The organism is Streptomyces sp. NPDC088706 (genome assembly GCF_044752765.1).
Classification (GTDB): domain Bacteria; phylum Actinomycetota; class Actinomycetes; order Streptomycetales; family Streptomycetaceae; genus Streptomyces.
Genome location: NZ_JBIVLW010000006.1, coordinates 285,754 through 340,534, shown reverse-complemented (window position 1 = coordinate 340,534; position 54,781 = coordinate 285,754). Strand labels below are relative to the sequence as shown.

Genomic DNA, 54,781 nt, shown 5'->3' with positions numbered 1-54,781 from the left:
AGCTCACCGAGGAGATCAACACCCGCAAGGGCTGAACCCCGGCAACACCCCACCTGGGCCGCACGGTGCACCCCACCGCGCGGCCCAGCGGCGTTCCAGGCCACCATTGACGCAGGTCGGGCAGGCTTATAACTTCACTATACGGATTGTTGATTCCGGGAAGCGGAAACAGCGAAAGTGTGGAGGGTACGGTCATGGGTCAGCAGGAGAAGGTGGCAACGAGCCTCGCCGGCACGGTCAGCGAGGAGATCAGCGCCTCCCTCACGGCGGTCGACGCGGAGCTGGCCCGCCGCTACCCCGGGGACCCCGGCACCCGTCAGCCCGTGCACACCGTCTACGTACCCGGGGACGTCTTCGAGGCCGGCACCCTCCGCTCCTGGGGCGATCAGGCGCTGGCCGCCCTCGACGAGCACGCCCCCGACGCCTCTTCGTTCGCCGCCGTCCTCGGCATCCCCGAGGAGCTGGCCGGCCCCGTCCACGACCGCGTCCGCGCGAAGCTGGAGCGCGAGCCCGTCGAGGACCTGCGCATCGACTTCGAGGACGGCTACGGCCCCCGCCCGGACGCCGAGGAGGACGAGGCCGCGGCCCGCGCCGCCCGGCTGGTCTCCGAGGCGTACGCGAACGGCACCGCGGCCCCGTACATGGGCATCCGGATGAAGTGCATGGAATCCGGTGTACGCGACCGGGGGATCCGCACCACCGACGTCTTCCTCACCGGCCTGATGGAGGCGGGCGGGCTCCCCGACGGGCTCGTGCTGACCCTGCCGAAGGTGACGTACCCCCAGCAGGTCACCGCCTTCGTCCAGCTCCTGGAAGCCTTCGAGAAGGCCCACGGCCTGGACGCGGGGCGCATCGGCTTCGAGATCCAGATCGAGACCAGCCAGTCCATCCTCGCCGCCGACGGGACCGCCGCCGTCGCCCGCATGATCGACGCCGCCCAGGGCCGGGCGACCGGCCTGCACTACGGCACCTTCGACTACAGCGCCTGCGTCGGGGTCAGCGCCGCCTATCAGGCCAGTGACCACCCGGCCGCCGACCACGCCAAGGCCGTCATGCAGGTCGCCGCCGCGGGCACCGGCGTACGGGTCTCCGACGGTTCGACCAACGTCCTGCCCGTCGGCCCGACCCCTCAGGTCCACGAGGCCTGGCGGCTCCACCACGGCCTCACCCGCCGCGCTCTGGCCCGCGCCTACTACCAGGGCTGGGACATGCACCCCGGCCACCTGCCGACGCGCTACGCGGCCGTCTACACCTTCTACCGCGAAGGCCTGGAACCGGCCGCCGCACGGCTCGCCGCATACGTCGCCAAGGCGGGCGGTGACGTCATGGACGAGCCCGCCACCGCCAAGGCGCTCAGCGGCTACCTGCTGCGCGGCATCGACTGCGGCGCGCTGGACACCGCCGAGGTCGCCCGGCTGACCGGCCTGACCCGCGCCGACCTGGACGCGTTCGCCTCGCCGCGCCGGGGCGACCTGACCGTCACCGCTCCGTAGCGGGACCGTCACGGGGGCCAGGTGTCCACCCCGGCCCCCCCCGGGACGTGCCACCGGGGGCCGGGAACGCGGCGCCTCCGCAGGGCCCCGGTGCTTCTCGGCCCTCAGGTGTCCCGGCGGGTGGCACCCCCCGTACGGGCCCGGTAGGCCCGCATCTTGTGCCGGGCGCCGCACACGTCCATGTCGCACCACAGGCCGTTCGACGAGGGCGCCCGGTCGTAGAAGACCCAACGGCACTCCGGCGCCGCGCAGGCCTTGAGCCGGGCCGCGTGACGCCCGGTCAGGCCGTCCCGCAGCAGGGATTCGAGCACGATGCGGACGATCCGCGCCACCGGCTCGTCGCCGGCCGGGCGCAGGGCGAGGGTGCCGTCCGGGCGCACGGTCGGGGCGCCCGCCACGGAGTGGATCAGCCGGTTGAGGGCGTCGAGCGCCTCGGGTGAGGTCCGCTCGACGAGGAAGGCCCGCACGGTCTCCCGCGCCTCGGTGAGCGCCGCCAGGCCGCCCGGCCCGACCGCTTCCGGACAGCCGTGCGCACGCAGCCATGCGCCCGCCGTCTCCGGCCGGGCGAGCTCGTCCTCGTGATGGAGAAGGGTCGCCGTGTTGCAGAACGCCTCGACCGGTTCGAGCTCCGCGGGTGCCGGGTTCCGTCGCATGATCCCCACTGTAGCAACGTTACCGCCAAAGGCGCGTCTCTGGTAACGTCGGAACTCCGGCAGGGTTCCGCATCCGACATCAGGAGGCATGCCATGAACGGCTTTCCGACCAGGACCTTCGAGACCCCGGGCGGGACGGTCCGCTGGGACGTGCTGGGGGAGGGCGACCCGGTCGTCCTGCTCCACGGCACCCCGTTCTCCTCCCTCGTCTGGCGCGAGATCGCCCCGGCGCTCGCCCAGGACCACCAGGTCTTCCTCTTCGACCTGCTCGGCTTCGGGCGGTCGGAGCAGCGTGCGGGGCAGGATCTCCGGCTGGAGGCGCAGACACGGGTGTTCACCGGCCTCCTGGACCACTGGGGGCTGGAGCGCCCGCGGGTGATCGCCCACGACATCGGCGGCGCCGTGGCACTGCGGGCGCTGCTGCTCGAAGGCGCTCGGTACGCCGATCTCACCCTGGTCGACGCGGTGTCCTGCGGTGACTGGGGGACCGGCCTGTTCCGGCTCGTCCGCGAGAACGCGCGCGTCTTCGAGCAGCTGCCCGTCTACGCCCACGAGGCGCTGGTCGAGAGCCACCTGCGCTTCGCCAGCGCCTCCGGCTACCGGCCGGACACCCTCGCCGCCCATCTCGACCCGTGGCGCGGTGAACAGGGCAGGGCGGCGTACTACCGCCAGTACGGGCAGCTCGAACAGGCGGCCACCGACGAGTTCCAGCATCTGCTGGGGTCGGTGCCGGTGCCGACCCGGATCATCTGGGGGCGTGAGGACGGGTTCCTGCCGCCGCCCTTCGCCGAGCGGTTGCACGCGCTGATCCCGCACTCCGAGCTGCACTGGGTGGAGGGGGCGGGCCACGCGATCCAGGAGGACGCGCCCGCGCGGCTCCTGGCGCTGCTCACCCGGGAGTTCGGTGCGGGAGCCTGACGGGTCTCAGGCGGGCGGCAGTTCGCCCGAACCGCGCGGGATGAGCGTGGTCGGCAACTCCACCCGGGCCGGGGCGTGGTCGGCGCCGTCGAGCCGGCGGAAGAGGTGCTCGGCGGCGGTCCTGCCGACGGCCGCCGCGTCCTGCGAGATGACGGTGATGCCGAGCAGATCGGCCAGCTCGATGTCGTCGAACCCCACCAGCGCCACCGGCCGCCGCCGCTCCGCGATCACCCGGACCGCCGTCACCGTCACCCGGTTGTTCCCCGCGAACAGCGCGGTGACGGGCTCGGGCCCGCCGAGCATCGCCTCGGCGGCCGCCCGGACCCGGCCGGGGTCGGTCGAACCGAGCGAGACCCAGGAGTCCTCGACGGTGATCCCCGCGTCCGTCATGGCCGCGTGGTAGCCGCGCAGCCGCTCGGTGGCGGTGTGGATGCGGGGCTGGTCGCCGATGAAGCCGATCCGGCGGTGGCCGTGCGCGATCAGGTGGGCCACGCCCTCCCGGGAGCCGCCGAAGCTGTCGGAGAGCACCATGTCCGCGTCGACCCGGCCCGGCGGGCGGTCCACGAAGACCGTGGCGATGCCCGCCTTGATCTCCGGCTCCAGATACCGGTGGTCATCGCCCGCCGGGATCACGATCAGGCCGTCCACCCGACGGGCGCACAGGGCCAGGACGAGCTCCTGCTCACGCTCGGGGTCCTCGGCGCTGGAACCGTTGATGAGCAGGGCCCCGTGCGCGCGGGCCACCTCCTCCACGGCGCGGCTCAGCGGACCGTAGAAGGGGTCGGCCAGGTCCTCCAGGACCAGGCCGATGGAGGCCGTACGCCCCTTGCGCAGCACCCGGGCGCTGTCGTTGCGGCGGAAGCCCAGCGCGTCGATCGCCTCCTGCACGCGCCGCTCGGTGTCGGGCGTGACGCCGGGCTCGCTGTTCACCACCCGGGAGACCGTCTTGAGGCCCACTCCGGCGCGGGCCGCCACGTCCTTCATGGTCGGCCGGTTGCCGTAACGGGTCTCGGAATGACGGGTGGTCCGGTCCACGATGCGCTGTCCTGTTCGTCGGATACGGGCGGGGCGGGCGGGTGGCGGTCGGCGATTCGGGCGGCATACGGGCACCTCGGGGCGGCCCGCGGAGCCTGTCACGGGACAAACGGAAGCCGTGGCGTCGAGCATAGGCCCTGGACAACGTTGTCAAGGCCGGAGAGACTGTGCAGACTGTTGACTGAACCCGCAGGTCCCGCCTTCACTCATCCGGAGAAGCCACACCGATGCATACCGACCTCGTCGCCGCGCTCGACATCGGCGGCACCAAGATCGCCGGCGCGCTGGTCGACGGCGACGGAAACCTCCTCGTACGGGCGCAGCGGCCGACGCCCGCCCAGGAGGGTGCCGAGGCGGTGATGGGCGCCGTGGACGAGGTGCTCGGCGAGCTGACGGCCTCACCGCTGTGGGACCGCGCGGGCACCGCCGGAATCGGCAGCGCGGGACCGGTCGACGCGGGCGCGGGCACGGTCAGCCCGGTCAACGTCCCCGGCTGGCGGGACTTCCCGCTGGTGGAGCGGGTGCAGAAGACGATCGGCGGGCTGCCCGTGGCCCTGGTCGGCGACGGGGTCGCCATGACGGCGGCGGAGCACTGGCTCGGGGCGGCGCGCGGCTACGACAACGCGCTCTGCCTCGTCGTGTCGACAGGCGTCGGCGGCGGCCTGGTCCTCGGTGGCACCCTGCACCCCGGCCCCTCCGGCAACGCCGGGCACATCGGCCACATCAGCGTCGACCTGGACGGCGACCCGTGCCCCTGCGGTGCGCGCGGCTGCGTCGAACGCATCGCCAGCGGCCCGAACATCGCCCGCCGCGCCCGGGAGGGCGGCTGGCACCCCGGCCCGGACGGCGACACCACGGCCGCCGCGGTGGCCGCCGCCGCGCGCGCCGGCGACCCGGTCGCCATCGCCTCCTACGAGCGGGCGGCTCAGGCGCTCGCGGCCGGGATCGCCGCCACCGCCACCCTGGTCGAGATCGACATCGCGGTGATCGGCGGGGGAGTGGCGGGCGCCGGCGAGGTGCTCTTCGCCCCGCTGCGCCGCAGCCTGCGCGACTACGCCACGCTCTCGTTCGTCCGGGGGCTCACGGTCGCGCCCGCCGTGATGGGCACCGACGCGGGGCTGGTCGGCGCGGCGGCCGCGGCGATCGCGCTGCGGTAGGCGGGGGCGCCAAGGTCCGTGGGGGGCCGCTTCCGCCGGGGGCACCCTGCGGGAGGCCTGACGGCCCCTCAGTGCCCCGCGTCCGCCGACTGCTGGGGGACGACCACCAGGAAGACGTCCAGGTCCAGATTCATCACGACCTCCGCCGCCAGCCCCTCGCCGCGGCGCGCGGCCGCGAACTCCTCGGCCGCCCAGCTGCCGCGGGGATCTCCTGCCGGAAACTGTTCGAGAATTGTCCGCCGCACGGCGCACCCCCAGTTGTCCTGTGCCACCGGCCCATGCCGTGGGTCCGGCGAATCCTGCTCAACGAGCCCGGCCCGTCGTCGTTACGGGTGCCCCGAAACCCCGCTTCGTACCGTCGGGTCCCCTCAATCGGTCCGGATGCCCCCATCCCGGCAACGCCGTCGCCGTGGTGGGGTTTCCGCGGCAGGGTGTTGCGGGCAAGCCACAGGGGGCTACGAAGAGGGGGAACCGTGATCGTCTGGATCAACGGCGCGTTCGGCGCGGGCAAGACCAGCGTCGCGGGCGAACTGATCGATCTGATCCCGAACAGCACCTTGTACGACCCGGAGCTCACCGGGGCGGGACTGCGTGGCCTGCTGCCCCAGAAGAAGCTGGCCGAGGTGGGCGACTTCCAGGACCTGAGGATCTGGCGCCGGCTGGTGGTGGACACGGCGGCCGCGCTGCTGGCCGAGGCACCCGGGGTGCTGGTGGTGCCGATGACCCTGCTGAGACAGGAGTACCGGGACGAGATGTTCGGCGGGCTCGCCTCCCGGCGCATCCCGGTCCGGCATGTACTCCTCTCACCTGAGGAAACGATCCTGCGGAGCCGGATCGCCGGCCGGGTGGAGCACCCCGGCGACCGCGAGCAGAGCGAGCGGGTCAACCGGTGGGCGTACGACCACATCGGCCCCTACCGGGACGCGCTCGGCTGGATCACCCAGGACGCCCATGTCGTCGACAACGGCGCCCTCACCCCGCGCGAGACCGCCGAGCGGATCGCCGAGGCCGTCCGCACCGGAGCCGCCGGCCCGTGCGAGATCGTCCAGAGCCCCGAGCCGACCGGCGCTACCGTCGCGGCGGGAGTGCTGCTCTTCGACGAACGGGAACGGGTGCTCCTCGTCGACCCCACGTACAAGCCCGGCTGGGAGTTCCCCGGCGGGGTCGTGGAGGAGGGCGAGGCTCCGGCACAGGCGGGGATACGGGAGGTGGCCGAGGAGATAGGGATCCGGCTCGACCGGGTCCCGACGCTGCTCCTCGTCGACTGGGAGTCGCCCGCCCCGCCCGGCTACGGCGGGCTGCGCTTCCTCTTCGACGGCGGGCTGCTGCGGTCCGAGGACGCCGACCGCCTCCTGCTGCCCGGCTCCGAACTGCGCGGCTGGCGCTTCGTCACGGAGCAGGAGGCGGCGGCGATGCTGCCCCCCACCCGCTACGAACGACTGCGCTGGGCCCTGCGGGCGCGGGAGCGGTCCACGGTGCTCAACCTGGAGGCGGGCGTCCCGGTGGGCTGAGCGGCGGCCTGCGGCACCCCGGACCACCGGCACCTCCAGCGGATGGGCGGGGATCTCCGCGCCGTGGCGGTCCGCCCGCTCCCGCGCGGCGCCGTAGTGGCCTGCATGGCCGTGCGTGCGGACGATGCGGCCGAGGGCGTGGCGGGCAGCGTGAACGCCCCCGCCGGTGTTCCCGCAGGAAGGCCGGCGGGGGCGTCGAGAGGTCCTCAGGCCTTCCTGGATTCCGCGTAGTTGCGCAGGAACAGCGCCTCGGCCACCGACATCCGCTCCAGCTCCTCGGGCGAGACGCTCTCGTTCACCGCGTGGATCTGCGCCTCGGGCTCGCTCAGACCGATCAGCAGGATCTCCGCCCGCGGGTAGAGCGAGGCCAGCGTGTCGCAGAGCGGGATCGAGCCGCCCATGCCGGAGGACTGCATCTCCTGGCCCGGGTAGGCCTCGCGCATCGCGCCCGCCATCGCCGTGTACGCCGGGCTGGAGGTGTCGGCGCGGAACGGCTGGCCCTGGCCGATCTGCTCCACCGAGACCCGCGCGCCCCCCGGGGCGCGCGTCTCCAGGTGCGCGGTGAGCAGCTTCGTCGCCTGGACGGCATCGTGGCCGGGCGGCACCCGCAGGCTGATCTGTGCTCGCGCGCTCGCCTGCACGGACGGGGTGGCGCCGACGACCGGCGGGCAGTCGATGCCGATGACGGTGACGGCGGGGCGCGCCCAGATCCGGTCCGCGACCGTACCGGTACCGACCAGCTCGACGCCGTCGAGCACCTTGGCGTCCTGCCGGAACTCCGCCTCCGGGTACTGCAGCCCGTCCCAGTCGGCGTCCCCGGTCAGACCGTCGACCGTCGTCGTCCCCCTCGCGTCGCGCAGCGAGGCCAGCAACTGGATCATCGCGGCCAGCGCGTCGGGGGCGGCCCCGCCGAACTGCCCCGAGTGCAGGTTCCCTTCAAGGGTGTCGAGCTGCACCCGCAGCATCGTCATCCCGCGCAGCGTCGCCGTGACCGTCGGCAGCCCGGCCCGGAAGTTGCCGGTGTCGCCGATGACGATCGTGTCGGCCGCCAGCAGCTCCGGGTGCGCCTCCGCGTACCGCTCCAGACCGCCCGTGCCCCGCTCCTCGGAACCCTCGGCGATCACCTTCACCGAGACCGGGACGCCGCCGTCGGCCTTGAGGGCGCGCAGTGCGAGCAGGTGCATGATGAAGCCGCCCTTGCAGTCCGCCGCGCCCCGCCCGTACCAGCGCCCGTCGCGCTCGGTCAGCTCGAACGGCGGGGAGAGCCACGCCGACTCGTCCAGCGGCGGCTGCACGTCGTAGTGGGCGTAGAGCAGTACGGTCGGAGCACCGGCCGGGCCGGGCAGGAAACCGTAGACCGACTGGGTGCCGTCGGGGGTGTCGAGCAGAGCGACGTCCGTGAAGTCCTCGGCGCGCAGCGCGTCCGCGACCCAGTTCGCCGCGGCCTCGCACTCGCTCTTCGGGAACACCGCCGGGTCCGCGACCGACCGGAACGCGACCAGCTCGGCGAGCTCCGCCCGCGCACGGGGCATCAGCGAGGCGACGGTCTCGGAAATCGGGCGGGCGGTCATGGGCACGCTCCTCGTGGGTGCGACGTTATGGGGAGGGCGCGGTGTGTACGCGCCGGTCCGCGACACCGTGGGTGCGGTGCCGCATGCAGGAGAGAATCATGGCCGATCCTCCCACAGGGGGGTTCGGCCGGGACGCGCCGTAGGATGCCGTGAGCAGCTTGGGGCCACAGGTCGGATCGGGAGCAGAAGCACATCGTGAGCAGCGAGAACGCAGACGCCGGGCGGGAAAACGAAGAGTCGTCGGTGTGGGACGTCGTCGTCGTCGGCGCCGGGCCGGCCGGCGCATCGGCGGCGTACGCGGCAGCCGTGGCGGGCCGACGGGTCCTGCTGCTGGAGAAGGCGGAACTGCCGCGCTACAAGACCTGCGGCGGTGGCATCATCGGGTTCTCCCGGGATTCGCTGCCACCGGGGTTCGAACTGCCGCTGAAGGACCGTGTCTACGCGGTCACCTTCTCCCTCAACGGCAAGCTCTCCCGGACCCGCCGCTCCCGGCGGATGCTCTTCGGGCTCATCAACCGCCCGGAGTTCGACGCCGGGCTGGTGGAGGAGGCGCAGAAGGCCGGCGCCGAGCTGCGCACCGGCGCCTCGGTGGTGCGGGTGGAGCAGCACGGGCCCGCCGTGCCGGACCGGCGCACGGTCGCCGTGGTGCTGGCCGGCGGTGAGACGGTGCTGGCGCGGGCGGTTGTCGGGGCGGACGGCAGCGCGGGCCGGATAGGAGCACATGTCGGGGTGAAGCTCGACCAGGTGGACCTCGGCCTGGAGGCGGAGATCCCGGTCCCGGCGACGGTGGCGGAGGACTGGGCGGGCCGGGTGCTCATCGACTGGGGCCCGATGCCCGGAAGTTACGGCTGGGTCTTCCCCAAGGGCGACACGCTGACCGTCGGGGTGATCTCGGCGCGCGGCGACGGCGCCGGCACCAAGCGGTATCTGGAGGACTTCATCGCCCGCCTCGGCCTGGCCGGGTTCGAGCCGTCCATCTCCTCGGGCCACCTCACCCGCTGCCGCAGCGACGACTCGCCGCTCTCGCGCGGCCGGGTCGTGGTCTGCGGTGACGCGGCGGGCCTGCTGGAGCCGTGGACCCGGGAGGGCATCTCCTTCGCGCTGCGCTCCGGCCGGCTCGCGGGCGAATGGGCCGTCAGGATCGCCGAGGCGCACGACGCGGTGGACGCCCGCCGCCAGGCCCTCAACTACGCCTTCGCCATCAAGGCCGGACTCGGCGTGGAGATGGGCGTGGGCCGCCGCATGCTCAAGCTGTTCGAGCGCCGCCCGGGCGTGCTGCACGCGGTGCTGACCGGCTTCCGCCCGGCCTGGAAGGCGTTCGCCGGGATCACCCGGGGCACGACGTCGCTGGCCGAGCTGGTCCGTACGCATCCGCTGGCACAGCGGGCGTTGAGCGCGATGGACCGCTGAACGGCGGAGTGAGGGGCGCGGGTGGAGGCCCCGCGGCGAGGGAGCTGACCGCTGATGTCAGCCGCCGGGGCCGGACTCGTCGGAGCGGCTTAGCCCGCCCGCCGTCGGACCGCCCAGGCGGCGGCCCTCCCGATGCGGAAAGCGCCACAGGACATGGACGACCCGCATGGCGAAGGCCAGCGCGGCGGCCGTGGTGGCGACGCCGAGGACGACCGCCCGCGCCGTGCGGCCGAGGTCCAGGAGGAGCAGGCCGGGCACGGAGGCTGCCGCGAAGGTGAGGCCGGCCAGCATGGCGGCGCTCACCAGCGCGTAGCCGATCTCGACCGTCATCGCGTCCCGCTCCGCCCGCGTCCGCCGCTCCATGGGCGCAGTGTCACAGGCGTGGCACGCTCCGGCAAGCGGGTGCGGCCGCGCGCGGCTCGCGCCGTTCACCGGGCCGCGCGCCCCTCACGCACGTAGGTGACGGCGGAGCCGTCCGTCACCGGGCCGCGCGCCCCTCACGCACGTAGGTGACGGCGGAGTCGTCCGTCACCGGGCCGCGCGCCCCCCACGCACGTAGGTGACGGCGGAGTCGTCCGTCCGGAGCCGGGCCGCCGGGCGCTCGGCGCGCAGTGTGACGGCGTCCGTCCGCGACCGTGCGCCCGGAAGCAACCACCCTCTCCGGTGCCGCCTGCGCTCAGGCGTGCGTCGCGTTGCGGGCCCCGTAGCCCAGGGCGGCGGCCGCCGCGGCCAGCAGGGCCACGGTCGTCAGCGCCACCGGCAGTGAGAACCAGTCGGCCAGGAAGCCGATCGCGGGCGGGCCCAGCAGCATCCCGCCGTAGCCGAGCGTCGAGGCGGCGGCCACTCCGCTCGGTCCGGCCAGTTCGCCGGCCCGGCCCACGGCTACGGGGAAGATGTTGGCCAGCCCCAGGCCGGTGACCGCGAACCCCGCCAGCGCGAGCCAGGCGCTCGGAGCGAGGGCTCCCAGCAGCATTCCGGCCGAGGCGACCGCCCCGCCGAGCACGAGGGTGCGGGTCTGCCCCAGCCGTTCCAGGAGGAGGGTCCCGGTGAGCCGGCCGATGGTCATCGTCAGGGCGAACAGCGCGTATCCGGCGGCGGCCAGGCCGGGATGGGCGTCCAGGTCCTGCTCCAGGTGGAGCGCGCCCCAGTCGGCGAGCGCTCCTTCTCCGTACGCCGTGCACAGCGCGATCACGCCGAAGAGCAGGACGATCCGGCGGGCCCGCGGGTCGAGTTTCCGCCCGGGCCGCTGCGGTGTACGCGGTTCGACGGCCGGGCCGGCCGGGCGGTGGCGCAGCAGTGCGGGTCCCGTGAAGGCGGTGACGAGCAGGCCGATCGCGGCCAGCAGGAAGAGGTGCGTGGCGGCCGGGAGGTTGCCCGCCACCAGTCCGCCGAGTCCGGCACCGATCATGCCGCCGAGGCTGAACGCCGCGTGGAAGCTCGGCATCACCGGTCGGCGCAGCTCGGCGACCAGGTCCACGGCCGCGCTGTTCATGGCCACGTTCATCCCGCCGTACGCCGCTCCGAAGACCAGCAGCACGAGGCCGAGCGAGAGCGCGGAGTGGGTCTGCGCGGGCAGGGCGATGCTCAGCGGGAGCAGGACCCCGCAGGCCACGGTCACGGCGTGGCTGCCGTAGCGGCGGCAGAGGCGGCCGGTGAGCATCATGGTGATCACGGCGCCGGCGGAGACCCCGAGCAGGGCGAGGCCGAGGGTGGAGGCGGAGGCGCCGGTCTGCTGCTTGATGGCCGGGATACGGACCACCCAGCCGGCGAAGAGGAAGCCATCGAGGGCGAAGAACACGGTCAGCGCGGTACGCAGGCGGGCCGATGAGGGTGGGGCGGTGTCTCCGCCAGGTCCCCCCGGTAGGGCCGTGCGCAGTTTGTTTAGTTGCGGCACAAACTCAGCATAGGGGCGGACGGAGGGCGGACGCAAGACGGCTGACCGGGAGGGGTACGGCCCGTCCCGGCGGGCTCCCTCGGCGTCCGGGACACCTCCGGATCATGGGAGACTCGCCCTCATGAACGGCAAGGCGACCACCACCCGGACGAAGTTGGAGCGGGGCCGCAGCGCGCTCGGGCCGGCGCTGGAGCTGGTCCACACCGGGCGCGCCCCCACGCGCGCCGTCCTCACCTCCGAGCTCGGTGTCACCCGGGCCACCGCCGGGGCGGTCGCCGCGGAGCTGGAGGCGCTCGGGCTGATCCGGGTCGACTCCAGCCCCGGTTCCGCGGCCGGTTCGCAGGGCCGCCCCTCACACCGGCTGGCCGTGCTGGAGAACGGCCCCGTCGTCCTCGCCGCCCAGGTCCACGCCGACGGCTTCCGAGCCGCCCTGGTCGGGCTCGGCGGGCGGATCGTCGCCACCTCGCCGGGGTGTGTCGCGGTGATGGCCGACCCGGCGCAGGTGCTCGGCGAGGTCGTGGCGGCCGGGGCGGAGCTGCTCCGCACGAGCGGGCTGCGCTGCGTCGGCGCCGGACTCGCCGTCCCGTCGGCCGTCGCCGAACCCGAAGGCACCGCGCTCAACCCACTCCACCTTGCGTGGCCCGCCGGCTCGCCGGTCCGCGACATCTTCGCCGGCTGCGTCCGCGACGCGGGCATCACCGGCCCGGCCTTCACCGGCAACGACGTCAACCTCACCGCGCTGGCCGAGCACCGGCACGGCGCCGGACGCGGTGCCCAGCACCTCCTCTGCGTCGCCACCGGCCACCGGGGCGTCGGCGGGGCCCTGGTGCTCGACGGCCGCCTGCACAGCGGGAGTTCGGGGCTCGCGCTGGAGGTCGGGCACCTCACCGTGAACCCCGAGGGGCGGCCCTGCCACTGCGGCGGACGCGGCTGTCTCGATGTGGAGACGGACCCGCTCGCCTTCCTCGCCACCGCGCGCCGCGAACCGGGACCCGAGGAGTCGCTCCTCAAGCAGGCCGGTGACCTGCTGCGCACGGAGTACCAGGACGCGGACGTGCGCAACGCCGCCGAAGCGCTGATCGACCGTCTGGGCCTGGGGCTGGCCGGGCTCGTCAACATCCTCAACCCGGACCGGATCATCCTCGGCGGACTCCACCGTGACCTGCTGGAGGCGGACCCCGAGCGGCTGCGGGCCGTCGTCGCCGACCGCAGCCTCTGGGGCCGCAGCGGCAGCGTGCCGATCCTGTCCTGCACCCTGTCCCACAACAGCCTCGTCGGCGCTGCCGAACTGGCCTGGCAGCCCGTGCTGGACGATCCGCTCGCGGTGCTTGCCTGAGCCGTCGAGCCGTCGAGCCGTCGAGCCGTCGAGCCGTCGAGCCGTCGAGCCGTCGAGCCGTCGAGCCGTCGAGCCGTCGAGCCGTCGGGCCGTCGAGCTGTCGGGCCGTCGGGCTGTCGGGCCGTCGGGCTGTTGACCCCGCCCCCGCCAGGTCAGCCGACGACGGCCGACCGGGTGGGGGTGGCCGCGATGGCCTCGGGGCTGATGGACACGGACCCGAACGGCCCGTCGGTCGTCGACCCGTAGACCGCGAGCGGTGGCAGGGTCGAGGTGTCGCAGACCGCCGGCAAGGTGAACCAGACGGCCTTTCCGGCCGCGCCGCTCGGCCGTACCCCCCAGCTCTCGCTGACCGCGGCGATCAGGGCCAGACCCCGGCCCGAGGTGGCGAAGGACTCCGCCTCGTTCACCGTGGGGACACGTGGGTCGTGGTCGTGGACGGAGACCGTCAACCGGTCGAGCAGCAGCTCGATCTCGACGGTGCATGACTTGTCCGGCTGCGCGTGCCGGTGGACATTGGTCAGGAGTTCGGTGACGCCCAGGGCTGCCTGGTCGATCAGAGGATCGAGATGCCAGTAGCGCAGTTGCGCCGAGATGATTCTGCGGACCTGACCGATCCGCGACGGCAGGGCTTGGAGCTCCACCGTGCAGTGCCTGCTTGGCTCGCTGATCACGGCTGCGACTCCCCGAAATAGGTCCGGAAGATGAGATACGAACGGAGCCGGCGGACGACTGACTGCCGAATCCGCTCTGCTCTTGTCGTGTCTGCTCGTGTCGCACGATCCGCCCGGGGGGCGAATCGCTCTGTCACCGATGATGCACTTTCAGTGACGTGGATCCAGCGTGGCCCAACCCGCGCGGCTCCGCAACTCGCGGAGCCGCGTAACCATGTCCGCGCCGCTCAGCCCCGGCGGCCTCCCGCACTGCGCAGTGCCTCCAGGAAGCGGCGCAGCGGAGCCGCCCCGTCGCGCCTGCGGTTGCGCTGCCCCATCGTCAACCGGTAGCGCACACCGTTCACCCGGGCGATGGCCGAATCCGCCGCGAAGAACCACCGCTTGCCCGCACTCACCGCGGTCACCGGGGCGCTGTCGATCTCCCGCCCGTTGCTCATCAGCAGGGACAGCCGGCCGTCCTTGACGACCACCTGACCGGCCCTGGTCAGGGACCGGGTGAACCGCTCGATCCTGACCCCCGACGCACTGAACTCGGCGTCCGCCATCGCGGCTTCGCCCCCCTTCGTCACCACTTCTCCTGTGCAGTGTGCCCGGCGGCGCCCGCGACCGCCAGAGGGCACGTGAGCTCGTCCCGCGCCGTTCGCACCGCCTGTCCCAACTGCCCCCGGGTGCTGGGTCAAAGGCTGGGCTATGGACCATCAAAGTCAACGTTTGCGCAGGTCGGGGGCATATTGTGGCGGCAGGAGCACCGGGCGGCCGAGCAGCGGCCAAGAGCCGACGAACAAGGAGCACGGCGATGGACACCCATGAGCACGGACGGGACCACGGGGTTTCGGGAGCGGTCGCGGAGACGGTGGACGTCGACCGCAGCGACCCGGAGTACCGGGCCTGGCTGAAGGAGGCCGTCCGCAAGGTCCAGGCCGACGCCAACCGTTCGGCCGACACCCACCTGCTGCGCTTCCCGCTGCCCGAGGAGTGGGGCATCGACCTCTACCTCAAGGACGAGTCGACGCACCCCACCGGCAGCCTCAAGCACCGGCTCGCCCGCTCGCTCTTCCTCTACGGGCTCTGCAACGGCTGGATCCGGCCGGGCAAGCCGGTCATCGAGGCGTCCAGCGGCTCGACCGCCGTCTCGGAGGCGTACTTCGCCAAGCTGATCGGGGTGCCGTTCATCGCCGTGATGCCGCGCACCACCAGCCCGGAGAAGTGCCGGCTCATCGAGTTCCACGGCGGGCAGTGCCACTTCGTCGACGACTCCCGCAAGATGTACGAGGAGTCCGCCTCCCTCGCCGCCGAGACCGGCGGGCACTACATGGACCAGTTCACCTACGCGGAGCGCGCCACCGACTGGCGCGGCAACAACAACATCGCCGAGTCGATCTACCAGCAGCTCAGGCTGGAGCGCTACCCGGAGCCCACCTGGATCGTCGCCACCGCCGGGACCGGCGGCACCTCGGCGACCATCGCCCGCTACGTGCACTACCTCCAGCACGACACCCGTATCTGCGTGCCCGACCCGGAGAACTCCTGCTTCTTCGACGGCTGGACCCACCACGACCCGTACGCCAGCAGCGACTGCGGCTCCCGGATCGAGGGCATCGGCCGACCCCGCATGGAGCCCAGCTTCGTGCCCGGCGCCATCGACCGGATGATGAAGGTGCCCGACGCGGCGAGCGTCGCCGCCGTACGCGCCCTGGAGCGGGCCATCGGCCGCAAGGCGGGCGGTTCCACGGGCACCGGCCTGTGGAGCGCCTTCAAGCTGATCGTCGAGATGGTGGAGCGGGGGGAGAGGGGCAGCGTCGTCACGCTGCTGTGCGACCCGGGCGACCGCTACCTGGACAAGTACTACGCCGACTCCTGGCTGGAGGAGCAGGGCCTGGACATCGCCCCGTACAGCGCGGCGATCGACCACTTCCTCGCCACCGGGACCCTGACCGGCTGAGCCAGGGGCCCGGACCGTCGTACGGGTCAGGCCGCCGGTGCGGTGAGCCGTCTGTCCAGCCGGCGCACCGCGTCCCGGAAGGAGCGGCCCATCCCCAGGCGGGCGAGCCCCAGCACCGAGCGGAACGGGCCCGTCCCGTCGGCGGCGAAGGTCCACCGTATCCGGGTCCCGTCCCCCTCCGCGGTGAGCCGCCACTCCTCCACCAGAGCCCGCAGCCCCGGGGCGTTGGACTCGTCGACCCGGTAGGCGTACCGCTCCCCCGGCTCGGCGGCGACGATCGTCTCGCGGAACCGGACCCCGCCGCGCAGCCGCACCTCCCGGCCCGCGCCCCCCTCGGTGGGCGTGGCCCGGGTGACGGCGGTGAACCAGGAGGGCCAGGAGGCGACCTCCTCCGCGAGCGCCCGGTAGACCACGTCCGGGGGTGCGGAGACCTCGGCGGCGAACACCAGACGTATCGGCGCCGCGTCGGTGAACTCCAGTCCTACGGTACGGAGTCGGCGTGCCATCCTGTGCACCTCCCGGCGGCGGGCGGGTATGGGGAGGCACACCCTAGCGGCCGGGGGGTCAGTTGTCTGTACCACTGCCGGTCACCGGCTCCCGGCCCTCGTTCCGCGCCCGGGCGGCGGTCTTGGCGGCCTCGGCGATGTTCCGCGCCATTCCGCCGAACACCACCGCGTGGAAGGGCGACACACCCCACCAGTACGCATGGCCGAGCAGCCCCTGGGGGTGGTACAGGGCGCGCTGACGGTAGAGCGTGCGCCCCTGGTCGTCGGTGGCCACCGACAGTTCCAGCCAGGCCTCGCCCGGCAGCCGCATCTCCGCCCGCAGCCGCAGCAGGTCACCCGGCACGATCTCCTCGACGCGCCAGAAGTCCAGCGAGTCCCCGACCCGCAGCCGGTGGGCGTCCCGCCGGCCGCGCCGCAGGCCCACCCCGCCGACGATCCGGTCGATCCAGCCGCGCACCGCCCAGGCGAGCGGGAAGGAGTACCAGCCGTTCTCGCCGCCGATGCCCTCGATCACCCGCCATAGGTTCGCCCGGTCCACCGGCACGGCCAGCTCCCGCTCGTCCCGGTAGAGGCTGCCGCCCGACCAGTCCGGGTCGGTGGGCAGCGGGTCGCTCGGCGCCCCCGGCAGCGAGGCGGACGTCCAGCGGGTCACCACCTGCGCGTCCCTGATCCTCTGGAGAGCCAGGGTCAGGGCCCGGTCGAAGCCGATCGGCCCCTGCGGCGGGTCGGGGACGTAGTGGACGATGTCGTGCTCCCGGCAGACCACCTCGTGGCGCAGCGACTCCGCGAGCGGCCGGGCGATCGACCGGGGCACCGGGGTGACCAGGCCGATCCAGTGGCTGGAGAGCGTCGGGGTGAGGACCGGGACCGGCACGATCACCCGCCGCGGCAGCCCCGCCACCCGGGCGTAGTCCTGCATCATGTCCCGGTACGACATGATGTCCGGTCCGCCGATGTCGAAGGCCCGGTTCACCTCGGACGGCAGGGTGGCGCTCCCCACCAGGTACCGGATCACATCCCGTACGGCGATGGGCTGGATGCGGGTGGAGACCCAGCTCGGGGTGACCATCACCGGCAGCCGTTCGGTCAGATAGCGCAGCATCTCGAAGGAGGCCGAGCCCGAACCGATCACGATCGCCGCCCGCAGCACCGCCGTCGGTACCCCGGAGTCCAGCAGGATCCGTCCCACCTCGGCGCGCGACCGCAGGTGCGGCGACAACTCCTTCTCCGGCACCCCGGCCGGGGTCAGCCCGCCGAGGTAGACGATCCGCCGCACCCCGGCCGCCCGCGCCCGCTCGCCGAAGTTCCGGGCGGCCCGGCGGTCGGTCTCCTCGAAATCCGAGCCGGAGCCTAAGGCGTGCACCAGGTAGTACGCCACGTCGACGTCCCGCATCGCCTCCGTCAGCGAGTCGGCGTCGGTGACATCGCCGCGCACCACCTCGACCCGGTCCGCCCAGGGGTAGTCGCGCAGCTTCTGCGGTGTCCGGGCCAGCGCGCGGACCTGGTGCCCGGCGTCGAGCAGCGCGGGCACCAGTCTGCCGCCGATGTAGCCGGAGGCACCGGTGACCAGGCAGCGCAACTCGGCCTCGTCGGGAACATCGCGTACGCCGGGTCCTTCAGGATGATCCGTCACCTGTCCGAGTCTCGCACTCCGCCGAGCACAACGGCGCTGCGAGCACTCCGTACGGTGGCACGAGCCGCCCGGCAGGTCCCGCCACGGGCGGTCGGCGGCTCAGCGCACTGCCGCCAGCGTCCCGCCCTCGCGCAGCCTGGCCGTCAGCCGTACGGAGGCGTCGCGCGGCGCCCGTACCGCGAGCGTCGGCCCGCCCGCGGCGCCCCGCACCTGCCCGGTGGCCTCGATCCGCCGCACCGCGCGGCTGCCGGCCGCCAGGACGTACCACCGGCCGGAGGCGGCCTTCCAGCGCGTGCCCGCCAGGATGTGCTGCCCGAACCTGCTGCACAGGGCGGTGTCGTCGCGGTCGGCGACCACCGCCGCCGGGGCGGTGGGGGAGGCGGCGGGCCGCAGGAACTGCACCAGGACCCGGCCAGGCCCGCGCCAGGTGTCGGCGCGGGTGCAGAGCCACTTCGCCGACGCCTCGCCCTCGGGCAGCCGCTGCTCGGCGAAGGCCCAGTTGTTCACCGCGCGCACCCCCGAGCCCGACAGCGCCCGCAGCGAACACGCCGTACGCGCCCAGGCGAGCAGCGCCTCCGTGCCGGTCGCCTCGCGGGGCCGGCGGGCGGGTGCGCCACGACCCGGCTTCGGGGTGTACGTCAGATGTGCCGGGGCCAGGTCGCCCAGGTCGGTGAGGAGGAACGCGTGGTTCTCCACGATGCGCTCGGAGGACCGCAGCTGGAGCACCGGCCAGGAGCCGCAGCCGCCGCCCGCCGCCGGGCGCTCCACCGCGGCGGTGACCCCGTCCGGGCCCACCGCCAGCGGCCGGCTGGGTGTGTCCGGTGCGAGCAGGTCCCGGGTGGTGGTCCCGGAGATCCAGGGGGCCATCAGGAACCGCGCCTTCCCGCCCGTACGGCTCACGACGACCGCCGCCGCCGTCGTGACGTCCGCGTCATCGGTCCGGGCGAAGTCCAGCGCCGCCCCGCCACCGCCCGACAGCGGCTCCGCGTACCGCACCACCCGCACCCCGCCGTCGTGGAACAGCACCACGGCCGCCCCGTCCACCTCGCCCGCGAACAGCAGCCGGGGCGGCTGCGCGGGCGGCACCGCGACCGTGCCCGGGGTGGTCGACACCCGTACCGTGCGCCGCGGCCCCGACCAGGCCCGCAGCGCCCGGCCCAGCAGCTCGCCGTCGCCCCGCCGGTCACCGCGCACCGGCCAGGCGGTGAAGTCGATGCGGGAGGTGTCCGCCCACCGCTCCGCCGCCGTGCGCAGCAGCGCGGCCGGGTCGAGCGCCGCAACCGCCGCTCCGGCTCCCGGGCGCTCCTCGCCCGCGTCCCGCACCCCCTTCTCGGCGGCGACCGCGAGCGTGCCCGCCACCACGCACAGGGCCGCCGCGAGGGCCACCGCCCGCACCCGGTGCCTGCGCCGCAGCAGATCGCTCGGCCGGGTCTGGACGGTGCACGGGTCGAACTCCCCGGACCGCAGCAGTTCCTGGGCCCCCGCCCGGTCGGGCCTGCCCAGCCGGGCCGCCCGGCGCACCGCCCCCGCCGGATCGTCCGCCCCCGCCTCGGCCAGCAACGCCCGCACCCCCGCCTCCGGCAGCCCGTCCAGCAACTGGAGCGCGAACGCGGCCCGGACGGCACCCGTGACGTCGGACAGGGCCCGGTCCAGCACCAGTTCGTCGACACCACCCGCCCGGGGGAAGAGCCGCAGCCCCCAGATCACCGGCAGCGCCGGGCGCAGCGCGGCGGGCGCCGGGAGCCGCCCGGGCCACCAGCGGGGCCTGCGCTCGTACGCGAGGGCCGTCCGCAGCACCCGCAACCGCATCCACGCGTACGGGGCGGGTCCCGGCCCCTGCGCGGCCTCCGGGGAGCGCCGGGACCGGGCGGGTACACGCAGGCGGTCCGGGGAGGTCCTGGCTCCGGGCAGGGCCCGCTGCACGGCCCCGTGGGCGGCCAGGACCCGGCGGTGCCGGCCCAGCGAGGGCGGCAGCACGACATAGGCGAGCCGGACCAGGCGCGGGTAGTGCTCCACGAGGGCGGCCTCGGCCTGCCGCACGCCCAGGGTCCCGCTCGACGACGCGGCGGCGGACCGTTGCTGCGCTTGGTGGATCGGCATGGGTTCGGTGCCTTCCGGGGCCGGGGCGGGGAGTGTCATACCGACAAACGAGTCGATCGTGTGACGGTCACATCACCCCTGACGGCCACCCCCGGGGGCCAGGCGTCGCACGGCAGGCGGCAGTTCGACGACAGGCCCTAGGCGAGCAGGGAGTCGAGCACCCCGCCGAACAGCCGGCGCCCGGCCGAGGCGAGCAGCGGATCACCCCACCGGGGCACCAGCCGCACCCACAGCTCCTCCACCCACACCACATGGGAACCGGAATCCGTCGGAGTCACGTCGATCGAGGCCCGGCCCAGCACCACGGACCCACGCTTCTCCAGCAGGCAGATCCCGGCCCGGCCACCGGCGGGGGGCGTCCAGCGCACCACTTCCATCGGGTCGTCGAAGGCCAGCGGACCCACTCCCGTACGCGCCGTGAACACCGTGCCCACCCTGGTCGGCGCCCCGTTCTCCACCGAGATCGCGGTCAACGGGACGTGCGTGGCGTGCCGTTCCCAGTCGGTCACCCGCCGCCAGGCCTCGGCTGCGGGGAGAGGGGAGAAGCGCTCGATCCGGAAGACGGCCATCCTTCGATCCTAAGACCTCCCGGCCGGACGGCGACCCGAACGCTATCCGGACAGTCCTGCCCCGGTCAGCCGGGGGACGCGGTCTCCTCGGCGGGCTCGCCCGCCACCACCAGGCCCGGCAGATGCTCGCCGATCTCCGCGCGCGCCCCCGGGGCCAGCCCCGCGTCCGTCACGAACGTGTCGACCTCGTCCAGCGTGGCGAAGGAACTCAGCCCCACCGTCCCCCACTTGGTGTGGTCCGCCACCACCACGACCCGGCGCGCCGCCCGGACGAAGCGGCGATTGGTCTCGGCCTCGGCGAGGTTGGGGGTGGACAGACCGGCCTCGGCCGAGATCCCGTGCACGCCAAGGAAGAGCAGGTCGAAGTGGAGGGAGTCGATGGCCCGGTCCGCGACCGGCCCCACCAGCGAGTCCGACGGCGTCCGCACCCCGCCGGTCAGCACCACCGTCGCCGTCCCCGGCCGCGCCGCCCGGCCGGGCGCCGGGCGCTGCGCGTCGTGGAACACATCGGCCACCCGTACCGAGTTGGTCACCACCGTCAGATCCGGCACGTCCACCAGCTGCCGGGCCAGCGCGTAGGTCGTCGTCCCGCCCGACAGGGCGATCGCGCTGCCGGGCTGGGCCATCGCCGCCGCCGTCCGCGCGATGTCCTCCTTGGCGCTCAGCTCCAGCGCCGACTTCACCTCGAAGCCGGGCTCATGGGTGCTCGCCTCGACGACGGGGACGGCACCGCCGTGAACCTTCTCGATGACCCCCTGCCGGGCCAGCGCGTCCAGGTCCCGACGGATCGTCATGTCGGAGACGTTCAGCCTGCGGGTCAGCTCGTTGACCCGGACCCCGCCGCGCCTGCGCACCTCGTCGAGGATCAGGGCACGTCGCTGCTCCGCGAGCAGGTTCTGATTCTCGCTCAACGCCGGGCCCGGTCCTTCCCTCTGCCGTACGGTCCGCAGCGGCCTGCGACACACGTTCATCCTGCCACGCAGGCATGTCCGGCGTACCACCTGGGGAGATTCCGTGAGACCGCTCACGCACGCGCCCCGGATCCGGGATTCTGGGGCAGGGCCACGGGCCGGAGCCGACCGCTTCCCGCCCGCCCCCTTCCCCGCGTCCCCTCCGCGTCACCCGTGTTCCTCCTGCCCCCTGTCACGTCCCCGCCGGCCGCGAGCCGGCGCGCCCGAGAGAGAGTTCTGCCTTGGCTCCTGCCATCCCGCCCCCGCCGCCGCCCCCGCAGGACACCGGGGCGGCGCTGGAACTGCTGGTCCACGGCGTCGGAGGCGCCACCCCGCAGGAGATACTGGGCGACCCCCGTACCGTCCGGGTCACCGGGGACGCGACCGCCGCCGTGTACCGGCGCACCGAGGACGTCCACGGCGAGAGGCACCCCGAGCGCTACCGGGACGAGCCGGTCGCCGAGGCCTACTGCTGGTCGGGGCTCACCTCCGGCAACGGCTCCCGCGCCCTGTGGCTGCTGCTCCTGCCGTTCATGGTGGTCAACCTCGCCCACTGGATGCGCCCCACCGCCGCCGGCCGCACCCGCGCGGTCCGGCTCTACGGCGTCCTGGTGCGGCTCGTCGCGCTCAGCCTCACCGTGCTGCTCACCGCCGCCGCCTGCGAGGTGGCGCTGGACCTGGTGGCCTGGCAGTGCGCGGGCACCCCCGCCTGCTCCGACCGGCGTTCCTGGCTCGGCTTCCTGTCGAGCCGCCAGGGCGGGTGGTGGTCCCAGCCCGGACGGCGGCTCGGGCTCGCCGCCGTCGTGCCGGCCGCCCTGGTCGGCTTGATGTGGTACCTCTCCAACCGGACCTGGAGCGCCTACGAGTCCCAGAGCCCCCTGGACGCCACGGACCCCGAGGCGTGCGACCCGGACGGGACGGAGGAGGCCCACGGGCCCGGCGCTCCGAGCCCCGCGGACGACCCGGAGTCCGCGCGCCCGGTTCCGCCGGCGCTCAGCAGGCCCGGCTTCTGGTACGGCCGCCGCCTCGTCTCCCGGCTCCGCGCCGCGCACACCGCGGCGGGCTTCCTCACCGTCGCCGCGGCCGTCACCGGCGCCGCAGCCCGCCACGACCGGACCGCCGGCGGCCCGGTTCCGCTCCTGCTGGGCGCGGCCCTCGAAGTCGCCATCGTCGGGTGCGCCCTGGTGACCGTCTGGGTCGTCTGCCGCCGGGGCCGCAGCGAGAGCGTCCGGGACACCCGGGTCGACGGCGCCCTCATCACCTACCTGCCCGGCTCCGCGCTCACCCTGCTCGGCCTCGCCGTCCTGCACGCCGGATGGTCGCGCCCCGGGTGGCAGTCCACCGGCAGCCTGCCCGGCGAGACCGCCTTCCGGCTCCTCGCCCTCGGCCAGGGCCTGCTCGTCGTGGTCCTCGCCCTGGTCGCCCGCAGCCTCTACCGGCGCGCCCCCGACCCCCGCACCACGCTGTACGGACTCGGCGGCCCGTCCGTCGCCATGCTCGCCTGCGCCCTCGGCGGCGTGATGACCGGCGGTGTGGCCCAGCGCGTCGCCGACTGGCTGGACGGCCCCGGCACCCCGGGCATGGGGCGCGCCGCGATCATCGAGGGCCCGCCGGTCCTGCTCAGCTGGCAGGCCTCCGTCATCCCGGTGCTCCTGCTCCTGCTGCTCGTCCCGGTCGTGTTCCTGGTCGTCCGCACCGCGCGCCGGGCCCGCCGTATGGGGCCGGACATCGAGGCGGAGTACGCCCCCGAGCCACCCGACCCCGGCCGCACCCGGCGCATCGCCCGCGTCCGCGCCACCGCCGCCCTCACCGACTCGGCCCCCTGGATCGTCGGCGTGGTCTCCGCCGCCACCCTGCTCCTCGGCACGGCGGCCGTCGTGGGCTCCTGGGCGAGCGGTCAGGTTCCCGGCCTCGCCACGGACGGGGCCGCGCCCCCGGTCGAATCGCTGGCCGAGGCCGCCCAGTCGACCGGCTCCTGGCTGATCGGCTTCGGTTTCCTGCTGTTCGTCGCGGGCGGGCGCCGCGCCTACCGGGACGCGTCCGCCCGGCGCACCATCGGCATCCTCTGGGACGTGGGCACCTTCTGGCCGCGCGCCGCCCACCCCTTCGCGCCCCCCTGCTACGCCGAGCGCGCCGTCCCCGACCTCGCCTCCCGGATGTGCGCCTGGACCTCCACCACCCGGGGCCGGCTCGTCATCTCGGGTCACTCGCAGGGCAGCGTCCTCGCGGCGGCCGCGGTCTGGCAGCTGCCCGACGGCGCCCGCCGCCGGGTCGGGCTGCTCACCTACGGCTCCCCGATCGAGCGGCTGTACGGGCGCTGGTTCCCCTCCTACTTCGGAGCCGTACCGCTGCTCGGGCTGCACCGCTCGGTGCACTGCTGGAGCAACCTGTGGCGGGCCACCGACCCGATCGGCGGGCCGGTCCGGCCGAGCGCCGGACCCGGCACCGGCGTCGACCGGGGGCCGCTGAAGGACCCGCAGGCGTACGGACGTACCACCGCGCTCCCGCTGCCCGAACCGATCCTCGGCCACTCCGACTACCAGGCCGACCCGGTCTTCGCGAAGGAACGGACCGCCCTCCTCGACGAGCTCGGGCCGAGGCTGCCCCGGCAGTCCGAGGGCGGGGGGAAGTTTCAGAGGAGCTCCGGGAGGTCCTCCGGGTAGAGCAGGGTCAGGTCGTCCGTGCTCGTCTCGGCGAGCTGGGCGACCCGGCCCGCGTGCCGCTCCACCATCGACTCGAAGGTCTGCCGGGCGGTGCGGCCGTTGCCGAAGGCGGGGCCCTTGGGGAGTGCGGTGAAGTACTTCAGCAGCGCCTCCCCGGTCCCCTCCGCCAGGCTGTACTCATGCTCCTCGGCCTGCTGTCCGACGATCCGCAGCAGTTCCTCGGGGAGGTAGTCGTGGAAGGTGATGGTCCGCGAGAAGCGGGAGGCCACACCGGGGTTGACGGCGAGGAACCGCTCCATCTCGTGGGTGTACCCGGCGACGATCACCACCACCGCGTCCCGGTGGTCCTCCATCAGCTTCACCAGCGTGTCGATGGCCTCCCGGCCGAAGTCGCGGCCGGAGTCCTCGGGGGAGAGGGCGTACGCCTCGTCCACGAAGAGCACCCCGCCGCGCGCCCGGTCGAACGCCTCCTGGGTGCGGATCGCCGTCGAGCCGATGTGCTCCCCGACCAGGTCCACCCGGGACACCTCGACCAGGTGGCCGCGGTCCAGCACCCCGAGGGAGGCCAGGATCTCCCCGTACAGCCGGGCGACCGTGGTCTTGCCCGTACCGGGGGAGCCGGTGAAGACGAGGTGGCGGCGGACGGAGGCGGCCTTGAGCCCGGCCTCCTGTCGGCGGCGGCCCACCTCGATCATGTCGGTGAGCGCCCGCACCTCGCGCTTGACGCTCTCCAGGCCCACCAGCGCGTCCAGTTCACCGAGGACCGCCGAGGAATCGCGGGCCGGTTCGGCGGCCGGGGCCACCGGCTCGGGTGCCACGGAGCGCTGGCCGGGCATCGTGGAGAGCAGGCCGGGCGTCGCCTGGGTGGCCGTCAGCACGGCGGGAGCGGGGGCCGGTGCCGTACGCAGACCGCTCTCGTCGCTCGTGCAGTCGGTGGCCACCGGACCGGTGGACCCGGGCCCGTCGCCCTGTCCGGCGCTGCCCTCGGGGAACTCGTAACCGCCCCGCGCGCACCGCTCGGTGCGGCAGCGGGTCAGGGTGGTGCGGCAGCCGTCCATCACGTGGAAGCCGTACCCCTCGCTGCCCGTCACCCGGCAGCTGTCGAAGGTGCCCCGGCCCTCGGCGGAGACGTAGAACCCGGCCTCGGCCGGGTTGGAGACCGTGCAGCGCTCGATGACGGGGTCGGCGCCCTTGGTGACGATGACCCCGGTCTGGGCCATGTCGATGGTGCAGTTGTTGAGCGTGCCGCCGCTGCCGTGGTCGCGGAACCAGGCGCCGGTGGACGTCTCCCGGATGCGGCAGTCGTCCAGCTGGGCGGTGGCGCCGTCGCTCACGGAGACGGCGGTGTTGCGGATCTGGGAGAGATCGCTGTCCACGACGTCGGCGCGGGAGCCCCGGTCGAGGACGAAGAGGGCGTCCGGCACATCGTGGACCCGGCAGGCGTCCAGTATCACCGTCGCCCCGTCACTGACCCAGACCGCCGGGTAGTCGCCCGTACTGTCGTGGATCTCGCACTGGTTGGCGTCCACGCGGGTGCCCGGGTCCCAGACCGAGAGGCCGTTGCGGCCGAAGCGGCGGACCGTGGAACGGGTCAGCGTCAGCACCGAACGCGACCGCAGGTCGATGGCGTTCTCCGGGATGTCGTGGATGTCGCAGTCGGCGAGCGTCAGCACCGCGTCGGTGTCCAGCGTGACACCGTCGCCCGAAGTGCGGTGCACGGTGCAGTCGGTGAGGTGCGCGGTGGCCCGGGCGGTGACCTGCACGCCGCTGCCCCTGATCTCGTACACCTCGCACCCGAACGCCTCCAGACCGCTGCCCTCGCCGGTGACGCCGAGGCCCGCGCCGGAGGCGTGGTGGATGCGGCAGCGGTCCAGCCGGGGGTGCCCGCCGTCGCGGACCGAGACCCCGGACTGCCCGGCCGAGACGATCTCGCACTTCTCGAAGACCCCGCCCGCCCCGTCCAGTACGGCGATGCCGACGCCGGCCGGGTTGTCGACGGTGCAGCGCCGCACGGTGGGCCGGGCCGCGCCCCGCACCTCGATGCCGGCGGCGGACCGGGTGACGATCCGCAGGTCCGAGAGCTCGGGGGTGCCGTCCTCCACCAGCAGGGCCGGGGCGGCGGAGTCCTGACCCTCGATGTGCAGGTCCTGGACGGTCGCGGAGGCACGCACCGTCAGCGGTACGCCGTCGGCCGGCGCGATCCGCACGGAGCCGACCGACCCCTCGGGGCCGCGCAGCGTCACCGCGCGGTGCAGGACGAGGTTCTCCCGGTAGGTGCCGGGCGCGACGGTGAGGACGTCCCCTTCGGCCGCCGCTTCCAGGGCCGCGGAGAGGGAGGCGTACTCGCCCGTGCGGCGGCGCCATCGGGATGTGCCGGTGTGCGTCACCTGGACCGTGCCCTGTGCCATGGAGTTGCTCTGCCCCCACCTCGTGCTGTGATGCCTCGGGTCGTGCGGTGACGCCTCGGGTCCTGCTGTGCTGTCTCGGGTCCGTCCGCCTGCCGAGGAGGCGGACGGGGTCGGACCACCGTAGCGCGCGGGAGGGGCGGGAGTTGACGAGTCGGGTCGCCGGGGCCCCGCCGCCGCTTCCGGGGCGGGCCGTTGCGGGCGGTACGGCCGCCCGGGAGGCGGTGGCCGGAGGGCCGCCCGCCGGCCCCTCCGCTGTCAGCCGCCCGTCCCGGCCCGGCCCCAGTCCGGGCCCACCTCGGCCCACTCGCGGTCCAGGAGCGCGTACCGCCGTCGCACCAGCCGCCCTACGACCAGCCGCCTGCCCACCTCGACGCACCCGGCGGCGAGCAGGAACGCACCGACCCCGCCGAGCACCGCGTGCGTGCGGGCCGCGCCCCGGCCCATCGGCGGCGCCACGGGGAGCCCCGCGTGGTCCGTCCAGATCCGCACCGGCGAACCGGGCTCCCCGGCCCGCGAGGCCGTGGTGACCTCGCCGGTGCGCCGGGTACCGTCCGGAGCCCGCCAGGCCGCCACCACCGAGGTGCGCCCCGAGGCGGCGTCCGGGTCACCGGCGAACCGCCGCCCTCCCGGCGCCCGCCCCACCACGACCGCGGTGGTGGCCCGGCGCTCCTCGTGCTGGGCCACCACCTCCTGCCGGATCCGGTCCCCGGCGAGCGCGCCGCCCGCCCACCCGGCGGCCGGCGCTCCGACCACCAGGAGCAGCAGCGCGCCGAGCGTCACCCACGCCTCGCGGCGATCGGTGGTGCGCCACCGGAGCACTCCGACTCCCCCCATGCGCATGGCTTTTCCCCCGGTCGCCCGTGCCCTCTGCCCTCTCCCCTCTGCCCTCAGTCGAGGATCGTGACGGGATCTCCGACCCGGATCACCCCGGTCCCGTCCGGAATCAGATTCTGGCCGAAGAGCAGTTGCTTGCCGACCCGGCGGTGGCGGGCCAGCGTGAGCAGCGGCTCCCTGCCGCGTACGGCGGTCCGCTGATCGGTGGTGGTGATCACGCAGCGGCCGCAGGGCTTCACCACGGAGAACGGCACATCGCCGATGGTGATCCGCCGCCAGTGGTCCTCGACCCACGCCTCGGTGGAGTCGACCACGACGTTCGGCCGGAAGCGGTCCATCGGCAACGGCCCCTCGTGCGGCCGGTCGCCCGCCGCGATCAGGTCGTTGAGGGCGTCGAGGGAGGCCGTGGTGGTCAGCAGCAGCGGATAGCCGTCGGCCAGGGAGACCATGTCCCCGGGGCGCGCGTACGCGGGGTCGACGGGCCTGCGGTGCGCCGGCTCGTCGAGATGCACGAGACGGGTCTCCGAACCGAGGACCTCGCTGAACCAGGCATGCGCCTCGGCCGCCGCCTCCGCCACCGTGACGGTGTCCCGGTGCAGCTCCACGCTGATCATGCGATCCGCTCCCGGAACCTCCGCCCGCAGCGGCGGATGGCCGGGGGCGGAGAGGGCGACCCCGCCGCCCGGCAGCAGCACCGCGCGGATGCGCGCCAGAATCGGCTGCTGACGTTGCGTGATCGCCCGGGCCGCCTTGTCGACCACCATCCAGCGGCGGTCGCCGTCGAGTCCCCATGGCTCGACGGCAACCTCCTCGGACGGGTGAGCTCCCAGGGATTTCACCGGGTACACATGGACGGACCGCAGCACAGGAGAGGCCATGCGCCCATCCTGCCAGTCACCCGTGCACCCGTACGCACGTATGCGTCGCGGGACCCGCCCCGCGCGAGGGTGACCGCGAGTCCGGTCAGTACCCCCGGCCCTGGTACGGCCGGTTGTACGGGTCCTCGTACGGCGACGGGGCCGGCACGGGCCGCGGCGATGCCGGGCGCATCGACTCGTACCCGGTGCCGGGTGCGGGGCGCTGCGGCTGGGCCTGCTGCGGATATCCACGGACCGCCGAGGGCTGCTGCGGGATGTACGGCGCCGGCGCGTTCTGCAGTCCGGCGGGGTACATCGGCGCGTGCTGCGCGGGGGCCTGCTGGTACTGCGGCGTCGGCTGCTGCTGCGGGTAGCCGTAGGAGCCGGTGTGCTGCGAGGGGGCCGCGGGGAGGGCCGGCAGCGCGGACGGCAGGGCCGGCAGATAGCTGCTGGACGTGTCGTACGCGGCGGGGACGCGGATCGGTGCGATCTGCGGGGTGCCCCGCTCCGCGACCAGGGAGTCGTAGATCGGGGTGTCGGGGAACGACGCGGCGTAGTAGCCGCCGCCGAAGGCGGAGCGAGGGGAGGTCATGGCACCTAAGTTAAGCCCACGATGTGCTGATTGGGGAGTCCCCATCTTAGGGTCATCCGATTTACGCGGATTCTGTCCCTCCGCGCTGCCGAAGCCCCGCAAATCCTTCGCCTATCGGCGGAGCTTTTCCCTTCGGTGCCGCCTTTGCCGACGAGAAGTGATGGCCGCGTCACAAGGGCGACACCCGCACGTCGCACGCCTGCCCGCCCGGTGCTCAGGAGGGCGGGAACGTGCCCCGCGCCGGGCGAGCGTGTACATGAAGACCATCTCTGTCGAGTATCGGCAACACGCTTTCAGGACTACCGCATTGAGGCCCGGGGCTGCCATTTCCCGCGGTAATCCCGATGCTTGGCTCAGGGCCGGGCGTGCGGGCAGAACCCCGGCCGGTTCAGGTGAGCGGCCAGGTGCGCGGGGCGGCGTCGGCTGGCTCCTGGAGTCCGGCCCGGCGGACACCGTCCGCGGCTTGCACGGCGATGCCGTACGCCAGGGTGGTGACGCGGCGGGCCGGAAGTCCCGGATCGGCCTCGGGAGGCAGGTGGCGGTGAAGCCGGGCTCGACCCGCGTTGAACTTGGTGCCTGGGTGGGACTCGGCCTGGTGGACCGTGAGCGTGGTGGCCGCCGACTCGGACGCTGGTAGGCGTGCGCGGGTGGCGACCCGCGCCGGGTCCGGGGTTTAGGTTGTGGCGAACGCCTGCGGGCAGCCGGACTCCTGATGGGGGCGAGCATGACCATGCACAAGGGAACCAACACTCCGGTGCCGGCGCGCGTGGTGCGCGTGGAGCTGGGGTGGCGGGCCGCCCCCGGCACCCCTGACGCCGACGGCTCCGCGCTCCTCCTGGTGTCGGGAAAGGTCCGCGGCGACGCCGACTTCGTCTTCTACAACCAGCCGGCCCACGCCTCCGGCGCCGTCCGCCACGAGGGCAAGCGGACCACGGGTGACGGTGTCACCGACACCCTCCTCGTCGACTTCGGGAAGGTCGAGCCGGTGATCGACCGCATCGTCGTCGCGGTCTCGGCGGACGGCGGCACCTTCGGACGGGTGAGCGGTCTGTACGTACGGATCGTGGACGCGGCGGGCGGCGCCGAGCTGGCCCGCTTCGACTCCACCGACGCCACGGTCGAGACCGCGTTCATCCTCGGTGAGCTGTACCTGCGCCAGGGCGCCTGGAAGTTCCGCGCGGTCGGACAGGGCTACAGCACCGGACTCGAAGGCCTGGCGACGGACTTCGGCATCTCCGTCGACGAACCGCGGCAGGCCCCGGCGCCGTCGCCCCCCGCCGCCCTCCCGGCGCCCGCACCCGCGCCTCCCGCACCCCCGGCACCCGCCCCGGCGCCGGTCACCCGGGCGGTCCCGCCCGCCCCCGCACCCCCGCGGCCGGTCCGGCTGTCCAAGGTCACGCTGACGAAGGAGGCGCCGTCCGTCTCCCTCGCCAAGCAGGGCGGCACCTCCGGCGCCCTGCGGGTCAACCTCAACTGGGAGGTGCGCAAGCAGTTCAAGGGGTGGGGAGCCAAACTGGGCCGGGCCGTAGCGATGCACGGTGACCTCGACCTCGATCTCTGCGCACTGTACGAACTCACCGACGGCCGCAAGGGAGTGGTGCAGGCGCTCGGGAACGCGTTCGGTTCGCTGAGTCAGCCGCCCTTCATCCACCTCGACGGGGACGACCGCACCGGCGCGCTCTCCACGGGCGAGAACATGACCGTCAACCTCGACCGCAAGGACCTGCTCCGCCGCGTACTGATCTTCGTCACCGTCTACGAGGGCGCCCGGAGCTTCGCCGATCTCCACGCCACGGTGACCCTCCAGCCGCAGAACGGCGCGGCGATCGACTTCTCCCTCGACGAGTGCACCGTGCCCTCCACGGTCTGCGCGCTCGCGTCGATCACCAACGACGGCGGCGACCTGACCGTGCGGCGCGAGGCCCGCTACCTGGTCCCGGACCGCGGAGTCAGCCCCCAGCGCACCATCGACGCCGCCTACGGCTGGGGCATGAACTGGACCCCCGGCCGCAAGTGACCCGCTCGCCCGCCGCCCGGCGGACCCGGCCCCCCTGCGGTGTCACCGGTCGGGCGCGGCCTCGGGCCGGGCGTAGGTGCGGCCCTTCCAGGCGGCCCCGCGCCCCCGATAGTGGCGCACCGCCGAGTCCACCGTCATCAGCAGGTACAGCCCCGCAGTCAACGGCAGCAGCGGACCGAGCCACAGCGACTGCCGGTAGTAGGACAGCATCGGCAGATATGTCGCCGTCATCACCGCCCAGGCCGCACCGCCGACCCAGGCCGCCGCCCCCTCACCCGTCAGCAGACCCGCCACCAGGGTCGCCGGCGGCGCCACGTAGACCAGCAGCAGCCCCGGGACCGTCCCCGCCAGCAGGAGCGGACTGTGCCGCAACTGCGCGTACGCGCTGCGCGCCACCATCCGCCACAGGTCCGCCAGCCGCGGATAGGGCCGCACGCTGTCCACCCGCTCCGCGAGCCCCAGCCAGATCCGGCCGCCGCCGCGCCGCACCTCCCGCGCCAGCGACACGTCGTCGATCACCGCCTGCCGGATCGACTGCGGGATCCGCGCCCGCTCGGCGGCCTCCGTCCGCAGCAGCACACAGCCGCCCGCCGCGGCCGACGTACGCGACCGGGCCCGGTTCACCCGGCGGAACGGGTAGAGCTGCCCGAAGAAGTAGACGAACGCCGGCACCACCAGGCGCTCCCAGAAGCTCTCCACCCGCAGCCGCGCCATCTGCGACACCAGGTCGAAGCCGTCCGGCCCCTCGGTCCCGGCCGCGGCCACCAGATCCCGCAGGCTGTCCGGCTCGTGCGCGATGTCCGCGTCCGTCAGCAGCAGGAAGTCCGGCTTGTGCGGCCGGGCCAGCGCGATGCCGTGCCGTACGGCCCAGAGCTTGCCCGTCCAGCCCGGCTCCGGCTCCCCGGGCTCCACCACCGTCAGCGGAAGGCCGCCGAACCGTGCGGCCAGCTCCCGGGCCAGCCGGCCGGTGCCGTCGCCGGAACAGTCGTCGACCAGGATGATCCAGGCCTCGCCCGGATAGTCCTGGGCCAGCAGCGAGGGCAGGCTCACCGGCAGCATCTCCGCCTCGTCGCGGGCCGGCACGACCACCGCCACCGACGGCCAGCGCGCCGGGTCGGTGCGCCGGGGGAGCCGCTGGTCGGTCCGCCAGTAGAACCCCTGCCCCAGCAGCAGCCACACCCACGCGAACAGCGAACCCACGGCGATCCAGGCAACGGCGCTCATTCGCCGCAGTCTGCCCCACCGAACCCGGCCCGCAAGGGCTGTCGGCTAGGGTGACCGGGTGAAGATCGCGCTCATGGACTCCGGAATCGGCCTGCTGGCGGCAGCGGCCGCCGTGCGCCGCCTGCGGCCCGACGCCGAACTGGTGGTCTCCTGCGACCCCGCCTCGATGCCCTGGGGCCCGTACACCCCCGAGGAAATCACCGCCCGCGCGCTGGCGGTGGCCCGTGCCGCCGTCGACCTCCGGCCGGACGCCCTGATCGTCGCGTGCAACACCGCCACCGTGCACGCCCTGCCCGCGCTCCGCGCCGCGCTGGAGCCCGGGCTGCCGGTCATCGGCACCGTCCCGGCGATCAAGCCCGCCGCGGCGGGCGGGGGCCCCGTGGCCATCTGGGCCACCCCGGCCACCACCGGCAGCTCCTACCAGCGCGGGCTGATCGCCGAGTTCGCCGGCTCCGCCGACGTCACCGGGGTTCCGTGCCCCGGACTCGCCGACGCCGTCGAGCACGGCGACGAGGCCGGCATCGACCGTGCCGTCGCCGCTGCCGCCGCCCTCACTCCGCCGGGCGTACGGGCCGTGGTGCTCGGCTGCACCCACTACGAGCTGGTCGCCGACCGTATCCGCGCCGCCGTCCAGCGGCCCGGCCACCCGCCGCTGGTCCTGCACGGGTCCGCCGGGGCGGTGGCCGCCCAGGCGCTGCGCCGGATCGGCGCCGAGGCCGCCCCGTCGGCCCTGCCGACCGGCACGCTCACCGTCCTGCTCGCCGGACGCCCCGGCACCCTTCCCGAGCCCGCTCTGGCCTACGCGGAGGGCCGTCTCCTGCACGCCGTCGCACCCGCCCGCTGAACCACGCGAGGCCGCCGGACACCCTTCGCCGCCCGGGCCGAGCGGCGACAACGTGGGTACGCTGCGGATATGACGGACCACCCCGGGAGCGCGCACCACGGCTCGACGCAGGCACCGTCCACCGTCTGGACCGGCCGCGCGACCAACCGCATGCAGTGGTTCCTGGCCCTCGCGGGCGCGGGCTGCGTGGCTCTGGGCATCGAGCTCGCCATCGGCTCGCCCTGGTCCTCCGGGATCGCCCCGCTGCTCATGTCCGTCATCGGCTGCCTCGCCGCCGGACTGCTCATCCTCTACGGGACGCTCGCCTTCGTCCATGTGGCCGTGAAGGTCGACGGGGACGCCCTGGAGGTCCGCTGCGGCCACGCCGGGCTGCCGCGCCGCCGGATCCTGCTCACCCATGTGGTCGGCGCGGAGTACGTCCCCAAGGTCAACCCGCGCCACTGGGGCGGCTGGGGCTACCGCTGGCGCCCCGAACAGGGCACCGCCGTCGTCGTGCGCAAGGGCGAGGGCATGGCCCTCCTGCTCGGCGACGGCCGCACCTTCACCGTCACGGTGGACGACGCGGAGGCCGCCGTACGGTTCATCCGCGAACGCATGCACCTGGGCGCCGCCGCGGAGCGGGACCGGGACTGACCACGCGCAGCGGCGGGAGACTTCCCGCCGGCCCCGGCTCCGGCCCGGTGGGAGGTTCCCGGCCGTCCCGGCTCCGGCCCGGCGGGAGGTTCCCGCCGGCCCCGGCTCCGGCCCGGTGGGAGGTTCTCGACCGCCCCGGCTCCGGCCCGGTGGGAGGTTCCCGGCCGTCCCGGCTCCGGTCGGCACCTCCGTACACAGCCGCCCACCGTAGACTCCGCCAGGTGAGCGCCACCATGACCCCCGTCGACGCCCCGCCGCCCCCGCCCCCGCCGCCGCCCCCGGCCGCCGGACTCCTGCCGCGGCTCCTGCGTCCGGCCGCCGCCGCCCTCTCCGGGATCCTGCTCTACGCGAGCTTCCCGCCCCGGCCGCTCTGGTGGCTCGTCCTGCCCGGCTTCGCCCTGCTCGGCTGGGTCCTGTACGGGCGCCGGCCGCGCGCCGCCTTCGGCCTCGGCCTGCTGTCCGGGCTCGGCTTCATGCTTCCGCTGTTGCACTGGACCGGTGAGGACGTCGGCCCGGTGCCGTGGCTGGCCCTCGCCACCGCCGAGGCGCTCTTCATCGCGGTGGGCTGCCTCGGGATCGCCGCCGTGACCCGGCTCGCGTACTGGCCCTTCTGGGCCGCCGCGGTCTGGACCCTGGACGAGGCGGTCCGGGCCCGGATCCCGTTCGGCGGCTTCCCGTGGGGCAAGATCGCCTTCGGCCAGGCCGAGAGCGCGTTCCTGCCGCTCGCCGCGCTCGGCGGCACCCCGCTGCTCTCCTTCGCCGTCGTGCTGTGCGGCTTCGGGCTGTACGAGGCCGTGCGCCGCTTCGTCGCGTACCGCTCCACCGGGGAGGTTCCCCGCGGCGCCGTCGCCGGAGCCGCCGCCTGCGTCCTCGTACCCGTGGTGGCCGCGCTCGCCTCGCTCCCGCTGGTCGACGACTCCGCCGAGGACGGAACCGCCACCGTCGCCGCGATCCAGGGCAACGTGCCCCGCCTCGGCCTCGACTTCAACGCCCAGCGCCGCGCCGTCCTCGACAACCACGCCAGGCGCACCACCCAGCTCGCCGACGAGGTCAGGGCGGGGAAGGCCAAGCAGCCCGACTTCGTTCTCTGGCCGGAGAACTCCTCCGACCTCGACCCCTACCTCAACGCCGACGCCCGCCAGGTCATCGACGACGCGGTGAAGGCGATCGGAGTCCCCACCGTCATCGGCTCGGTGGTCGAGAAGGGCTCGGACAGCCTGCGCAACACCCTGATCGAGTGGGACCCGGACAAGGGGCCTGTCGACACCTACGACAAGCGGCACATCCAGCCGTTCGGCGAGTACATGCCGATGCGGACGGTCGCCCGCTTCTTCAGCGAGGACGTCGACCGGGTGCAGCGCGAGTTCGTCCCCGGCACCGGGGTCGGCGTCTTCGACCTCGCCGGTACGAAGGTGGGGCTCGTGACCTGTTACGAGGCCGCCTTCGACGACGCGGCCCGGGACACCGTCCTGCACGGCGGCCGGATGATCGCCGTACCGAGCAACAACGCCACCTTCGGACGCAGCGAGATGACCTACCAGCAGCTCGCGATGTCCCAGGTCCGGGCCGTCGAGCACGGGCGGTCCGTCGTCGTCCCCGTCACCAGCGGGGTCAGCGCGGTGATCCGGCCCGACGGCACGATCGCCGACCGGAGCGGCATGTTCACCCCCGACGCGCTGGTCGCCGAGGTCCCGCTGCGCTCCTCGCTCACCCCTGCCACCCGGATGGGCCCGCTGCCGGAGGGCGTCATCGCCCTGCTGGCCGTGGCCGGCCTGGGCTGGGTGGGCGTGTCGGCGGTACGGGCACGGAGGGAGCGGGGGCCGGGCGGTAGCCCCGTACCGGCCACGTAGGCTCGGATCCATGGCGACTCCCGACTTCATCCGCACCATCCGCGCCACCGCCGGGCACCAGCTGCTCCTGCTGCCCGGGGTGACCGCCATCGTCTTCGACGACCAGGGCCGGGTCCTGCTGGGGCGGCGCGCGGACACCGGCACGTGGTCGGTGGTCGGCGGCATCTCGGAGCCGGGGGAGGAGCCCGCGCTGACGGCGGAGCGCGAGGTGCTGGAGGAGACCGGTGTGCACTGCGTGGCCGAGCGGCTGGTGCTCACCCAGGCGCTGGCGCCCGTGCGGTACGCCAACGGCGACCGCTGCCAGTACCTCGACATCACCTTCCGCTGCCGGGCGACCGGCGGCGAGGCCCGGGTGAACGACGACGAGTCGCTGGAGGTGGGCTGGTTCCCGCTGGACGGGCTGCCGCCGCTCGCCGAGTTCGCCCTCTTCCGGATCAAGCAGGCGCTCACGGAGGGCCCGGCCTGGTTCCAGCGGTCCTCCGTCGACGCCTGACCGGGCCCCCGCCCCCCTCAGCCGCCTTTGCGCCCGCCGCGCCGTCCGCCCTGCCCGCTCCGCCCCGGTTCGTCGTCCGACGGCCGCCACAGGTGGCGCACCCGCAGCCAGACGTCCCGAGCCTGTCGGCCCGCGGTGGTACGGCTGCGCGCCACGAGCTGCCGGGCCTGCTCGGGCGTCTCCACCATCGGCCCCGACCCGCGCAGCGGCCGACCGGCCGTCTCGTGGAGGAAGAAGGTGGCCACCAGACCGATCACTCCGGCCACCATCAGGTAGTAGGCGGGCACCATCTCGTCGCCGGTGGCCTCCACCAGGGCGGAGGCGAACAGGGGCGTGGTGCCGCCGAAGAGCGACACGGAGATGTTGAAGGCGATCGACAGGGCGCCGTACCGCAGCCGGGTCGGGAACAGAGCGGGCAGCGTCGAGGCCGCCGTACCCGCGAAGCAGACCAGGAGCAGCCCGAGCACCGCGCAACCGATGGCGGGCAGCAGGACCCCGCCCTGCCGGATCAGCAGGAACGCGGGCGCGGCGAGCACGATCAGGGCGACGCTGCCCGCCATGAACACCGGTCTGCGGCCCCAGCGGTCCGAGGTGCGGCCCACCGTCGTGATGGTCAGCACCACCAGCAGCATCGTGCCGAGGACGAGCAGTTGAGAGGTGGTCTCCGGCTCGCCGAGCGTCTGGGACATGTAGGTCGGCAGATAGGACGTCACCATGTAGTTGGTGACGTTGTAGAGCAGCACCAGGCCCATGCAGATGAGCACGGCCTGCCAGTGCCGGGTGAAGATCTCCTTGAGCCGCCCCTTCCCCGACTGTCGGTGACCGTGACGTCCTGCTCGCGGACGGACCTCTTCCGCTTACGGATGAGCGTACGGACCATCCGTTCCACGGCGGCGCTGTCGTTCTTTCGGTGCGGCACCTTCCGATTCTTGGCCCGCCGGCCGCGACCGGCCTCCCGGGCGGCCCGCGCGGGTGACCCGGCGACGCTCCCCACGGACCGGCCGATCGTCCCAGGTGGGCCGTGTGTCACAGCGGAGGGACCCGCGTGTCGCATCGGGGCGACCCCGTCCGTCCTGGGGGGTGTGGCGACCGGCAACGGCAGCGGAGCCGAAGATGAACGCCCGTTTGAACGTTCTTGGCAGCCCGGCCACGGCCACGATCCTGAAGCACCTGATGGCGGCCGGCCAGGCGGTCTCCGACACGGGGCTGTCCAGCACGACGCAGGAGCTGGTGAAGATCCGTGCCGGTCAGATCAACCGCTGCGTCCAGCAGCCCGCGGGCGACTACCAGGTGGGCCGGTTCGGCTGACCGGCGTGTGACCCGGCCCCCGCCGGGGAGGTGTCCTGGCATGCACTCCTGGAAACTCCGCGACATGCCCGACCTCTCCGGCAGGACCGCCGTGGTCACCGGCGCCAACAGCGGCATCGGGGCGGTCACCGCGCTCGCCCTCGCCCGCTCCGGCGCCCGCACCGTCCTGGCCTGCCGCGACGCCGAGCGGGGCCGGCGCGCGCTGGAGGCCGTCCGCCGCGCCGCCCCGCGCTCCGACACCCGCCTCGTCCGCCTGGACCTGGCGGATCTGGCCTCCGTCGCCGAAGCCGCCGACACCATCGCGAAGGAGGTGGACGGCCGCCTGGACCTCCTGGTGAACAACGCCGGAGTGATGGCTCTGCCGCTCCTGCGCACGGCGGACGGCTTCGAGATGCAGTTCGGCACCAACCACCTCGGCCACTTCGCCCTGACCCTCCGGCTGCTGCCGGTGCTCGGCGTGGCGGGACCGGCCCGGGTGGTGACGCTCTCCTCGCTCGGCCACCGCATCGGCCGCGTCGAGCTCGACAACCTCAACGCCGAACGCCGGTACAGCACATGGGGTGCGTACGCGCAGTCCAAGCTCGCCAACCTGCTCTTCACCGCCGAACTCGACCGGCGCGCCCGGGCCTCCGGCCGGGACCTCCTCGCCCTGGCCGCCCATCCCGGCCTCGCCGCGACGGAGCTGGGGCAGGCCGGTCCGCGGCTGGCCGGCCGGAACTGGGCGGCGAAGCTGGAGCGGGCCACGCGCCTGTACACCCAGCCCGCCTCCGCCGGCGCGCTGCCCACGCTGTACGCGGCGACGCTTCCGGCCGCGCCCGGCGGCTCGTACTACGGTCCCGGGCGCCTGGGCGAGACCCGCGGAGCCCCGGCCCTGGCCCGTAAATCCGAACGGGCACAGGACATGAACGTGGCGCGGGTGTTGTGGGAGGAGTCGGCGCGCCTGACCGGCCTGGACCCGGACCTGGTCTGACCGGGAGGCGGTCCAGCGGGCAGCGGGATGGCGATGTACGGTCAGCTCAAGGCTCCCACCGGCGGTTATGCGGTCAACGGCCTTGCACGGACAGTGAGTAGAGGAGAGACATGAGCGTCGACGACGTTGAGTTCCGCCGCAGGATCCGCTCCGATGTCCCGCACTCGGCGAGGGTGTGGAACGCCTGGCTGGGCGGCAAGGACAACTACCCGGTGGACCGCGAGCTCGCCGACGCCGTGAGCGCGGCCTACCCGCAGATGGTCGACATCGCCCGTGCCTCCCGCGCGTTCCAGGCCCGCTCGATCCGGCACCTCGCCTCGCTGGGCATCGCACAGTTCCTGGACGTGGGCACCGGGCTGCCGGTGGCGAACAGCACCCACGAGGTGGCCCAGGGCATCGCGCCGGAAGCGCGGATCGTCTACGTGGACAACGACCCCATCGTCCTCGCCCACGCCCAGGCGCTGCTGACCAGCGCCCCGGAGGGCCGGACGGCCTATGTGGACGCCGACCTCTCCGAGACGGACCGGGTGGTGGACGAGGCCGCGAAGACGCTCGACCTGTCCGAGCCGGTCGCCGTGCTGCTGCTCTCGACGCTGGGCCACCTGGCCCCGGCCGACGGCATCGAGGTCGTCCAGCGGTACATGGCCCGGATGCCGTCGGGCAGCTACCTGGTGCTCTGCGACACGGTGAGGACGCCGCAGACGCTGGCCGCCCAGGAGGCCTACGACTCCGGCGACAACCCGCCGTACCTGGTCCGGGAGCCGCAGGAGATCACCGGCTGCGCCGAGGGCCTGGAGATCATCGAGCCGGGTTTCCTGTCGATCGCGCTGTGGCGCCCCGAGGAGGACGACCCGGTGCTGGTCGACCAGTGGGGGCTGGTGGCCCGCAAGCCGTAGCCGGTGCGCGGGAGGGAACGACTGAGCGGCGGAGGGCTCCGGAGCCCTCCGCCGCTCAGTCGTTCTCCGCCATTCGCAGGCCCCTGATCGCCGAAATACCCCCCAGGGGGTGTAGGGCGGAGTTTTCGGAGTAGAAGCCAGACAACGACACCGCAGGACGACGAGAAGGGCTGCCGCCGCCATGATTCCTGAGCCTCGGACCATTGCCGCACCGAAGGCCATGACGTTCGACGGGTTGTTGGAGAAGATCAGGTACGAGGGGGCCTACCCCACCCGGGAGCGGGCCGAGATGGCCCTGCGGGCCGTGCTGGGAGGGCTCGGAGCGCAGATCACCGGCGAGGACCGGGTCGCGTTCGCCGCCGCGCTCCCCAGGGAGGCAGCCCTGGTGTTCACCGCCGAGGCCCCCGGCATCGCCCCGTCCCCGGCCGCCCGCTTCGTGGACGACCTGGCCGCGCGGACCGGCGGCACGGCGGCCACCGTCCGCTGGGACGCGGGCACCGTGCTGGCCGCGGTCGGTACGCTGATGGACCCGGCCCTCGTCACCCGGGTCATCGAGGGTCTGCCGACGGGCTACGCCCTGCTCTTCGGCCGCGCGCAGCTCCTGACCACGGCGGCCTGAACGGACACCCGGTCCGCGGTGGCTCCCGGCCGTCCAGGCCACGTCCGGGAGCCGCCGCGAACCGGGTCTCACTGTGCGGTGACGCGCTCCAGCACCCACAGCCGGTGGTCCCAGCCGATGTCGTCGCAGCGGCGCACCCGCAGGCCGGCCCGTACCACCAAGGAGCCCAGCTCGTCCTGCGAGCGCAGCCCCGAGCCGAACAGGCAGGCCAGCCGCAGGTGTTGGAGCGTGGCGTCGATGTCGTCCGGGTCGTTGGGGCGGATCTGCTCGACCAGGAGCAGCGTTCCGTCCCAGGGCAGGGCGGTGGCCGCCTCGGTGAGCGCCAGTACGGCGTCCTCGTCGGCCAGCCGCTCCAGAAGACGCGAGACCAGGACGGTGCTGCCCCCATGCGGCACCGGCCCGGTCTGCGGGATCAGTTCGACGTTCGGGCAGACGTCGGTGTCCAGGATCTGCTCGTCGAGCACCCGGAGTTCGGAGGGCAGCGCCGCGATCCGTACGCGCAGCGCGGGGTGGGCCTTGACCAGGGCGTTCACCAGCGTACCGACGCCGTGGCCGCCCGCCGTCAGCGTGCTCCGGCCACCGCGACGTACTGCCGCTGCCCCAGCCCACCGGACGGTCCGCCGCGACCGTGGCCGGTGAGCTGATGCGCGACCCGGGGGACCCCCGTACGGCCTCCGAGTGGGCCGAGAGCCTCTACACCAGCTCGACCAGCCTGCGCCGGGCCTTCCGCGCCGAGACGGGCCTGGCCTTCTCCGAGTGGCGGACCCGGCTGCGCCTCAACCACTCGCTGCAGCTGCTGGCCGCCGGGCACATGGTGAGCACGGTCGCCGCCCGGGTGGGATTCGTCTCCACCAACGGCTACATCCTCGCCTTCCGCCGCTACTTCGGCGAGACGCCGGGCGCCTATGTGAAGCGCTCGGCGACCCGGACCGCCGCCTGACCCCCCGGCTCCTGGGACCCGCCTAGCGGCGGATCGTCACCGGGTCGGTCTCCGCGTCGTTGTGCCGGCGCGCCCAGTTCTCCAACGCCACCCGGCAGGCGTGGTCGAGATGGCGCAGACCGCTCACGTCCAGCTCCATGGGCTGGTCCTGCGGCAACTTCTCCAACTGCTCCAGGATGCGCGGCAGCCGGAGGAAGGTCGCGTTGCCGGTGAGGGTCACCACGACCCTGCCGCCGGTCAGGGTGCGGGTGGAGAGCTGTACGTGGGAGGTCTCCCAGGCCGACTTGACCACGGCCAGCAGCAGCCCCAGCACCACGCCCTCGAAGAGGTTGGTCACCACGATGGCCAGTGCGGTGACGGCCAGCAGCACCGCCTCGCCGCGGTGTTCGCGCCACAGGGGACCGAACTCCTTCACGGGCACCAGCTTGCACCCGGCGTGCACCAGGATCCCGGCGAGCGAGGCGAGCGGGATGACGCCGATGGCCGCCGGGAGCAGCGCCGCGAAGAGCAGCAGCCACACCCCGTGGGCGACCCGGGAGAGCGCGGTGGTGGCCCCGGCCTGGACGTTGGCCGCGCTGCGGACGATGACCGCCGTCATCGGCAGCGCGCCGAGCGCCCCGCAGATCGTGTTGCCCACGCCCTGCGCGACCAGTTCCTTGTCGTAGTCCGTACGGGGCCCGTCGTGCATCCGGTCGATGGCCGCCGCGCTGAACAGGCTCTCGGCCGAGGCGATGAGGGCGAAGGCGAGGACGGTACCGATGACGGCGACGTTCGCCAGATTGCCGAAGTCCGCCGCGCCCGGCAGGTCGATGGCGTGCAGCAGTCCGTTCACGTCGGCCACCAGGGGCCGCAGTCCGGCCAGGGCGGCGACGGCGGTGGCCAGGCCGACCGCGGCGAGGGGGGCGGGGACGATCCGTACGGCGGCGGGGAGCCTGGGCCAGACCAGCAGGACGGCGACGGTCCCGGCGCCGAGGCCGAAGGCGGTCAGGGCCTCGTTGTCCGTGGCGATCTCGACCGCCAGGCCGGGGAGACCGGCGAGCTTGGCCAGCGCGGTGCCCGGCTGCTCGGTGTCGGCCATCGCGTACACCTGGCCCAGCACGATGACCAGTCCGATGCCGGCGAGCATGCCCTGCACCACGGAGACGGAGATCGCGCGGAACCAGCGGCCGAAGCGCGCGAAGCCCATCACCACCTGGAGCAGACCGGCGGCCAGGACGATCGGCCCGAGTGTGGCGAGGCCGAACTCCGTGACCGCCTCGTAGACGAGCACGGTGAGGCCGGCGGCGGGACCGCTGACCTGGAGTCTGCTGCCCGGCAGCAAGCCGACGACGATGCCGCCGACGATGCCGGTGACCAGGCCGAGCTCGGCCGGTACGCCGGAGGCGACGGCGACGCCGACGCAGAGGGGGAGGGCGACCAGGAAGACGACGAGTGACGCCAGCAGGTCGCGTCGTACGACGTGGGGGTTCTTGAGTTCCTTCACGGAGATCACGGGTGACGATTCCCTTGAGGGTCAGATCCGTGCCCGGCCGGGGGGCCGGGCACGGATGGGTGGGGGCGGGAAGCCGTCAGAGGCGGCCGCACGACGGGCCGCTCTCCGGCCGGTGAACGCTGATCGAGCCGGGCTGCACTAGGCCGCGGCTCGCGCACGGGCAGGTCTGGGAGGCCGGCCGTGCGTGGGGCACGCGGCATCCTTTGCGTTCGCGGCGTCGTGCTCGGTGAAAGTCCGGGCGGATACGACAGGGGACTTCATGGGTGGCCTGCCTCCTGCATCCGGCGGCGCCGGGGAGCGGTGTGGTCGGGTCATATTGACGAATGCGCTGTTTAAATACGTATGAACGTTCGGAGGAGGGATGGTGTCCCACCTCGCACTTCGACGAACATTCGGCCCGTTGCGGCGCGTGGCCGGCGCTCGGAACGGATCCGACTACAGCTCAGCATATAGACCAGAACTTTGCTATCGCATTACCTTCTTGTGAAGGAGCGCGAATGCGCCATTCTTGTCATTCATTCGGCTTGTTCTTTGTGATTGCGAAACCCGTGGGGGCAGGGGCGTCAGCTGCGACGGCAGTGCAGGAAGAGGTGCGGTTCGGGTGCGCCCGCCGGGTGGTCCGGGGTGAACAGCACGCTGTGCCGTTCCTCCACTTCGAACCCCGTGCCGGCCACCAGAGCGGCGAACTCCTCCTCGCCGAAACTCGACACCACCACCGGCTGCCCCATGAACACGGCACTCACCGCCGCCACGTCCACCGGCACGGTGGCCACGACCAGGCGACCGCCGGGCCGCACCGCCCGGGCCAGCCGGCCCAGCAGCTCCCTCTGCTCGTCACGTGACATCTGCAGCAGCGAGAAGTAGACGCAGACGGCGTCGAACTCCCCGTCCGTCCACCGCAGCCCCCGGATGTCGGCGCACCGGAACTCGGCGTCCGGCACCTGCCGGGCCGCCAGCGCGGTCATCACCGGGGAGACGTCGACGCCCACCACCCGGTGTCCGGCCCCGGCCAGCCGCCGCGCGGTCGGGACACCCGTACCGCTGCCCACGTCCAGGACCCGCCCGCCCGGCGCTAGCTGCTCCAGCAGCCGGTCCAGCGAGGCCCGGTGGGCGGCCGAACCGGCGAACGCCCGCTCGTACGCGGCGCCCAGCGCGTCGAACACCGCCGCTGCGGGAAGCCCGTGGCCCCCGCCCGCGGCCGGGACTCCGCTCGGGCGCTTTGCCGGCGGTCCGTCGCTGTCACTCATCGGCGTGGCCCTCCCGTGGTCCGGCGGCGTCCCGGGGCCGCGTCCCCAGCGTCCCCGTAGGGGCACCTGAGTATGCGGGGCGGCGGCCGCTGAGTACCTTCCGCGATGTTCCGCGGACCCACCGCTGTTCGAATGAGGCCATGGACCCCGCAGCGCCGCGCCGCCCCCGCATCCAGCACGTCACCACCGCAGGCACCGCCCTGGCGGTCACCCTGCTCCCGCTGGTGGTCGGCGTGCTGCTCGCCAAGTCCCTGGCCGCGGACCCGATGACCTCGGTCAACGCGCTCGTCACCAACGGCGGGCACCGCCCCCGGGTCTCGCCGAACCAGTGGCGCAGCTGCGGCGGGGACGCCTTGCGGCGCCTGCGCGCCGCGGGACGCCCCCGCCTCGTCCGCCGCTGACCCGTATCGGGCCCACCGGCGACCGCGTCCGGCTCAGCCGACCGGCTGGGCCTCGTCCGCCGACGGCCGCTCGAACTGGGTGCGGTACAGCTCCTCGTACCGCCCGCGCGCCGCGAGCAGTTCGCTGTGCGTGCCGCGCTCGACGATCCGGCCCGCCTCGACGACGAGGATCTGGTCGGCCGCCCGTACGGTGGAGAGCCGGTGGGCGATCACCACGGCGGTCCGCCCCTCCAGCGCCTCGGCCAGGGCCTCCTGGACGGCGGCCTCGGAGGTGGAGTCCAGGTGCGCGGTCGCCTCGTCCAGGATGACCACCCGCTGACGGGCCAGCAGCAACCGGGCGATGGTGAGCCGCTGGCGCTCGCCCCCGGAGAGCCGGTAGCCGCGCTCGCCGACCACGGTGTCCAGCCCCTCGGGCAGCGAGGCGATCAGCCCCTCCAGCCGGGAACGGCGCAGGGCGTCCCAGAGGTCGTCCTCGGTGGCGTCGGGCCGGGCGAGGAGCAGGTTGGCGCGTACGGACTCGTGGAAGAGGTGCCCGTCCTGGGTGACCATGCCCAGGGTGTCGCGGATCGAGTCGGCGCTGAGATCGCGCACGTCGATCCCGTTCAGCCGTACGGAACCGGAGTCCGCGTCGTACAGCCGGGGCAGCAGTTGCGCGATCGTCGACTTGCCCGCACCCGAGGAGCCCACCAGGGCGATCATCTGGCCCGGTCCGGCACGGAAGGAGACCTCGTGCAGGACCGGGGTGCCGCCCCGGTCGTCCAGCGTGGCGACCTCCTCCAGCGAGGCGAGGGAGACCTTGTCCGCGGACGGGTAGCCGAAGGAGACCTTCTCGAACTCGACCGAGACCTGTCCCTCCGGCACCTCGCGGGCGTCCGGCTTCTGCGCGATCAGCGGCTTCAGGTCCAGGACCTCGAAGACCCGCTCGAAGCTGACGAGCGCGCTCATCACCTCGACCCGGGCCCCGGCCAGCGCGGTCAGCGGGGCGTACAGCCGGGTCAGCAGCAGGGCCAGCGCCACCACGGCTCCCGGCTCCAGGGTGCCGCGCAGCGCGTAGTAGCCGCCGAGCCCGTAGACCAGGGCGAGCGCGAGGGCGGAGACCAGGGTGAGGGCGGTGATGAACGCGGACTGCGCCATGGCGGAGCGGACCCCGATGTCCCGCACCCGGCGGGCCCGCCCGGCGAACTCGGCGGACTCCAGCGACGGGCGGCCGAACAGCTTGACGAGGGTCGCGCCGGGGGCGGAGAACCGCTCGGTCATCTGGGTGCCCATCGAGGCGTTGTGGTTGGCCGCCTCCCGCTGGAGTCCGGCCATCCTGGCCCCCATCCGGCGGGCCGGCACGACGAACACCGGGAGCAGGACCAGTGAGAGCAGGGTGATCTGCCAGGAGATCGTGAGCATGACGCCGAGCGTCAGCAGCAGGGTGACGACGTTGGAGACGACCCCGGAGAGCGTGTTGCTGAACGCGCGCTGGGCGCCGATCACGTCGTTGTTGAGCCGGCTGACCAGGGCGCCGGTCCGGGTGCGGGTGAAGAAGGCGACCGGCATCCGCTGCACATGGTCGAAGACCGCGGTGCGCAGATCGAGGATCAGCCCCTCACCGAGGTTGGCCGACAGCCAGCGGGTGAGCAGACCGAGCCCGGCCTCGGCGACCGCGATCAGGGCGATCAGCAGGGCCAGCCGGGTGACCGTCCCGGAGTCCGCGCCCCGCACGATGGCGTCGACGACCCGCCCGGCGAGCACCGGAGTGGCCACCGCGAGCAGCGCGGTGACGACTCGCTGAGCAGGAGGAACCGGCGGATGCGGCTCCGGTGGGGCCGGGCGAAGACCAGGATGCGGCGTAGCGTCACCCGGGAGAAGGGCCGCCGGTCCTGCTCGGCGTTCATCGCGCTGTGCAGCGACGACCACGCGGTGACTTCCATGTCCATGGGGCGCTCCGAACTCTGCTGGCCTGGTGGTGCGGACTGCTGAGAACGCTAGAACCTCATGGATGGTTGAGGTCAACGGGACGCGCGGAACGGCTCCATCGGTGCGAGCCTGGGGGCCGGAGCGGTCGCGTGAAGCGGCCGACGCCAGGGCAGACGGAACAGGCGGCGGAGACAGGCGGTACCGGACAGTGCTGGGGCCGGGTGCTGAACGTCGCCAGTGACTCCGCGATCGTCATCCCCGCCGAGATGATCACTACGGCATGTCGAAGACCGCGCTGCTCGCCGTCTCCCGCGGCTTCTCCAAGGAGGCCGCGGGTACCGGCGTGACGGCGAACTCCGTGATCGCCGGTCCCACGCACACCGGCGGGGTCGAGGACTTCGTCCGCGAACTGGTCGACCAGGCGCTCCCCTGGGAGGCGCAGCGCGAGTTGATGCGACTGCACCGCCCGCAGTCGCTGCTCCAGCGGCTCATCGAGCCCGAGGAGATCGCCGGCCTGGTGGTCCACCTCAGCTCCCCGCAGGCCTCGGCGACGACCGGGGCGGCCGGACGCGTGGGCGGCGGATACGTCGACTAGATCGTGCCCTGAAGACTCGGTCATGCCCGACTGGCATGATCGAGGGATGAACGAGAGCATCATCGCCGCGTGTGACGGGGCGTCCAAGGGCAATCCCGGACCGGCCGCCTGGGCCTGGGTCGTCGCCGACGCACAGGGCAACCCCGTGCGCTGGGAGGCCGGACCGCTGGGCACCACGACGAACAACGTCGCCGAGCTGACCGCGCTGGCCGAGCTGCTGGAGTCCACCGACCCGGCGGTCGGCGTCGAGGTGCGGATGGACTCGCAGTACGCCATGAACGCCGTGACCAAGTGGCTGCCGGGCTGGAAGCGCAACGGCTGGAAGACCTCGGCGGGCAAGCCGGTCGCCAACCGTGAGCTGGTCACCCGCATCGACGCCCTGCTCGCCGCCCGTACCGTGACGTTCCGTTACGTGCCCGCCCACCAGGTGGGCGGCGACCCGCTCAACGCGCTCGCCGACCAGGCGGCCGACGAGTCGGCGGTGGCGCAGCGGGCGGCCGGTACGAAGCACGGCGCGACCGCCCTGCCCGTCCCCTCCCCGGCGCGCGCCACGAAGGGGCGTACGGAGGCGGACGGCAGCGCGGGCGGTGCGAAGGCGAGAGGCGCGGGAGGCGCGTCGCGGGCCGGGCGGCCGTCCAACGGCACGATCAAGGCGCGGTTCGCGGGGCGGTGCCACTGCGGAAAGTCGTACGCGGCCAAGGAGCCCATCGCCAAGAACCCGAACGGCTGGGGTCACCCGGAGTGCCGAACCGTGCCCGTCTGATCACGCGGGGGAGTCCCGGACCCTGATCGCGTGGCGATATCCGTACGCCCGCCCATGTCGCGTAGTACCCGGGCGTCGGTCCGTGTGGCACGAACGGCGTCGGTCCGTGTGGCACGAACGGCGTCGGTCCGTGTGGCACGCACTCAGACGTCGGCCCACACCAGCCGGCCGGCCGACGCGACGCGCGTACCCCAGCGGGCCGACAGGGCGTCCACGAGCAGGAGCCCCCGGCCGTCCTCGGTCAGGCAGTCGAGCCGATCGTCGCCGTCGGGCCCGGCCGCCGCCGGGGCAGCCGCGACCGGCGGCCCCGCCGAGTCACCCGGGGGCGTCGGCGCCGGGATACGGGCGCGGCCGCGGTTCCACACGCAGATCCGCACTCCGTCCGACGAGCGGAGCAGCCGGCAGCGGATCCGGCGGGTGTTGGTGTGCTGCACGGCGTTGGTGACCAGCTCGGTCACTATGAGGGCCGCCGCCTCGATCCGTTCCGCGGGTTCTCCCCACGCGCGCATCGCCTCCTGCACCCGGTGACGGGCCTCCGGAACGCCCCCGGGCAACCGGGGAACCCACCAGCTGTGTGCACCTCTGACGCCCCCGCCGGCGGGGGCGCGTTCCGCGCAACTGACTATTTCCGACATGTATGCACTCTCGGTGCAAAGTGCATACTTTGCAAGAGACAGAGTGTCCAGGCTCCGCACCGGGGCTCGACGAACGAGGTACCGCCATGCGTCCCCGCTCCGGTCCCACCGTGGAACACCGCGTCCTGGCGGCCCGGCTGCGGCTGCTGCGGGAACGGGCCGGCGTCACCCTCCGGGCCGCCGCCGACGCCCTGGACGCGCATCCCGCCACCGTACGGCGGATCGAGCGGGCCGAGACCGCGCTCGACGCCCGGCAGGTCGCCGAACTGCTGCGCTGCTACGGGGCCCCGCCCCCGGTCGCCGAGCCGATCCTGGCCGGGCTCACAGCCGCGAACCTGCCCGGCTGGTGGCACCGGTGGCGGGACGCGATGGAGAGCTGGCAGCAGGACGTCATCGGGGTCGAGTCCTCGGCCAGCCTGGTGCGCACCTGGCACCCGGCCCTCGTACCCGAGCTGCTGCGCACCTCCGCCTACGCCGCCGGCCTGTACCGGGTGCGGTATCCGGACGACAGCCCCGCCCGCCTGGAGCGCCGCGTGGAGCTGCTGCGGGAGCGGCGGCGCCGGATGGACGAACGCGGTACGGCCCTGTGGGCGCTGCTCCCGGCCGCAGCCCTGTACACCCGGGTCGGGGACCCGCAGACCATGGCCGGGCAACGCCGGGCGCTGGCCGAGGCGATGGAGCAGCAGCGCGTCACCGTCCAGGTGGTGCCGCTGGACCACCCGCCGCACGCCATGACCGCCATGCCGCCTCTGCACCTGCTGCGGGTACCCGCCCCCGAGATCGGTGACCAGGCCGTCCTGGAGACGCCCGGGGTCCGGGTCGACCTCATCGACGACCCGGACGCCGTGATGGCCCACCGCATCCGGCTCGACGCCGCGTGCGCCGCCGCCCCGCCGCCCGGCACCCCACTGCCGCTCTGACGCCCGCCCGGGTTCCCGAACGGGGTCCGCCGGGATGCGCCGCGCGCCCGGACCGTACAGCGTGGGGGAGTGGTGCGGAGGCGCAGGGCCCGGTGGATCCCGGTCGGGGTCATCCTGCTGGCTGTCCTGATGGACCTGGTCACCCCGTCCGACGTGACCTCCGCACCCCTGCTGATGGCCGCGCCCGTCGCCGCCGCACCCCTGCTGAGCCTGCCCGGCATCATCGCGGTCGGGGCCCTCTCGATGGCCGTCCACGCGGTCCTCGCCTGGATCGACGGCACCTTCGGCTGGCAGCGGGGCATCGCCGACCAGCTCACCCTGCTGGCCGTAACCGTGCTCGCCGTCCTCATCCACCGCACCCTGGAGGGCCAGAGCGCCCGGACCCGGCGCGCCCGCCAGGTCGCCGCCGTGGCCCAGGCCGCCGTACTGCCCAGACCTCCGTCGCGCCTGGGTGAGCTGCTGGTCGCCGCCCGTTACGTCCCCGCCGAGGACGAGGCCATGATCGGGGGCGACCTCTACGTCGTGCAGGAGACCCCGCACGGGGTGCGCGTGATGGTCGGGGACGTCCGGGGCAAGGGACTGGGCGCGGTGAGCGCCGTCTGCGCCGACCTGGGCGCCTTCCGGTACGCCGCGGACGAGGCGCGGGACCTGCCCCGTCTGGTGACCGCGCTGGAGGGGGCGCTGCTGCGCGAGGGCGGGCGCCGGGGCGGCCAGGAGCAGGACGAGGGGTTCACCACGGCGCTGATCGCCGAGTTCACCCCCGGTCTCGACGCCGTACGGATCGTCAACCGCGGCCACCCGCCCCCGGTGCTGCTGGACGCCCGGGGCGGGGCCACCGTCCTCGAACCGTCCCAGGAGGCGCCCCCGCTCGGCATGGCGGCCCTGGGCACCTGGTCGTTCCCGGTCGACACGTTTCCCTTCCCGCCCGGCTCCACGCTCCTGTGCTACACCGACGGCGTCACCGAGGCCCGCGATGAGGCCGGTGTCTTCTACGACGCGGCCGCGCGCCTGCCCCACCTCCTGCGCAACCGCTCGCTCGTCGGCGACCCGCCGACCCCCGGACAGGTCCTCCAGCTGCTGATCGAGGACGTCGGGCGCCACACCGGCGGCCGGATCCAGGACGACCAGGCCCTCCTCGCCCTGCACCGCCCCGCCCCGGAAACCGATCCGGTTCTCCGGCTCCCACGTGTTTGAGGTGCCGATCGTCGGTCACCCGCACGGTACGGCCGTACGGCGAGCGCCTACGGCACACACCGACACCGGGAGTGAGCAGCATGGACAACTGGCGTACACACGCGGCCTGCCGCGACGAGGACCCGGACCTCTTCTTCCCCATCGGGACGACCGGCCCCGCGCTCGTCCAGGCCGCGGAGGCCAAGGCGGTCTGCCGGACCTGCCCCGTCCAGGCCCAGTGCCTGGAATGGGCCCTGGAGAACAACCAGGACGCCGGCGTCTGGGGAGGCCTCGCCGAGGACGAACGGCGCGCCCTCAAGCGCCGCAGTCGCAGGCGTGCCAAGAACACCGCCGGCTGATCCCGACGACCGGCCTTCCGGAACTCCGGGAGGGCCTCCGGGCCTCTGGAGGGGTCTTCGCTCCCCTGGACGGGGCTCCGGCCCCCGGGGCGGGTCTCCGGCCCTCGGGCGGGCTTTCGGGCAGGGGGCGGTCTCCGGCCCCCGGGCGGGCTTTCGGGCAGCGAATGGGCGAGACCGCGCCCGTATCCTCGTCATCGGTGGCCGAGTGGGTAGACGATGAGCCATGGACACCACCGTCTGGCTCGTTGTCGGCGCCGTCGCCGTACTGATCATGCTGACCTTGGCCGTCGTACTGCTGGTGCGCGTCTTCAAGGCCAGGAAGCTCCTCGTCGACGCGGGGGTTCCGCTGCGCGACAAGGCGCTCGTCTGGGCGGCCGTCGTCTACACCGTCTCTCCGGTCGACCTGCTGCCGGACCCCGTCTACCTCGACGACATCGGGTTCCTGCTGCTGGCGCTGCGCTCCCTGCACGCCGCCGCAGCCGCGGCCGGACTGGGGGCGGCGAACGGGGCCGGAGCCCCGGCGCGGATCCCGGAACCCGAAAGCGGAGGGAAGCGGGCCAAACCCCGGCCGGACGTCGTGCGGTAGGCGTTCCGCGCGGGCGCTGGGCGCCGTGCGACGGTGCGCTAGGCGCCGTGCGACCGTGCCGCCGGCGATCCGATCTGCGGTTCCGGGTCCGGTGGCAGAGGTGCCGATTGGGTGTCCGGCTGCTGCTCCCGCGGCTGTTCCTCCTCCGGCGGGGCGGGCTGGGTGTCGGGCTCGGGCTGCGGCGGGTCGTCCGGCGGCGCGGGCTCGGTGTCGGGCTCGGGCGTGGGCGGACTGTCCTGCTTCGGGGCCGGCTCGCGGTCGCTTGGAGGTGTGGTGTCGCTGTCCCGAGGGCGCGGGTTGTCCCGAGGAGGCGGCACTTCACCCGGGCTCGGGGGACAGGAACGGTTCGGGTCGCCACCGGAGCCCGGCGGGCAGGACCGGGGCGGATCGGTCTTCTTGTCCCCGCCGCCGGTGTCTCCCGCCGGACGGGTGAACCAGTCACCGTTGTCCGGATCGACCATGACGAACTCGTCCACCGGCTTCGACGAGGGTTGCACCACGACCACCTCCGACGCCCGGTACCCCGGCCAGGCCTTTCCCGTCTGCTTCGGGGTGTCCTCCTGGGCCACGGGCGGCAGCAGCGGATTGCCGCAGGCGCATCGCACCCGGGGCACCCCGCGGTCGTCGATCAGGACCGCCGTACCGGCCTGGAGCACCGCCTGATAGGGCGTCGCCTTTCCGTCCCGGAAGCCGTGGTTGGTCACGCGGGTGTCCTTGCGCAGCTGTACGGGGGTGAGGGAGCGGAGAAAGTCCGGTACGGCGGACGGCTCGACGTCCTGGACGGAGGCGAACGCCCGGTTCTTGTCCGGAGCCGCCCGCAACGTGCTGATCTGCTTCTCCACATCGCAGCTGGCGACCTCACGGGTGCCCCCGTAGAGGCCCGGCGCCGCGCCGTCCACTCCGCGCGTCACCTGTGACCCCGTGGCCGAGGCGCTCGGGACGGCGGTGGGCGAGGCGCTGCCCGGCTCGGGGTCGCTCTCCCGCGCCGTGGACTCCGTGAACGGATCAGGTCCGGAGGAGCCCGCCGCCTGGAGGAACATCTCGCCGCCCGCCTTCGGACCGCCGCCGCTCTCGGGGCGGGTCAGGAACACGACCAGCACCACGGCCACGACGACGGCCGCCGCGATCGCGGCGATCCGGGGTACGGAGCGCCACCACGGCCGCCCGGGGCCGGGAGCGGCACCGGAACCGGAGCCGCCTCCCGCACCGCCGGAGTCTCCCGGACCGCCCCGGCCGCCACCGGAGCCGCCCGGCCCGTCAGGCCCCTGCGGACCGCCGTGATCCCCGCCGCTCGACGGACCGGGCGGGGTGCCGGGCACCGTGGGGGGCGGCGGCGTGGAACCGGGCTGTGAGGGGCCCGAGAGCGGACCGGAAGGCGGCCCGGTGGGGCGGCCGGAGGGCGGCGGCTGGACACTCACGGGCTCTGCTCCCCGAGGTTGGGACACGTCCCGGACCCCAGCGCCCGCTCCTGGGGCATAGAGGGGTGATCCGGGTCTTATCGCCCTTATTGTCCTTCCCGCCCGCGCGCTCCCCGCAAGCGGAGGGGGCAACCGCTTCTCCGGAGGGCGCAGTGCTGGACCTCTGCTTAGCGTGGCAGCGTGGAAGTCCCGGCGAGCAACGACGAGAACAGCGCGACACGCGCGTCGCACGGCTGGCTCGACGCACTTGTGGCGGTGCTGGCCGGGACCCTGGCCATGCTGGCGATCGCGGCCCTCGGCCTGTGGGCCGCCGGTGCGGCCGGGCTGCCCGGCGGCGCCTTCCCGCGGGTGACGGCCGCGGTCGTCGTGATGGCGGCGGGCGGCTCCGTCTCGCTCGCCGGCGACGCCGGGTCCCTCGTGGGGGCGCGGGCGGGCCTCTCGGTGCTCCCGCTCTCGGTGACGCTGGCGGGTGCGCTGCTCATCGCCCACGGGTTTCTCCGCCCCCTGCGCCACCGGGCCGTCGCCGGCGGACGGGAACTGGCGGGCTGGGCGGGCCGTGTCGCCGTCCTGTGGGCCGCGGTGCTGGTCGTCCTGTCGCTCCTGGCCCGGCACACGTTCACCCTCCCGGCCGAAAGCCGCACCGGCGACGGAACCCGGGACGGTACCGGCGACGGCACCGAGGACGCCCTCGGAGACGTACTGGGCGACTCGGCGCGGATCGGATTCCGGGCCGACCTCCCACCGACCCTGCTGTTCGGCCTGCTCTGGTTGGCCGGTGTCCTCGCCCTGGCGCTGCTCGTCCCGCGCCGGGCGCCGCTCCCGCCCCGGCTGGTCCGCCTCCAGGAGACCGTGCGCCCGGCCGCCTCGGCCGTGGTGGCGCTGCTCCTCGTCTCCGTGGCCCTGGGCGTCGTCGCCGGACTCGTCGTGATGGTGGTGCGCGGGCATCCCGCCCAGACCCTCGCGGTGATCCTCCTCGGCCTGCCCAACCTGGTCTGGCCCGCCTTCACCCTGGGCCTCGGCGCCTCCTGGGAGGGCACGGTGCAGGGCCCGTTCGGACTGCCGATGCCCCAGGTGCTCGACTCCGTCCTGCGTACGCCCGACCTCTCCACCGTCGATCTGCGCACCCTCGCCGCACAGGACGGGCGTGTCTGGTGGCTGCTCGTCGTCACCGCCCTCCTCGTGCTCGGCGCGGCCTTCCTCATGGCCGTCCGGTCGCCCGCCCGGACGCGGCCCTGGCAGCACGCCCTGCGTCTGGCGGTCGCGCTCACCCTGACCGTGCTGCTCATCGGCCTGACCGCCGCCCTCTCCGCCCGGTACGGCCTCTCCCTGCTGGGCATCGGGGACCTCGGCGGCGGTCTCGGCGGCGAGGTCTCGCTGCGCCCCCGGCTGTGGACCGCCCTCGGCATCGCCTTCCTGTGGGGCCTGGTCGCCGGCTTCCTCGGGGGGCTCGCCGCCACCCGGGTGCACCGGCACGGCGAGATCCCGCCGGAGGAAGGACCGCGGCCCTGAACGACCGCCGCCTCAGCCTTCCCCCGCCCCCGGGAACACCGGGCGGGCCCAGCGCGGTGGCCGGGGCGGCGGCTCCGGCGCGGCGGACCAGGAACCGGCCCGCGCGTCCACCCGGGTCGGCGCATGGTGGCCGGCCGCGATCCCCGACGCCGCCGCCCGCAGCGCCGCCACGAACCGCAGACAGGTCTCGTAACGGTCGTCCGGCGACTTGGCCAGCGCCTTCGCCAGTACGCCGTCCACCGCGCCCGGCAGGCCGGGCCGCCGCCCGGACGGCGCAGGCGGCGGATCGTACTGGTGGGCCCACAACAGGGCCATATCGTCGTCCCGCTGGAAGGGCGGGGCCCCGGTCAGCGTCTCCTGCACGACGCACGCCAGGCTGTACACATCGCACCGGCCGTCCACGGGTTTCCCCGAGATCTGCTCCGGCGCCACGTAGTCGAGCGTTCCGACGAACTGGCCCACCGTGGTGAACCCCGTCAGCGACAGCGACTTCTTCGTCAGCCCGAAGTCCGTCAGATACACATGCTCCGGATGGTCGCTGTCGGTCCCCGCCGCCACCAGGATGTTTCCCGGCTTCACATCGCGGTGCACCAGGTCGTGGTCATGGGCGGCGTCCAGCGCGGACGCGACCTGCCCGCCGATCCGGACGGCGGCGGTCAGATCGAGCGGCCCGCGCCGGTCGATCAGCACGCGCAGGTCGGCGCCCGGCACATAGCGCATGGCGATGTAGAGGAGCCCTTCCGTCTCGCCGGCCTCGAACACCGGCACGATGTGGGGGTGGTCGATCGCGGCCGCCACCCGCGACTCATGGGTGAACCGCCGGCGGAAGGTGTCGTTGCGGGCCAGCTCCGGGGCGAGCAGCTTGAGCGCGACGACCCGGTCCAGCCGCAGGTCCCTGGCCCGGTAGACGACCGCCATGCCGCCCCGCCCGATCTCGGCCTCCACCAGGTAGCCCGCGATCCGCTTCCCGACCAGCTCGTCGTCCCGCCCGGCGGGCAGTGCGGCATCGTGCGACGGGGGAGGCGGCGGAGGCGCCATGACCCGTCACCGCCCCGCGTCCCCCGGCGCCCCGCCGCCCGGCGGGTCGTCGGAGGTGACCAGGCGGGTCCGCCCGGGTGCCTCGGGGCTGACCACACGGGTGGGTCCGGGTGCTTCGGCGGCCACGACACGGGTGGGTCCGGGTGCTTCGGTGGCCACGACGCGGGTGGGTCCGGGTGCTTCGGGAGAGCCCGCGCGCGGGGGTTCGGGCTCATCGGCCGGTACGACACGGGTGGGCTCCGG

Annotated in this window: 52 protein-coding genes and 3 pseudogenes (1 of these 55 cut by a window edge); 27 read left to right on the top strand and 28 right to left on the bottom strand. The window is 73.9% G+C overall.

Annotation, left to right across the window (positions count from 1 at the left end):
• On the bottom strand, window positions 1-196 hold a 196-nt coding region (locus tag ACIQAK_RS18205), incomplete at its 3' end, for a hypothetical protein (protein WP_366389370.1).
• Here ACIQAK_RS18205 and ACIQAK_RS18200 point away from each other — a divergent pair.
• Complete coding sequence (locus tag ACIQAK_RS18200; protein ID WP_366389371.1) at window positions 195-1,493, top strand: DUF6986 family protein; 1,299 nt, start codon at window positions 195-197, stop codon at window positions 1,491-1,493. The genes ACIQAK_RS18205 and ACIQAK_RS18200 overlap by 2 nt on opposite strands.
• Window positions 1,494-1,597: 104 nt before the next feature.
• Here the strand turns inward: ACIQAK_RS18200 and ACIQAK_RS18195 are convergent, their stop codons facing one another.
• Complete coding sequence (locus ACIQAK_RS18195; protein ID WP_366389372.1) at window positions 1,598-2,146, bottom strand: CGNR zinc finger domain-containing protein; 549 nt, start codon at window positions 2,144-2,146, stop codon at window positions 1,598-1,600.
• 93 nt (window positions 2,147-2,239) lie between these two features.
• Here ACIQAK_RS18195 and ACIQAK_RS18190 point away from each other — a divergent pair, with 93 nt between their 5' ends.
• Window positions 2,240-3,064 (top strand): alpha/beta hydrolase, encoded by an 825-nt coding sequence (locus ACIQAK_RS18190; RefSeq protein WP_366389373.1) that lies wholly within the window; start codon window positions 2,240-2,242, stop codon window positions 3,062-3,064.
• 6 nt (window positions 3,065-3,070) lie between these two features.
• Here the strand turns inward: ACIQAK_RS18190 and ACIQAK_RS18185 are convergent, their stop codons facing one another.
• Complete coding sequence (locus ACIQAK_RS18185) at window positions 3,071-4,099, bottom strand: LacI family DNA-binding transcriptional regulator (protein ID WP_366389374.1); 1,029 nt, start codon at window positions 4,097-4,099, stop codon at window positions 3,071-3,073.
• Window positions 4,100-4,326: 227 nt separating this feature from the next.
• Between ACIQAK_RS18185 and ACIQAK_RS18180 the strand changes: the two genes are divergently transcribed.
• Complete coding sequence (locus tag ACIQAK_RS18180) at window positions 4,327-5,256, top strand: ROK family protein (RefSeq protein ID WP_366389375.1); 930 nt, start codon at window positions 4,327-4,329, stop codon at window positions 5,254-5,256.
• 68 nt (window positions 5,257-5,324) lie between these two features.
• Here the strand turns inward: ACIQAK_RS18180 and ACIQAK_RS18175 are convergent, their stop codons facing one another.
• Window positions 5,325-5,528: a hypothetical protein gene (locus tag ACIQAK_RS18175; RefSeq protein WP_366389636.1), complete on the bottom strand. Its 204-nt coding sequence runs from the start codon at window positions 5,526-5,528 to the stop codon at window positions 5,325-5,327.
• A 201-nt stretch (window positions 5,529-5,729) separates the two neighbouring features.
• Here ACIQAK_RS18175 and ACIQAK_RS18170 point away from each other — a divergent pair, with 201 nt between their 5' ends.
• Window positions 5,730-6,767, top strand: a complete 1,038-nt coding sequence (locus ACIQAK_RS18170; protein WP_366389376.1) for an NUDIX domain-containing protein — start codon at window positions 5,730-5,732, stop codon at window positions 6,765-6,767.
• 206 nt (window positions 6,768-6,973) lie between these two features.
• On the opposite strand, the gene ACIQAK_RS18165 is transcribed toward ACIQAK_RS18170, so the two are convergent.
• Window positions 6,974-8,338, bottom strand: coding sequence for a dipeptidase (locus ACIQAK_RS18165; protein ID WP_366389377.1), 1,365 nt, complete (start codon window positions 8,336-8,338; stop codon window positions 6,974-6,976).
• A gap of 195 nt (window positions 8,339-8,533) precedes the next feature.
• On the opposite strand from ACIQAK_RS18165, the gene ACIQAK_RS18160 reads away from it, so the two are divergent.
• On the top strand, window positions 8,534-9,748 hold the full coding sequence (locus ACIQAK_RS18160; RefSeq protein WP_366389378.1) for a geranylgeranyl reductase family protein: 1,215 nt from the start codon (window positions 8,534-8,536) through the stop codon (window positions 9,746-9,748).
• Between the two features lie 57 nt (window positions 9,749-9,805).
• Here the strand turns inward: ACIQAK_RS18160 and ACIQAK_RS18155 are convergent, their stop codons facing one another.
• Together ACIQAK_RS18155 and ACIQAK_RS18150 are read right to left on the bottom strand one after the other, a co-directional pair.
• On the bottom strand, window positions 9,806-10,111 hold the full coding sequence (locus ACIQAK_RS18155) for a DUF6332 family protein (protein WP_366389379.1): 306 nt from the start codon (window positions 10,109-10,111) through the stop codon (window positions 9,806-9,808).
• 313 nt (window positions 10,112-10,424) lie between these two features.
• Window positions 10,425-11,546, bottom strand: coding sequence for an MFS transporter (locus tag ACIQAK_RS18150; RefSeq protein WP_366389380.1), 1,122 nt, complete (start codon window positions 11,544-11,546; stop codon window positions 10,425-10,427).
• A gap of 217 nt (window positions 11,547-11,763) precedes the next feature.
• Here ACIQAK_RS18150 and ACIQAK_RS18145 point away from each other — a divergent pair, with 217 nt between their 5' ends.
• Window positions 11,764-12,978 (top strand): ROK family protein, encoded by a 1,215-nt coding sequence (locus ACIQAK_RS18145; protein WP_366389381.1) that lies wholly within the window; start codon window positions 11,764-11,766, stop codon window positions 12,976-12,978.
• Between the two features lie 152 nt (window positions 12,979-13,130).
• Here the strand turns inward: ACIQAK_RS18145 and ACIQAK_RS18140 are convergent, their stop codons facing one another.
• Together ACIQAK_RS18140 and ACIQAK_RS18135 are read right to left on the bottom strand one after the other, a co-directional pair.
• Window positions 13,131-13,649 carry an ATP-binding protein gene (locus ACIQAK_RS18140; RefSeq protein WP_366389382.1) on the bottom strand — a complete coding sequence of 173 codons (519 nt, stop codon included), beginning with the start codon at window positions 13,647-13,649 and terminating at the stop codon, window positions 13,131-13,133.
• Window positions 13,650-13,876: 227 nt separating this feature from the next.
• Entirely contained in the window at window positions 13,877-14,194 is a 318-nt protein-coding gene (locus ACIQAK_RS18135) for a hypothetical protein (protein WP_366389617.1), read from the bottom strand.
• A 251-nt stretch (window positions 14,195-14,445) separates the two neighbouring features.
• Here ACIQAK_RS18135 and ACIQAK_RS18130 point away from each other — a divergent pair, with 251 nt between their 5' ends.
• The gene (locus ACIQAK_RS18130) at window positions 14,446-15,591 is read left to right on the top strand and encodes a PLP-dependent cysteine synthase family protein (RefSeq protein ID WP_366389383.1); all 1,146 of its coding nucleotides are present in this window, start codon (window positions 14,446-14,448) and stop codon (window positions 15,589-15,591) included.
• 26 nt (window positions 15,592-15,617) lie between these two features.
• Here ACIQAK_RS18130 and ACIQAK_RS18125 read toward each other — a convergent pair whose 3' ends face one another.
• The 5 genes from ACIQAK_RS18125 to ACIQAK_RS18105 all read right to left on the bottom strand — a co-directional run bounded on the left by ACIQAK_RS18125 (window position 15,618) and on the right by ACIQAK_RS18105 (window position 21,310).
• On the bottom strand, window positions 15,618-16,097 hold the full coding sequence (locus ACIQAK_RS18125) for an SRPBCC family protein (RefSeq protein ID WP_366389384.1): 480 nt from the start codon (window positions 16,095-16,097) through the stop codon (window positions 15,618-15,620).
• 58 nt (window positions 16,098-16,155) lie between these two features.
• Complete coding sequence (locus ACIQAK_RS18120; RefSeq protein ID WP_366389385.1) at window positions 16,156-17,730, bottom strand: SDR family oxidoreductase; 1,575 nt, start codon at window positions 17,728-17,730, stop codon at window positions 16,156-16,158.
• 99 nt (window positions 17,731-17,829) lie between these two features.
• On the bottom strand, window positions 17,830-19,830 hold the full coding sequence (locus ACIQAK_RS18115; protein WP_366389386.1) for a hypothetical protein: 2,001 nt from the start codon (window positions 19,828-19,830) through the stop codon (window positions 17,830-17,832).
• A gap of 137 nt (window positions 19,831-19,967) precedes the next feature.
• The gene (locus ACIQAK_RS18110; protein WP_366389387.1) at window positions 19,968-20,399 is read right to left on the bottom strand and encodes an SRPBCC family protein; all 432 of its coding nucleotides are present in this window, start codon (window positions 20,397-20,399) and stop codon (window positions 19,968-19,970) included.
• Between the two features lie 65 nt (window positions 20,400-20,464).
• Window positions 20,465-21,310 (bottom strand): DeoR/GlpR family DNA-binding transcription regulator, encoded by an 846-nt coding sequence (locus tag ACIQAK_RS18105; RefSeq protein ID WP_366389388.1) that lies wholly within the window; start codon window positions 21,308-21,310, stop codon window positions 20,465-20,467.
• Between the two features lie 281 nt (window positions 21,311-21,591).
• Here ACIQAK_RS18105 and ACIQAK_RS18100 point away from each other — a divergent pair, with 281 nt between their 5' ends.
• Window positions 21,592-24,012 (top strand): hypothetical protein, encoded by a 2,421-nt coding sequence (locus ACIQAK_RS18100; protein WP_366389389.1) that lies wholly within the window; start codon window positions 21,592-21,594, stop codon window positions 24,010-24,012.
• Here ACIQAK_RS18100 and ACIQAK_RS18095 read toward each other — a convergent pair.
• The 4 genes from ACIQAK_RS18095 to ACIQAK_RS18080 form a co-directional block, all read right to left on the bottom strand.
• The gene (locus ACIQAK_RS18095; protein ID WP_366389390.1) at window positions 23,982-26,420 is read right to left on the bottom strand and encodes a right-handed parallel beta-helix repeat-containing protein; all 2,439 of its coding nucleotides are present in this window, start codon (window positions 26,418-26,420) and stop codon (window positions 23,982-23,984) included. The genes ACIQAK_RS18100 and ACIQAK_RS18095 overlap by 31 nt on opposite strands.
• A 255-nt stretch (window positions 26,421-26,675) precedes the next feature.
• A complete protein-coding gene (locus tag ACIQAK_RS18090) occupies window positions 26,676-27,254 on the bottom strand; it encodes a hypothetical protein (protein WP_366389618.1) in 579 nt (192 codons plus the stop codon).
• A gap of 53 nt (window positions 27,255-27,307) precedes the next feature.
• On the bottom strand, window positions 27,308-28,132 hold the full coding sequence (locus tag ACIQAK_RS18085) for an MOSC N-terminal beta barrel domain-containing protein (protein WP_366389391.1): 825 nt from the start codon (window positions 28,130-28,132) through the stop codon (window positions 27,308-27,310).
• 85 nt (window positions 28,133-28,217) lie between these two features.
• A complete protein-coding gene (locus ACIQAK_RS18080; RefSeq protein ID WP_366389392.1) occupies window positions 28,218-28,703 on the bottom strand; it encodes a DUF6643 family protein in 486 nt (161 codons plus the stop codon).
• A 712-nt stretch (window positions 28,704-29,415) separates the two neighbouring features.
• On the opposite strand from ACIQAK_RS18080, the gene ACIQAK_RS18075 reads away from it, so the two are divergent.
• Window positions 29,416-30,720, top strand: a complete 1,305-nt coding sequence (locus ACIQAK_RS18075; RefSeq protein ID WP_366389393.1) for a TerD family protein — start codon at window positions 29,416-29,418, stop codon at window positions 30,718-30,720.
• Window positions 30,721-30,762: 42 nt separating this feature from the next.
• Here ACIQAK_RS18075 and ACIQAK_RS18070 read toward each other — a convergent pair whose 3' ends face one another.
• Complete coding sequence (locus tag ACIQAK_RS18070; protein WP_366389394.1) at window positions 30,763-31,944, bottom strand: glycosyltransferase; 1,182 nt, start codon at window positions 31,942-31,944, stop codon at window positions 30,763-30,765.
• A gap of 58 nt (window positions 31,945-32,002) precedes the next feature.
• Between ACIQAK_RS18070 and ACIQAK_RS18065 the strand changes: the two genes are divergently transcribed.
• The 4 genes from ACIQAK_RS18065 (at window position 32,003) to ACIQAK_RS18050 (ending at window position 35,764) form a co-directional block, all read left to right on the top strand.
• Complete coding sequence (locus ACIQAK_RS18065; RefSeq protein ID WP_366389395.1) at window positions 32,003-32,788, top strand: aspartate/glutamate racemase family protein; 786 nt, start codon at window positions 32,003-32,005, stop codon at window positions 32,786-32,788.
• A gap of 69 nt (window positions 32,789-32,857) precedes the next feature.
• Window positions 32,858-33,421, top strand: coding sequence for a hypothetical protein (locus ACIQAK_RS18060; RefSeq protein ID WP_366389396.1), 564 nt, complete (start codon window positions 32,858-32,860; stop codon window positions 33,419-33,421).
• A gap of 233 nt (window positions 33,422-33,654) precedes the next feature.
• Window positions 33,655-35,271, top strand: coding sequence for an apolipoprotein N-acyltransferase (lnt, locus tag ACIQAK_RS18055; protein WP_366389619.1), 1,617 nt, complete (start codon window positions 33,655-33,657; stop codon window positions 35,269-35,271).
• 10 nt (window positions 35,272-35,281) lie between these two features.
• Complete coding sequence (locus tag ACIQAK_RS18050) at window positions 35,282-35,764, top strand: NUDIX domain-containing protein (RefSeq protein WP_366389397.1); 483 nt, start codon at window positions 35,282-35,284, stop codon at window positions 35,762-35,764.
• A 17-nt stretch (window positions 35,765-35,781) separates the two neighbouring features.
• Here the strand turns inward: ACIQAK_RS18050 and ACIQAK_RS18045 are convergent.
• Window positions 35,782-36,582 (bottom strand): annotated as a pseudogene (locus ACIQAK_RS18045) (MFS transporter); the annotation flags it as partial.
• A gap of 295 nt (window positions 36,583-36,877) precedes the next feature.
• Here ACIQAK_RS18045 and ACIQAK_RS18040 point away from each other — a divergent pair.
• The 4 genes from ACIQAK_RS18040 to ACIQAK_RS18025 all read left to right on the top strand — a co-directional run bounded on the left by ACIQAK_RS18040 (window position 36,878) and on the right by ACIQAK_RS18025 (window position 39,557).
• A complete protein-coding gene (locus ACIQAK_RS18040; RefSeq protein WP_401848345.1) occupies window positions 36,878-37,072 on the top strand; it encodes a carboxymuconolactone decarboxylase family protein in 195 nt (64 codons plus the stop codon).
• 40 nt (window positions 37,073-37,112) lie between these two features.
• Window positions 37,113-38,042: an oxidoreductase gene (locus tag ACIQAK_RS18035; RefSeq protein ID WP_366389398.1), complete on the top strand. Its 930-nt coding sequence runs from the start codon at window positions 37,113-37,115 to the stop codon at window positions 38,040-38,042.
• Between the two features lie 110 nt (window positions 38,043-38,152).
• Entirely contained in the window at window positions 38,153-38,938 is a 786-nt protein-coding gene (locus ACIQAK_RS18030) for an SAM-dependent methyltransferase (RefSeq protein WP_366389399.1), read from the top strand.
• Between the two features lie 181 nt (window positions 38,939-39,119).
• A complete protein-coding gene (locus ACIQAK_RS18025) occupies window positions 39,120-39,557 on the top strand; it encodes a DUF2267 domain-containing protein (RefSeq protein ID WP_366389400.1) in 438 nt (145 codons plus the stop codon).
• Between the two features lie 68 nt (window positions 39,558-39,625).
• Here the strand turns inward: ACIQAK_RS18025 and ACIQAK_RS18020 are convergent, their stop codons facing one another.
• On the bottom strand, window positions 39,626-40,123 hold the full coding sequence (locus ACIQAK_RS18020; RefSeq protein WP_366389620.1) for a methyltransferase: 498 nt from the start codon (window positions 40,121-40,123) through the stop codon (window positions 39,626-39,628).
• Window positions 40,124-40,185: 62 nt separating this feature from the next.
• Between ACIQAK_RS18020 and ACIQAK_RS18015 the strand changes: the two genes are divergently transcribed.
• Window positions 40,186-40,497 carry a helix-turn-helix transcriptional regulator gene (locus ACIQAK_RS18015; protein ID WP_366389401.1) on the top strand — a complete coding sequence of 104 codons (312 nt, stop codon included), beginning with the start codon at window positions 40,186-40,188 and terminating at the stop codon, window positions 40,495-40,497.
• Window positions 40,498-40,519: 22 nt separating this feature from the next.
• Here ACIQAK_RS18015 and ACIQAK_RS18010 read toward each other — a convergent pair whose 3' ends face one another.
• Window positions 40,520-41,989: a SulP family inorganic anion transporter gene (locus tag ACIQAK_RS18010; RefSeq protein ID WP_366389402.1), complete on the bottom strand. Its 1,470-nt coding sequence runs from the start codon at window positions 41,987-41,989 to the stop codon at window positions 40,520-40,522.
• Window positions 41,990-42,552: 563 nt separating this feature from the next.
• On the bottom strand, window positions 42,553-43,236 hold the full coding sequence (locus ACIQAK_RS18005; RefSeq protein ID WP_366389403.1) for a methyltransferase domain-containing protein: 684 nt from the start codon (window positions 43,234-43,236) through the stop codon (window positions 42,553-42,555).
• Between the two features lie 140 nt (window positions 43,237-43,376).
• On the opposite strand from ACIQAK_RS18005, the gene ACIQAK_RS18000 reads away from it, so the two are divergent.
• On the top strand, window positions 43,377-43,637 hold the full coding sequence (locus tag ACIQAK_RS18000) for a hypothetical protein (protein ID WP_366389404.1): 261 nt from the start codon (window positions 43,377-43,379) through the stop codon (window positions 43,635-43,637).
• 33 nt (window positions 43,638-43,670) lie between these two features.
• Here the strand turns inward: ACIQAK_RS18000 and ACIQAK_RS17995 are convergent.
• Window positions 43,671-45,484: pseudogene (locus tag ACIQAK_RS17995) on the bottom strand (ABC transporter ATP-binding protein).
• Between ACIQAK_RS17995 and ACIQAK_RS17990 the strand changes: the two are divergent.
• The 3 genes and pseudogenes from ACIQAK_RS17990 to ACIQAK_RS17980 all read left to right on the top strand — a co-directional run bounded on the left by ACIQAK_RS17990 (window position 45,435) and on the right by ACIQAK_RS17980 (window position 46,900).
• Entirely contained in the window at window positions 45,435-45,605 is a 171-nt protein-coding gene (locus ACIQAK_RS17990) for a hypothetical protein (RefSeq protein ID WP_366389637.1), read from the top strand. The pseudogene ACIQAK_RS17995 and the gene ACIQAK_RS17990 sit on opposite strands and share 50 nt — an antisense overlap.
• 137 nt (window positions 45,606-45,742) lie before the next feature.
• Window positions 45,743-46,137 (top strand): annotated as a pseudogene (locus ACIQAK_RS17985) (SDR family NAD(P)-dependent oxidoreductase); the annotation flags it as partial.
• Window positions 46,138-46,183: 46 nt separating this feature from the next.
• Window positions 46,184-46,900, top strand: coding sequence for a ribonuclease H (locus tag ACIQAK_RS17980; protein ID WP_366389405.1), 717 nt, complete (start codon window positions 46,184-46,186; stop codon window positions 46,898-46,900).
• Window positions 46,901-47,043: 143 nt separating this feature from the next.
• Here ACIQAK_RS17980 and ACIQAK_RS17975 read toward each other — a convergent pair whose 3' ends face one another.
• Entirely contained in the window at window positions 47,044-47,454 is a 411-nt protein-coding gene (locus ACIQAK_RS17975; RefSeq protein ID WP_366389621.1) for an ATP-binding protein, read from the bottom strand.
• A 167-nt stretch (window positions 47,455-47,621) separates the two neighbouring features.
• Between ACIQAK_RS17975 and ACIQAK_RS17970 the strand changes: the two genes are divergently transcribed.
• The 4 genes from ACIQAK_RS17970 (at window position 47,622) to ACIQAK_RS17955 (ending at window position 50,573) form a co-directional block, all read left to right on the top strand.
• The gene (locus tag ACIQAK_RS17970; protein WP_366389406.1) at window positions 47,622-48,455 is read left to right on the top strand and encodes a Scr1 family TA system antitoxin-like transcriptional regulator; all 834 of its coding nucleotides are present in this window, start codon (window positions 47,622-47,624) and stop codon (window positions 48,453-48,455) included.
• Between the two features lie 69 nt (window positions 48,456-48,524).
• Window positions 48,525-49,649: a PP2C family protein-serine/threonine phosphatase gene (locus tag ACIQAK_RS17965; RefSeq protein WP_366389407.1), complete on the top strand. Its 1,125-nt coding sequence runs from the start codon at window positions 48,525-48,527 to the stop codon at window positions 49,647-49,649.
• Window positions 49,650-49,729: 80 nt separating this feature from the next.
• Window positions 49,730-49,987 carry a WhiB family transcriptional regulator gene (locus tag ACIQAK_RS17960; protein WP_366389408.1) on the top strand — a complete coding sequence of 86 codons (258 nt, stop codon included), beginning with the start codon at window positions 49,730-49,732 and terminating at the stop codon, window positions 49,985-49,987.
• A 223-nt stretch (window positions 49,988-50,210) separates the two neighbouring features.
• The gene (locus ACIQAK_RS17955; protein ID WP_366389409.1) at window positions 50,211-50,573 is read left to right on the top strand and encodes a DUF1232 domain-containing protein; all 363 of its coding nucleotides are present in this window, start codon (window positions 50,211-50,213) and stop codon (window positions 50,571-50,573) included.
• Window positions 50,574-50,611: 38 nt separating this feature from the next.
• Here ACIQAK_RS17955 and ACIQAK_RS17950 read toward each other — a convergent pair whose 3' ends face one another.
• Window positions 50,612-51,991, bottom strand: coding sequence for a DUF6777 domain-containing protein (locus ACIQAK_RS17950; protein ID WP_366389410.1), 1,380 nt, complete (start codon window positions 51,989-51,991; stop codon window positions 50,612-50,614).
• Window positions 51,992-52,171: 180 nt separating this feature from the next.
• Here ACIQAK_RS17950 and ACIQAK_RS17945 point away from each other — a divergent pair, with 180 nt between their 5' ends.
• Window positions 52,172-53,500 (top strand): streptophobe family protein, encoded by a 1,329-nt coding sequence (locus tag ACIQAK_RS17945; RefSeq protein WP_366389411.1) that lies wholly within the window; start codon window positions 52,172-52,174, stop codon window positions 53,498-53,500.
• Between the two features lie 12 nt (window positions 53,501-53,512).
• Here ACIQAK_RS17945 and ACIQAK_RS17940 read toward each other — a convergent pair whose 3' ends face one another.
• Window positions 53,513-54,538 carry a serine/threonine-protein kinase gene (locus tag ACIQAK_RS17940; RefSeq protein ID WP_366389412.1) on the bottom strand — a complete coding sequence of 342 codons (1,026 nt, stop codon included), beginning with the start codon at window positions 54,536-54,538 and terminating at the stop codon, window positions 53,513-53,515.
• A gap of 6 nt (window positions 54,539-54,544) precedes the next feature.
• Window positions 54,545-54,781, bottom strand: the end of a protein-coding gene (locus ACIQAK_RS17935; protein WP_366389413.1) for a hypothetical protein. Its footprint extends 522 nt past the window's final position; the window shows 237 of its 759 coding nt (coding positions 523-759); the start codon falls outside the window, past its right edge; the stop codon is at window positions 54,545-54,547.

Coding starts and splice junctions, on each gene's coding strand:
- ACIQAK_RS18155 (WP_366389379.1), bottom strand. CDS start 10,111: ATGGAGCGGCGGACGCGGGCGGAGCGGGACGCGATGACGGTCGAGATC.
- ACIQAK_RS17970 (WP_366389406.1), top strand. CDS start 47,622: ATGCGTCCCCGCTCCGGTCCCACCGTGGAACACCGCGTCCTGGCGGCC.
- ACIQAK_RS18125 (WP_366389384.1), bottom strand. CDS start 16,097: ATGGCACGCCGACTCCGTACCGTAGGACTGGAGTTCACCGACGCGGCG.
- ACIQAK_RS18135 (WP_366389617.1), bottom strand. CDS start 14,194: ATGGCGGACGCCGAGTTCAGTGCGTCGGGGGTCAGGATCGAGCGGTTC.
- ACIQAK_RS18090 (WP_366389618.1), bottom strand. CDS start 27,254: ATGGGGGGAGTCGGAGTGCTCCGGTGGCGCACCACCGATCGCCGCGAG.
- ACIQAK_RS18195 (WP_366389372.1), bottom strand. CDS start 2,146: ATGCGACGGAACCCGGCACCCGCGGAGCTCGAACCGGTCGAGGCGTTC.
- ACIQAK_RS18165 (WP_366389377.1), bottom strand. CDS start 8,338: ATGACCGCCCGCCCGATTTCCGAGACCGTCGCCTCGCTGATGCCCCGT.
- ACIQAK_RS18040 (WP_401848345.1), top strand. CDS start 36,878: ATGAACGCCCGTTTGAACGTTCTTGGCAGCCCGGCCACGGCCACGATC.
- ACIQAK_RS17990 (WP_366389637.1), top strand. CDS start 45,435: ATGCGGCTCCGGTGGGGCCGGGCGAAGACCAGGATGCGGCGTAGCGTC.
- ACIQAK_RS18075 (WP_366389393.1), top strand. CDS start 29,416: ATGGGGGCGAGCATGACCATGCACAAGGGAACCAACACTCCGGTGCCG.
- ACIQAK_RS17940 (WP_366389412.1), bottom strand. CDS start 54,538: ATGGCGCCTCCGCCGCCTCCCCCGTCGCACGATGCCGCACTGCCCGCC.
- ACIQAK_RS18080 (WP_366389392.1), bottom strand. CDS start 28,703: ATGACCTCCCCTCGCTCCGCCTTCGGCGGCGGCTACTACGCCGCGTCG.
- ACIQAK_RS18060 (WP_366389396.1), top strand. CDS start 32,858: ATGACGGACCACCCCGGGAGCGCGCACCACGGCTCGACGCAGGCACCG.
- ACIQAK_RS18180 (WP_366389375.1), top strand. CDS start 4,327: ATGCATACCGACCTCGTCGCCGCGCTCGACATCGGCGGCACCAAGATC.
- ACIQAK_RS18145 (WP_366389381.1), top strand. CDS start 11,764: ATGAACGGCAAGGCGACCACCACCCGGACGAAGTTGGAGCGGGGCCGC.
- lnt (WP_366389619.1), top strand. CDS start 33,655: ATGACCCCCGTCGACGCCCCGCCGCCCCCGCCCCCGCCGCCGCCCCCG.
- ACIQAK_RS18200 (WP_366389371.1), top strand. CDS start 195: ATGGGTCAGCAGGAGAAGGTGGCAACGAGCCTCGCCGGCACGGTCAGC.
- ACIQAK_RS18190 (WP_366389373.1), top strand. CDS start 2,240: ATGAACGGCTTTCCGACCAGGACCTTCGAGACCCCGGGCGGGACGGTC.
- ACIQAK_RS18130 (WP_366389383.1), top strand. CDS start 14,446: ATGGACACCCATGAGCACGGACGGGACCACGGGGTTTCGGGAGCGGTC.
- ACIQAK_RS17980 (WP_366389405.1), top strand. CDS start 46,184: ATGAACGAGAGCATCATCGCCGCGTGTGACGGGGCGTCCAAGGGCAAT.
- ACIQAK_RS18030 (WP_366389399.1), top strand. CDS start 38,153: ATGAGCGTCGACGACGTTGAGTTCCGCCGCAGGATCCGCTCCGATGTC.
- ACIQAK_RS18070 (WP_366389394.1), bottom strand. CDS start 31,944: ATGAGCGCCGTTGCCTGGATCGCCGTGGGTTCGCTGTTCGCGTGGGTG.
- ACIQAK_RS17960 (WP_366389408.1), top strand. CDS start 49,730: ATGGACAACTGGCGTACACACGCGGCCTGCCGCGACGAGGACCCGGAC.
- ACIQAK_RS18085 (WP_366389391.1), bottom strand. CDS start 28,132: ATGGCCTCTCCTGTGCTGCGGTCCGTCCATGTGTACCCGGTGAAATCC.
- ACIQAK_RS18025 (WP_366389400.1), top strand. CDS start 39,120: ATGATTCCTGAGCCTCGGACCATTGCCGCACCGAAGGCCATGACGTTC.
- ACIQAK_RS18115 (WP_366389386.1), bottom strand. CDS start 19,830: ATGCCGATCCACCAAGCGCAGCAACGGTCCGCCGCCGCGTCGTCGAGC.
- ACIQAK_RS18110 (WP_366389387.1), bottom strand. CDS start 20,399: ATGGCCGTCTTCCGGATCGAGCGCTTCTCCCCTCTCCCCGCAGCCGAG.
- ACIQAK_RS18050 (WP_366389397.1), top strand. CDS start 35,282: ATGGCGACTCCCGACTTCATCCGCACCATCCGCGCCACCGCCGGGCAC.
- ACIQAK_RS18095 (WP_366389390.1), bottom strand. CDS start 26,420: ATGGCACAGGGCACGGTCCAGGTGACGCACACCGGCACATCCCGATGG.
- ACIQAK_RS17955 (WP_366389409.1), top strand. CDS start 50,211: ATGGACACCACCGTCTGGCTCGTTGTCGGCGCCGTCGCCGTACTGATC.
- ACIQAK_RS18000 (WP_366389404.1), top strand. CDS start 43,377: ATGGACCCCGCAGCGCCGCGCCGCCCCCGCATCCAGCACGTCACCACC.
- ACIQAK_RS18035 (WP_366389398.1), top strand. CDS start 37,113: ATGCACTCCTGGAAACTCCGCGACATGCCCGACCTCTCCGGCAGGACC.
- ACIQAK_RS18005 (WP_366389403.1), bottom strand. CDS start 43,236: ATGAGTGACAGCGACGGACCGCCGGCAAAGCGCCCGAGCGGAGTCCCG.